The sequence below is a fragment of the Pseudactinotalea suaedae genome (genome assembly GCF_009733815.1).
GTDB lineage: Bacteria > Actinomycetota > Actinomycetes > Actinomycetales > Beutenbergiaceae > Pseudactinotalea > Pseudactinotalea suaedae.
This window is the reverse complement of sequence record NZ_WNXY01000006.1, coordinates 115,343-171,965: the sequence shown is the minus strand read 5'-3', so window position 1 is coordinate 171,965 and position 56,623 is coordinate 115,343. Positions and strand designations below refer to the sequence as shown.

At 71.6% G+C, this 56,623-nt stretch carries 53 protein-coding genes (1 of these 53 only partly in view); 18 read left to right on the top strand and 35 right to left on the bottom strand.

The annotated features are described in order from the left end of the window. Positions 1 to 27: 27 nt before the first annotated feature. Genes GPA04_RS11635 through GPA04_RS11625 form a run of 3 tightly spaced genes read right to left on the bottom strand, consistent with a single transcriptional unit; the run spans position 28 to position 3,231 of the window. The gene (locus GPA04_RS11635; RefSeq protein ID WP_156224260.1) at positions 28 to 924 is read right to left on the bottom strand and encodes a carbohydrate ABC transporter permease; all 897 of its coding nucleotides are present in this window, start codon (positions 922 to 924) and stop codon (positions 28 to 30) included. Position 925: 1 nt separating this feature from the next. After that, positions 926 to 1,891: a carbohydrate ABC transporter permease gene (locus GPA04_RS11630; RefSeq protein ID WP_156224259.1), complete on the bottom strand. Its 966-nt coding sequence runs from the start codon at positions 1,889 to 1,891 to the stop codon at positions 926 to 928. Beyond that, the gene (locus GPA04_RS11625) at positions 1,888 to 3,231 is read right to left on the bottom strand and encodes an ABC transporter substrate-binding protein (RefSeq protein WP_156224258.1); all 1,344 of its coding nucleotides are present in this window, start codon (positions 3,229 to 3,231) and stop codon (positions 1,888 to 1,890) included. Before GPA04_RS11625 ends, GPA04_RS11630 begins: the two co-directional genes overlap by 4 nt. A gap of 288 nt (positions 3,232 to 3,519) precedes the next feature. Here GPA04_RS11625 and GPA04_RS11620 point away from each other — a divergent pair, with 288 nt between their 5' ends. Further along, positions 3,520 to 4,503: a putative endonuclease domain-containing protein gene (locus tag GPA04_RS11620; RefSeq protein WP_156224257.1), complete on the top strand. Its 984-nt coding sequence runs from the start codon at positions 3,520 to 3,522 to the stop codon at positions 4,501 to 4,503. Positions 4,504 to 4,542: 39 nt separating this feature from the next. Here GPA04_RS11620 and GPA04_RS11615 read toward each other — a convergent pair whose 3' ends face one another. From GPA04_RS11615 to GPA04_RS11595, 5 genes are all read right to left on the bottom strand, one after another. After that, the gene (locus GPA04_RS11615) at positions 4,543 to 6,057 is read right to left on the bottom strand and encodes a leucyl aminopeptidase family protein (protein ID WP_206674202.1); all 1,515 of its coding nucleotides are present in this window, start codon (positions 6,055 to 6,057) and stop codon (positions 4,543 to 4,545) included. Between the two features lie 10 nt (positions 6,058 to 6,067). After that, positions 6,068 to 6,235: a DUF3117 domain-containing protein gene (locus GPA04_RS11610; protein WP_156201884.1), complete on the bottom strand. Its 168-nt coding sequence runs from the start codon at positions 6,233 to 6,235 to the stop codon at positions 6,068 to 6,070. A gap of 240 nt (positions 6,236 to 6,475) precedes the next feature. Then, complete coding sequence (locus GPA04_RS11605; RefSeq protein WP_156224256.1) at positions 6,476 to 7,288, bottom strand: LOG family protein; 813 nt, start codon at positions 7,286 to 7,288, stop codon at positions 6,476 to 6,478. Beyond that, positions 7,285 to 8,403 (bottom strand): succinyl-diaminopimelate desuccinylase, encoded by a 1,119-nt coding sequence (gene dapE, locus GPA04_RS11600; RefSeq protein ID WP_156224255.1) that lies wholly within the window; start codon positions 8,401 to 8,403, stop codon positions 7,285 to 7,287. Before dapE ends, GPA04_RS11605 begins: the two co-directional genes overlap by 4 nt. A gap of 49 nt (positions 8,404 to 8,452) precedes the next feature. Beyond that, complete coding sequence (locus GPA04_RS11595) at positions 8,453 to 9,829, bottom strand: NAD(P)H-quinone dehydrogenase (RefSeq protein WP_241680753.1); 1,377 nt, start codon at positions 9,827 to 9,829, stop codon at positions 8,453 to 8,455. 123 nt (positions 9,830 to 9,952) lie between these two features. Between GPA04_RS11595 and GPA04_RS11590 the strand changes: the two genes are divergently transcribed. From GPA04_RS11590 to GPA04_RS11550, 9 genes are all read left to right on the top strand, one after another. Further along, positions 9,953 to 10,810: a purine-nucleoside phosphorylase gene (locus GPA04_RS11590; RefSeq protein WP_156224254.1), complete on the top strand. Its 858-nt coding sequence runs from the start codon at positions 9,953 to 9,955 to the stop codon at positions 10,808 to 10,810. Continuing rightward, entirely contained in the window at positions 10,807 to 12,525 is a 1,719-nt protein-coding gene (locus tag GPA04_RS11585) for a phospho-sugar mutase (RefSeq protein WP_156224253.1), read from the top strand. The genes GPA04_RS11590 and GPA04_RS11585 overlap by 4 nt, the downstream gene beginning before the upstream one ends. Positions 12,526 to 12,615: 90 nt before the next feature. Beyond that, positions 12,616 to 13,590, top strand: coding sequence for a DUF6177 family protein (locus GPA04_RS11580; RefSeq protein WP_156224252.1), 975 nt, complete (start codon positions 12,616 to 12,618; stop codon positions 13,588 to 13,590). A 25-nt stretch (positions 13,591 to 13,615) separates the two neighbouring features. Next, positions 13,616 to 14,008 carry a DUF6507 family protein gene (locus tag GPA04_RS11575; protein WP_156224251.1) on the top strand — a complete coding sequence of 131 codons (393 nt, stop codon included), beginning with the start codon at positions 13,616 to 13,618 and terminating at the stop codon, positions 14,006 to 14,008. A gap of 40 nt (positions 14,009 to 14,048) precedes the next feature. Then, positions 14,049 to 15,428 (top strand): hypothetical protein, encoded by a 1,380-nt coding sequence (locus GPA04_RS11570; protein ID WP_156224250.1) that lies wholly within the window; start codon positions 14,049 to 14,051, stop codon positions 15,426 to 15,428. A 50-nt stretch (positions 15,429 to 15,478) separates the two neighbouring features. Further along, positions 15,479 to 16,498 carry a deoxyribose-phosphate aldolase gene (gene deoC, locus GPA04_RS11565; RefSeq protein ID WP_156224249.1) on the top strand — a complete coding sequence of 340 codons (1,020 nt, stop codon included), beginning with the start codon at positions 15,479 to 15,481 and terminating at the stop codon, positions 16,496 to 16,498. A gap of 16 nt (positions 16,499 to 16,514) precedes the next feature. Then, positions 16,515 to 17,960 carry an aldehyde dehydrogenase family protein gene (locus GPA04_RS11560; protein WP_156224248.1) on the top strand — a complete coding sequence of 482 codons (1,446 nt, stop codon included), beginning with the start codon at positions 16,515 to 16,517 and terminating at the stop codon, positions 17,958 to 17,960. Beyond that, entirely contained in the window at positions 17,957 to 18,835 is an 879-nt protein-coding gene (locus GPA04_RS11555; protein WP_156224247.1) for an aldehyde dehydrogenase family protein, read from the top strand. The genes GPA04_RS11560 and GPA04_RS11555 overlap by 4 nt, the downstream gene beginning before the upstream one ends. Before the next feature lie 136 nt (positions 18,836 to 18,971). Beyond that, positions 18,972 to 21,383 (top strand): glycoside hydrolase family 43 protein, encoded by a 2,412-nt coding sequence (locus GPA04_RS11550; RefSeq protein WP_156224246.1) that lies wholly within the window; start codon positions 18,972 to 18,974, stop codon positions 21,381 to 21,383. 46 nt (positions 21,384 to 21,429) lie between these two features. Here the strand turns inward: GPA04_RS11550 and GPA04_RS11545 are convergent, their stop codons facing one another. After that, complete coding sequence (locus tag GPA04_RS11545; RefSeq protein WP_156224245.1) at positions 21,430 to 22,092, bottom strand: DUF998 domain-containing protein; 663 nt, start codon at positions 22,090 to 22,092, stop codon at positions 21,430 to 21,432. A gap of 92 nt (positions 22,093 to 22,184) precedes the next feature. Here GPA04_RS11545 and GPA04_RS11540 point away from each other — a divergent pair, with 92 nt between their 5' ends. The 3 genes from GPA04_RS11540 to GPA04_RS11530 are packed head-to-tail and all read left to right on the top strand — an operon-like array spanning position 22,185 to position 23,972. After that, the gene (locus GPA04_RS11540) at positions 22,185 to 22,766 is read left to right on the top strand and encodes a winged helix-turn-helix domain-containing protein (RefSeq protein ID WP_156224244.1); all 582 of its coding nucleotides are present in this window, start codon (positions 22,185 to 22,187) and stop codon (positions 22,764 to 22,766) included. Continuing rightward, entirely contained in the window at positions 22,763 to 23,596 is an 834-nt protein-coding gene (locus GPA04_RS11535; RefSeq protein ID WP_206674201.1) for an SRPBCC family protein, read from the top strand. Before GPA04_RS11540 ends, GPA04_RS11535 begins: the two co-directional genes overlap by 4 nt. A gap of 25 nt (positions 23,597 to 23,621) precedes the next feature. Beyond that, the gene (locus GPA04_RS11530; protein ID WP_156224243.1) at positions 23,622 to 23,972 is read left to right on the top strand and encodes a hypothetical protein; all 351 of its coding nucleotides are present in this window, start codon (positions 23,622 to 23,624) and stop codon (positions 23,970 to 23,972) included. Between the two features lie 39 nt (positions 23,973 to 24,011). Here the strand turns inward: GPA04_RS11530 and GPA04_RS11525 are convergent, their stop codons facing one another. Together GPA04_RS11525 and GPA04_RS11520 are read right to left on the bottom strand one after the other, a co-directional pair. Continuing rightward, on the bottom strand, positions 24,012 to 24,776 hold the full coding sequence (locus tag GPA04_RS11525) for an amino acid ABC transporter ATP-binding protein (RefSeq protein WP_156224242.1): 765 nt from the start codon (positions 24,774 to 24,776) through the stop codon (positions 24,012 to 24,014). Next, positions 24,773 to 25,648 carry an amino acid ABC transporter permease gene (locus tag GPA04_RS11520; protein WP_156224241.1) on the bottom strand — a complete coding sequence of 292 codons (876 nt, stop codon included), beginning with the start codon at positions 25,646 to 25,648 and terminating at the stop codon, positions 24,773 to 24,775. The genes GPA04_RS11525 and GPA04_RS11520 overlap by 4 nt, the downstream gene beginning before the upstream one ends. Before the next feature lie 125 nt (positions 25,649 to 25,773). Here GPA04_RS11520 and GPA04_RS11515 point away from each other — a divergent pair, with 125 nt between their 5' ends. Next, positions 25,774 to 26,421, top strand: coding sequence for a LysE family translocator (locus tag GPA04_RS11515; protein ID WP_156224240.1), 648 nt, complete (start codon positions 25,774 to 25,776; stop codon positions 26,419 to 26,421). A gap of 28 nt (positions 26,422 to 26,449) precedes the next feature. Here GPA04_RS11515 and GPA04_RS11510 read toward each other — a convergent pair whose 3' ends face one another. From GPA04_RS11510 to GPA04_RS11450, 13 genes are all read right to left on the bottom strand, one after another. After that, positions 26,450 to 27,319 (bottom strand): ABC transporter substrate-binding protein, encoded by an 870-nt coding sequence (locus tag GPA04_RS11510; protein ID WP_156224239.1) that lies wholly within the window; start codon positions 27,317 to 27,319, stop codon positions 26,450 to 26,452. A gap of 91 nt (positions 27,320 to 27,410) precedes the next feature. Further along, on the bottom strand, positions 27,411 to 28,502 hold the full coding sequence (locus GPA04_RS11505; RefSeq protein WP_436277910.1) for an adenosine deaminase: 1,092 nt from the start codon (positions 28,500 to 28,502) through the stop codon (positions 27,411 to 27,413). 137 nt (positions 28,503 to 28,639) lie between these two features. Beyond that, complete coding sequence (locus GPA04_RS11500; protein WP_156224237.1) at positions 28,640 to 29,452, bottom strand: hypothetical protein; 813 nt, start codon at positions 29,450 to 29,452, stop codon at positions 28,640 to 28,642. A gap of 1 nt (position 29,453) precedes the next feature. Then, the gene (locus GPA04_RS11495) at positions 29,454 to 29,765 is read right to left on the bottom strand and encodes a DUF202 domain-containing protein (protein ID WP_156224236.1); all 312 of its coding nucleotides are present in this window, start codon (positions 29,763 to 29,765) and stop codon (positions 29,454 to 29,456) included. Between the two features lie 10 nt (positions 29,766 to 29,775). Further along, positions 29,776 to 30,162 carry a YidH family protein gene (locus tag GPA04_RS11490; protein WP_206674200.1) on the bottom strand — a complete coding sequence of 129 codons (387 nt, stop codon included), beginning with the start codon at positions 30,160 to 30,162 and terminating at the stop codon, positions 29,776 to 29,778. Positions 30,163 to 30,250: 88 nt separating this feature from the next. Continuing rightward, positions 30,251 to 31,558, bottom strand: coding sequence for a thymidine phosphorylase (locus GPA04_RS11485; RefSeq protein WP_156224235.1), 1,308 nt, complete (start codon positions 31,556 to 31,558; stop codon positions 30,251 to 30,253). Then, positions 31,555 to 32,004, bottom strand: a complete 450-nt coding sequence (locus GPA04_RS11480; RefSeq protein ID WP_156224234.1) for a cytidine deaminase — start codon at positions 32,002 to 32,004, stop codon at positions 31,555 to 31,557. The genes GPA04_RS11485 and GPA04_RS11480 overlap by 4 nt, the downstream gene beginning before the upstream one ends. Then, positions 32,004 to 33,281 carry an ABC transporter permease gene (locus GPA04_RS11475; protein WP_241680752.1) on the bottom strand — a complete coding sequence of 426 codons (1,278 nt, stop codon included), beginning with the start codon at positions 33,279 to 33,281 and terminating at the stop codon, positions 32,004 to 32,006. The genes GPA04_RS11480 and GPA04_RS11475 overlap by 1 nt, the downstream gene beginning before the upstream one ends. Continuing rightward, positions 33,278 to 34,564, bottom strand: a complete 1,287-nt coding sequence (locus GPA04_RS11470; protein ID WP_156224233.1) for an ABC transporter permease — start codon at positions 34,562 to 34,564, stop codon at positions 33,278 to 33,280. Before GPA04_RS11470 ends, GPA04_RS11475 begins: the two co-directional genes overlap by 4 nt. Beyond that, positions 34,561 to 36,183 (bottom strand): ABC transporter ATP-binding protein, encoded by a 1,623-nt coding sequence (locus tag GPA04_RS11465; RefSeq protein WP_156224232.1) that lies wholly within the window; start codon positions 36,181 to 36,183, stop codon positions 34,561 to 34,563. The genes GPA04_RS11470 and GPA04_RS11465 overlap by 4 nt, the downstream gene beginning before the upstream one ends. A 110-nt stretch (positions 36,184 to 36,293) precedes the next feature. Next, the gene (locus GPA04_RS11460) at positions 36,294 to 37,391 is read right to left on the bottom strand and encodes a BMP family lipoprotein (protein ID WP_156224231.1); all 1,098 of its coding nucleotides are present in this window, start codon (positions 37,389 to 37,391) and stop codon (positions 36,294 to 36,296) included. Positions 37,392 to 37,531: 140 nt separating this feature from the next. Next, on the bottom strand, positions 37,532 to 38,788 hold the full coding sequence (locus GPA04_RS11455; protein WP_156224230.1) for an amidohydrolase: 1,257 nt from the start codon (positions 38,786 to 38,788) through the stop codon (positions 37,532 to 37,534). Between the two features lie 257 nt (positions 38,789 to 39,045). Further along, on the bottom strand, positions 39,046 to 40,149 hold the full coding sequence (locus GPA04_RS11450; protein ID WP_156224229.1) for a mannose-1-phosphate guanylyltransferase: 1,104 nt from the start codon (positions 40,147 to 40,149) through the stop codon (positions 39,046 to 39,048). Positions 40,150 to 40,259: 110 nt separating this feature from the next. Here GPA04_RS11450 and GPA04_RS11445 point away from each other — a divergent pair, with 110 nt between their 5' ends. From GPA04_RS11445 to GPA04_RS11435, 3 genes are read left to right on the top strand one after another with little or no spacing between them, the layout of a single operon-like run. Continuing rightward, on the top strand, positions 40,260 to 40,955 hold the full coding sequence (locus GPA04_RS11445; protein WP_241680751.1) for a succinate dehydrogenase cytochrome b subunit: 696 nt from the start codon (positions 40,260 to 40,262) through the stop codon (positions 40,953 to 40,955). Beyond that, the gene (locus GPA04_RS11440; RefSeq protein WP_241680750.1) at positions 40,952 to 43,126 is read left to right on the top strand and encodes a fumarate reductase/succinate dehydrogenase flavoprotein subunit; all 2,175 of its coding nucleotides are present in this window, start codon (positions 40,952 to 40,954) and stop codon (positions 43,124 to 43,126) included. The genes GPA04_RS11445 and GPA04_RS11440 overlap by 4 nt, the downstream gene beginning before the upstream one ends. After that, positions 43,123 to 43,866 (top strand): succinate dehydrogenase/fumarate reductase iron-sulfur subunit, encoded by a 744-nt coding sequence (locus GPA04_RS11435; RefSeq protein ID WP_156224228.1) that lies wholly within the window; start codon positions 43,123 to 43,125, stop codon positions 43,864 to 43,866. The genes GPA04_RS11440 and GPA04_RS11435 overlap by 4 nt, the downstream gene beginning before the upstream one ends. Before the next feature lie 33 nt (positions 43,867 to 43,899). On the opposite strand, the gene GPA04_RS11430 is transcribed toward GPA04_RS11435, so the two are convergent. The 10 genes from GPA04_RS11430 to GPA04_RS11385 all read right to left on the bottom strand — a co-directional run bounded on the left by GPA04_RS11430 (position 43,900) and on the right by GPA04_RS11385 (position 54,742). Beyond that, entirely contained in the window at positions 43,900 to 45,045 is a 1,146-nt protein-coding gene (locus tag GPA04_RS11430) for a putative endonuclease domain-containing protein (protein WP_156224227.1), read from the bottom strand. 198 nt (positions 45,046 to 45,243) lie between these two features. Next, a complete protein-coding gene (locus tag GPA04_RS11425; RefSeq protein WP_156224226.1) occupies positions 45,244 to 47,262 on the bottom strand; it encodes a hypothetical protein in 2,019 nt (672 codons plus the stop codon). 31 nt (positions 47,263 to 47,293) lie between these two features. Beyond that, the gene (locus GPA04_RS11420) at positions 47,294 to 48,286 is read right to left on the bottom strand and encodes a glycoside hydrolase family 130 protein (RefSeq protein WP_241680749.1); all 993 of its coding nucleotides are present in this window, start codon (positions 48,284 to 48,286) and stop codon (positions 47,294 to 47,296) included. A 3-nt stretch (positions 48,287 to 48,289) separates the two neighbouring features. Continuing rightward, positions 48,290 to 49,123: a carbohydrate ABC transporter permease gene (locus GPA04_RS11415; protein ID WP_156224225.1), complete on the bottom strand. Its 834-nt coding sequence runs from the start codon at positions 49,121 to 49,123 to the stop codon at positions 48,290 to 48,292. After that, complete coding sequence (locus tag GPA04_RS11410) at positions 49,123 to 50,052, bottom strand: carbohydrate ABC transporter permease (RefSeq protein ID WP_156224224.1); 930 nt, start codon at positions 50,050 to 50,052, stop codon at positions 49,123 to 49,125. Before GPA04_RS11410 ends, GPA04_RS11415 begins: the two co-directional genes overlap by 1 nt. Positions 50,053 to 50,054: 2 nt before the next feature. After that, positions 50,055 to 51,341 carry an extracellular solute-binding protein gene (locus GPA04_RS11405; RefSeq protein WP_156224223.1) on the bottom strand — a complete coding sequence of 429 codons (1,287 nt, stop codon included), beginning with the start codon at positions 51,339 to 51,341 and terminating at the stop codon, positions 50,055 to 50,057. After that, complete coding sequence (locus GPA04_RS11400) at positions 51,338 to 52,375, bottom strand: LacI family DNA-binding transcriptional regulator (RefSeq protein ID WP_156224222.1); 1,038 nt, start codon at positions 52,373 to 52,375, stop codon at positions 51,338 to 51,340. Before GPA04_RS11400 ends, GPA04_RS11405 begins: the two co-directional genes overlap by 4 nt. Next, positions 52,372 to 52,593, bottom strand: coding sequence for a hypothetical protein (locus GPA04_RS11395; RefSeq protein WP_156224221.1), 222 nt, complete (start codon positions 52,591 to 52,593; stop codon positions 52,372 to 52,374). Before GPA04_RS11395 ends, GPA04_RS11400 begins: the two co-directional genes overlap by 4 nt. Positions 52,594 to 53,027: 434 nt before the next feature. Further along, on the bottom strand, positions 53,028 to 54,185 hold the full coding sequence (locus GPA04_RS11390; RefSeq protein WP_156224220.1) for a YihY/virulence factor BrkB family protein: 1,158 nt from the start codon (positions 54,183 to 54,185) through the stop codon (positions 53,028 to 53,030). Further along, positions 54,182 to 54,742, bottom strand: coding sequence for a 2'-5' RNA ligase family protein (locus GPA04_RS11385; protein WP_156224219.1), 561 nt, complete (start codon positions 54,740 to 54,742; stop codon positions 54,182 to 54,184). Before GPA04_RS11385 ends, GPA04_RS11390 begins: the two co-directional genes overlap by 4 nt. Positions 54,743 to 54,910: 168 nt before the next feature. Between GPA04_RS11385 and galK the strand changes: the two genes are divergently transcribed. After that, positions 54,911 to 56,143, top strand: a complete 1,233-nt coding sequence (gene galK, locus GPA04_RS11380) for a galactokinase (RefSeq protein ID WP_241680748.1) — start codon at positions 54,911 to 54,913, stop codon at positions 56,141 to 56,143. Positions 56,144 to 56,155: 12 nt separating this feature from the next. Here the strand turns inward: galK and GPA04_RS11375 are convergent, their stop codons facing one another. After that, positions 56,156 to 56,623, bottom strand: the 3' portion of a protein-coding gene (locus GPA04_RS11375; protein ID WP_277754301.1) for an exodeoxyribonuclease III. It continues 351 nt past the right edge of the window; the window shows 468 of its 819 coding nt (coding positions 352–819); the start codon falls outside the window, past its right edge — the gene reads right to left on this strand; its stop codon occupies positions 56,156 to 56,158.

Below are 56,623 nucleotides of genomic sequence, written 5' to 3'. Positions count from 1 at the left end.
GCACCTCGATCTCCGCAGGGATCCCGCTCACCCCTTCAGACCGGACCGCGAGACACCGGCGATGATGTACCGCTGCGCGACGGCGTAGATCACCAGCACCGGGAGGCTCGCGAGCACCGCGCCCGCCATCACGGCCGGGAAGTCGGTGCCGTAGGCGTTACGGAGCGTGGCCAGACCAGCCGGCAGCGTGAGGTTCTCCGGGTTGAACAGGACGTAGAGCGGCCACAGGAAGTCGTTCCAGCTGCCGAGGAACGACAGCACGGCGAGCGTGGACAGCGGTGCGAGCGACAGCGGCACCACCACCCGGCGGAAGATCTGCCAGCGGTTCGCGCCGTCGAGGAGGGCTGCCTCCTCCAGCTCGCGCGGCAGCGACAGGAAGAACTGCCGCAGGAAGAACACGCCGAACGCCGACGCGGCGCTCGGGACGATCAGCGCCCACATGCTGTCGAGCCAGTCCAGGGCGTCGACGATCAGGTAGTTCGGCATCAGGAACACGAAGCCCGGGACGAACAACGTGCTGACGATCAGTCCGAACGCCAGGTTCTTGCCACGGAAGTTCATCCTCGCCAGCGCGTAGGCGGCCAGCGCCGCCGTCGCCAGCACGAGCACGGTGTGCCCGATGCCCGCGACCAGCGAGTTGGCCAGCCACCGCAGCACCGGCACCTGGGGGTCGGTGAGCAGGGTCTGGTAGCCCTCGGTCGACCAGGTCGGCGGGATCCACTGCGGGGGCAGCGCGGTCGCGTCACCGGCGGTCTTGAAGGACGTCGAGATCATCCACAGGATCGGCGCGAAGAACGCGACGGAGAGCGCCAGCAGCACCGCGTAGAAGGGCACCTGCGCCCAGGCGCGGCTGCGTCGCCTGCCCGGGCTCGCGGCGGGACGTGGGGCCGGCGCCTTGCTCGGCGCGGTTGTCGAGACAGCCATGTCAGTTCCTCTCCTGACGGCGGAACAGCAGGAAGTTGAGGGTGCTGACGCCGATCAGCAGGAGCGCGAGGATGTAGCTCATCGCGGATGCCTTGCCGATCCGGAACTGCTCGAAACCGGTCTGCGCGATGTACATGATCGCCGTCCTGGTCTCGCTGCTCGGCGCTCCGCCCGTCAGCAGGTAGGCCTGGCCGAACACGTTCGCCGAGGCGAGGATCGTGATCGTGATGACGAACAGCAGCACGGGCCGCAGCCCTGGCAGCGTGACGTGCCAGAACTCGTGCCGCTTGGTCGCGCCGTCGACGCGTGCCGCCTCGTACAGGGTGGTGTCGATGCCCTGCAGGCCCGCGAGGTAGACCACCGCGTTGAAGCCGAGCGTCCACCAGACGGTGACGCCCACGAGCGTGACCCACACCCACGGGGTGGCGGTCAGCCAGGGAATCGCCTCGGCAATGCCGAGCTGGGCGAGGTGGTAGTTGATCAGGCCGGCGTTGGCGTTCAGCAGGTACTGCCACAGCACGCCGATCACGCTGACACCGAGCACGTACGGCGCGAAGTAGACCGCGCGGAAGAAGGTCCGCCCCGGGAAGGTGCGGTTCAGCATCAGCGCGAGGCCGAGCGGGATCACCACGAGGAACGGCACGGAGAACAGCACGAACAGCCCGGTCGCCCGCATCGACTCCCAGAACTGCACCGCCACGAGCGCCGTCGGGTCGAAGAGCTCGAGGTAGTTGCCGAGCCCCACCCACGGTCGCGACGGCAGGAAGAAGTCCCAGTTGTGCAGGCTGATCCAGACGCCGTACGCGGCGGGTGCCAGCACGAAGACGCCGAAGATGATCATGAACGGCGCCAGGAACAGGTACGGCGCGTACCGGCTCCCGTGACGCGCCGAACGAGCGCGCGGCGCGGTCTGCTCAGGCGCGCGGTCCTCGCGCACGGGCTGGCTGGCCAGGTCGGCGGTGGTCATGCGCGGGCCTCCGCATACTTCTGTCGGTTCTCCTCGAGCAGGTACGCGGCCTGTGCGGCGGCCTCGTCGAGGGCCTCCTGCGGGCTCGCGTGCCCGAGCAGCACGTCGCTGATCGCCGGGTAGAGGATGGTGGACTGGACCTCGAAGATGCCGGGCACCAACGGGTAGAAGCGCACGTCGGGCAGCGCCTCGGCGACCGCCGACTGCGCCGGCAGCGCGGCGAACTCCGCGCTCTCGACGACGTCCCGGCGGGCGGGGACCGGACCCGCACCCGCCCAGCCGATCGAGTTCGCGCTGATCCAGGACAGGAACGTGTAGGTCGCGGCGAGCCGATCGGGGTCGAAGGTGCGCTGCCGCATGATCACGAACTGGTGCGAGCCGGAGAAGGACGCGGCCCGATCCCCGATGCGCGGGAGCGGCACCACACCCCAGTCGAGGTCCTCGACCGAGCTCAGGTCGTTGATGAGTGCGCCCGGGCCGCCCCAGAGGAAGGCGTTCAGGTTGTTCTTGAAGGCGACGTTGGCGTCACCGCCGTTGACATTCGGCTTGCTGTGGCCGGCACGGATGCGTTCCAGCTGCCAGGTGAGCGCCTCGACGCCGGCGGGACCATTGAAGAGTGCCCGGCTGCCCGTCTCGTCGTAGAGCTCGCCGCCCATCTGCCACTGCAGGCTGTCGAAGCCCCGCCCGACGCCCTGGGGGTCGACCGCGGGCAGCCAGTGCCCGGCGACACCCTGCGCGGCGAGGGTCTCGAGCGCCGCCTCGTAGCTCGCCCGATCACGAGGTGGGTCCTCGGGGTCGAGCCCGGCGTCGGCGAGCACCCGCTTGTTGTAGAAGAGGCTGTCGGGCCAGACGTCGAGCGGGATCGAGTACCGCTGCTCGCCCACGATCCCGGACTGCCAGACCGTCGTGGCGAACTGGTCCTCGGTCAGGCCCACCCGGTCGGCCACCTCGTCCAGCGAGACGATCACGCCGCGGGCGGCGTTCGTGGCCACGTGGAAGTTCTGCATCAGACCGAGGTCCGGGGCCAGCCCGCTCACGACCGCCGCCGGGAACTTCTGGTAGAAGGACGACCACGGCATCGCGAACATCTGCACCGTGATGTTGGGGTGCGCCTGCCCGAACTCGAGCAGCAGGTCGCGCATGATCGCGCCGTCGCCACCGGTGAGCCCGTTCCAGAACCTGAGCGTCAGCGGCGGGCCGTCGTAGCCCTCCTGCACGTCCGGCAGGTCGACAGCCGACAGGTCAGGTGCACCGCAGGCCCCGAGTGCCGCTGCGCCGACGGCGCCCGCACCCAGGCCGAGGAAGGCACGCCGCGACGGCGGCGGATGAAGCAGTGTCATGTGACGACTCCTGTGTCGTTGTGCCATTCATTGGGACGCCGGTCCGATGAATGAGACACTACACGAGACCGACTCCGAGGGCCAGCCCCTGGGCGCGTCCGTCTGCTCAGCGCGCCCCCTCCCCTCAACTCCCCTCCGGAAAGCGCTCTGGGGTCGCCCCGGTCCGCGTGGTGGCCCGAAGCGACCCCACATCGGTGGCTGTCCACAAGGGCGCGCTGATGCAGCGTCGTCCACAGCACCCCGACGGCGGCTCGGCGATCCCAGGACCACCTGGGTCACTCTGGCCGCATGTCCCGCTTCCCGTTCGACGACGTCCGGCTGACGGCCCTGCTCAGGCAGCAGGACGGCGTGGTCGCCCGGCGACAGCTGCTCGCCCTGGGTGCTGCGCCGCACGACGTCAAGCGGCTGCTCCGCCGTCGGGACCTCGCCCGGGTGTTCGACGGCGTCTACGTCTCGCACACCGGTCCGTTGACACCCCGGCAGCGCGAGTGGGTGGCGGTGCTCGCAGCGTGGCCGGCGGCGCTCACCGGTGCGTCCGCCCTGCCCGAGCTGACCGCGGCGCAGGTCTACCTCGCGGTCGAGCACGGCAGGAAGGTCCGCGTCCCTTCCGGGGTCGTCGTTCGTCGCTCACGCCAGCTCGACCGCCGCGTCAGCTGGTCCCGGTCGCCGCCGCGCGTGCGCGAGGAGCACGCGATCCTCGACGTCATGTCGGAGAAGGTCGTGCACGACGACGACGTCGCGGGCGCGTTCCATGCCCTCACCCAGGTCGCGCACGCACGGCGGACGACGCCGGGTCGCATCCTCGCCGCCCTCGACGACCGGCCCCGCCTGCCTGGCCGCGCCGTGATCCGGGGGATGCTGCGCGATCTCCTCGAGGGCGCGTGCTCGGTCCTGGAGCGCGAGTACCTGCAGCGCGTCGAGCGGGCGCACGGGCTCCCCCGCGCCGACCGGCAGCGGCGCAGCACCGCGACCGGCGGCCTCACTCTGCAGGACGTGCCGTACCCCGAGTACCGGCTCATCGTCGAGCTCGACGGCGGCGGCTACCACGCCGGCGCACGCGCGGACGCCGATGCGTTCCGGGACCTCGCCGAGCTCGCTCGGTCCCGCAAGGCCACGGTTCGCGTCACCTACGGCCTCGTGTTCCGCACCCCGTGCCGTACCGCGAGGTTCCTCGCCGAGGTGCTGCAGCAGCGGGGCTGGCGCGGCACCGCCACGCGCTGCCGCCGGTGCCGCGGCTCGTCCGATGCGGGGTCATCTGGGTCCACCCGGTGACCCCGGAGCACCCCAAAGCGCTTTCCGGGGGGATCTGGGCTATCGGGCGGCGAGCCAGGTGATCAGGGCGCGGGCGGAGAAGCCCGTGGGGCCCTTGGTGACCTCGTGGCGGTCGGCGTCGGCGCGACCGGGGCCGGCGATGTCGAGGTGCGCCCACGGCACGTCACCGGCGAACCGCTGCAGGAACAGCGCCGCCGTGATCGACCCGCCGCCGACGGTGGTGTCGGTGGCGATGTGGCTGACGTCGGCGATCGCGGAGTCGAGCGCGCCGCGGTACTCCTCCACCAGCGGCATCGGCCACAGCGGCTCCCCCGCGCTGTCCCCGGCGGCCACCAGCGCGGCGCTGAGCTCGGGCGTGGTGGCGTACAGGGCCGCGTGGAGCTTCCCGAGCCCGAGGCTGGCGGCGCCGGTGAGCGTCGCGACGTCCACCAGCACCGAGGGCGAGAACTGCTCCCGACCCCACGCCATGGCGTCGGCGAGGACCATCCGGCCCTCGGCATCGGTGTTGCCGATCTCGACCGTGGTGCCGTCGTACATCCTGATGACGTCGCCGGGGCGGTAGGCCGAACCGCTCACCGCGTTCTCGGCGAGCGGCAGCACCGCCACCACCGGCTGCGGCAGGCCCAGCTCAGCGGCCGCCAGCACCACCGACAGCGTGATCGCCGCACCCGACATGTCCGTCTTCATCGGCACCATCGCCTCGCGCGGCTTCAGGCTGAGACCACCGGTGTCGTAGGTGATGCCCTTGCCCACCAGCAGCACGGGCGCGGCCGTGGCGCCCTTCGGCCGGTACTCGACGACGACGAGCCGCGGCGGCGAGACCGAACCGCGCCCGACGGCGGCGAGCCCGCCCATGCCGGTGCGCTCGATCCATGCCTCGTCGTGCACGGTCACGCGCAGCCCGGCGCGCGCCCCGCCCGCACTGCCGGCGAGGCTGACGGCCTCGTCGGCCAGCCAGACCGGGTTCTTGATGTTCGACGGCGTCGCGGCCAGCAGGCGCGCACGGCACGTCGCGCGGGCGCTCACCTCCGCGGTCACGACCGCCTCGTGCGCGACCTCGCCGACCAGCACGATCTCCGGCACCGGTGCATCGGGACCGGTGCCGACCCCGCGGTACGGCGGCCGGTAGGAGGCGAGCAGCAGCCCTTCGACCAGCGGACCGGCGCCCTCGGCGTGGTTGCCCAGGTCGACGACCAGCCGCTGCTTGCCTGCGGCGGCACGCGCGAGCGCGGCGCCGGTGCGGCGCAGCGCGGTGGAACCGCCGTCACCCGCCCCGGCGAGGAGCACCCGGGCGGGCAGGCCCGCCCAGGGGGCGTCGCCGTCGAGCACGGGCGGGAGCGTGAGCGTGGTCAGCTCGGCCGCGGAACCCTTCGCTGACTCCTGGGCCGCGAACGCCGCGAGGTCGACACCGACCACGGCGTCCAGCCCGGTGGGGACGGTGAGCTCGTCGTCGACCGCGCTGACCAGCAGCGCGACGAGGTCGGCACCGTCGAGAATGTCCCGGGACAGGCGTCCCGGGACATGGCTGACGTGCGGAGCTGGGCCCGCAGGCACGAGCGTCGCCCTAGCTGGCGACGGCGCTCAGCGCCTCGCTGAGCTCGGAGGCCTCGGTGGCGTTGAGCTCCACGACGAGTCGGCCACCACCCTCCAGCGGCACGCGCATGATGATGCCCCGACCCTCCTTGGTGACCTCGAGCGGTCCGTCACCGGTCCTGGGCTTCATGGCGGCCATGGGCGGTCTCCCCTGTTGTTCTTGGGTGGTGCTGCCCGATCCGATCAAGCGACCGCCCGGCAGCAGGCTCGGTCCATTCTATGCCAGGTCCGACCCCCGTCGGGTCGGCGGGCGGAATCCGGAGCTCGTACGGGGGCTCGAACGAGACGTCGATGCGACCCCGCGAGATGGCCATCCCCACCGCGGCCACCACGACCGCGAGGCCGACGAAGGCCCAGGTCACCCAGCTCATCGCGGCGCTCAGGTCCCGTCGGTGCCGGTGCGCTCGGCCGCTGCCGCCGCCTCGGCCTCCGCCCGCGCGGCCTCCTCGGAGGCGTGCAGGTCGCGGACGCCCTCGACCACCAGCCGCACCGCCTCGTCGGGGTCGTCGGTCAGCTTGATCAGGTCGAGGTCGGGAGCCGAGATCGCGCCGCGCGCCAGCACCGAGTCCCGCAGCCAGTCGAGCAGCCCGCTCCAGTACGCGACGCCGACCAGCACGACCGGGAACTGCCGCACCTTGCGGGTCTGCACGAGCGTGAGGGCCTCGAAGAGCTCATCGAAGGTGCCGAAGCCTCCTGGCAGCACCACGAACCCGTCGGAGTACTTGAGAAACATCGTCTTACGGGCGAAGAAGTACCGGAAGTTCACGCCCAGGTCGACGTAGCTGTTCATGCCCTGCTCGAACGGCAGCTCGATGCCGAGCCCGACCGAGGTGCCGCCGCTCTCGTGCGCGCCCTTGTTGGCACCCTCCATGACACCCGGTCCACCCCCGGTGATGACGGCGTAACCCGCTCCGACCAGGCCGGCCGCCACACGTTCGGCGAGCTCGTACTCCGGCTCACCGGGCCTGAACCGCGCGGAGCCGAAGACGCTGATCGCCGGACCGAGCTCGGCGAGCGCGCCGAACCCCTCGACGAACTCCGCCTGGATCCGCAGCACCCGCCACGGGTCGCTGTGGACCCACTCGCTGCCCTCGGACTCGCTCAGCAGCCGCTCGTCGGTCGTGGTCTCGGGGATCTGCCTGCCGCGCAGCTGCACGGGTCCCTTGCGGTGCTCGCGGACGGACTCGGTCATCGCGTTGCCTCCTCGGTTGCGGGTTCTCCGCTGAGCCAGGTGCCGAGCGCCGCAGCGACGGACTCGATCTGGGTGGTGGGCACCCGTTCGTCGTCGGCGTGGGCGAGGTTGGGGTCACCCGGGCCGAAGTTGACGGCGGGGACGCCCAGCGCGCTGAACCGCGCGACGTCGGTCCACCCGTACTTGGGGCGCGGCAGCCCTCCGGTGACCGCTCCGACCGCGGCCACGAAGTCCTGCGCGACCGGGTGGTCCAGACCGGGGCGAGCGCCCGGCGCCGCGTCGGTGAGCACCACGTCGTAGCCCGCGAGCACCTCGCGCACGTGCGCGAACGCCTGGTCCGGCGACTTGTCCGGGGCGAACCGGTAGTTGACGGTCACCGTGGCCTCCGGCGGGATCATGTTGCCCGCGACACCGCCGCTGATGCCGACCGCGTTGAGGCCCTCGCGGTAGCGCAGCCCGTCGACGTCGATCTCGGCCGGTGCGTAGGCGGCGAGGCGGGCGAGCACCTCGGCGGCGTCGTGGATCGCGTTCTTCCCCAGCCAGGCGCGTGCCGAGTGCGCGGTGCGCCCCACCAGCCGCACCTCGGCGCGCAGCGTCCCGTTGCAGCCGCCCTCGATGTGCCCGGCCGTGGGCTCGCCCAGGACCGCGAAGTCGGCGGCGAGCCAGTCCGGGTGGTGGCGAGCCACCCGACCAAGACCGTTGAGGTCGCCGTCGACCTCCTCGTTGTCGTAGAACACCCAGGTGACGTCCTTGGCCGGTGCGGCCAGCCGCGCCGCGAGATGCAGGGCGACGGCGACGCCGCCCTTCATGTCGACCGTGCCTCTCCCCCAGAGCTCCTCGGCGCCGTCGGCGCCGGCCTGACGACGGGTGGGCAGGTTGTCGCGGATCGGCACCGTGTCGAGGTGGCCGGCGACCACCACGCGGTGGTCACGACCGAGCAGGGTCCGGGCGACGACCGCGTCGCCGTCACGCAGCACCTCCAGGTGCGGGCACGCCCGGAGCGCGATCTCCACCGCGTCCGCGAGCGCGGCCTCCGCGCCGGAGACGCTCGCGACGTCGCAGACCGCCTGGGTCAGCGTGACGACGTCGGTGGTCACGAGGTCGGGGAGGCTCACACGGCGACACTACCGACAGCCGCGCGACGCGCAGCACTCCTGCCGCAGGTCAGCCGCGCTTGTCGTGCAGCACCCGCGCGGCCTCGGCGATCGAGCCCGACAGCGAGGGGTAGACGGTGAAGGCGTTGGCGACCTGGTCGACCGTGAGGCGGTTCGCGATCGCGAGCGTGATCGGGTGGATCAGCTCGCTGGCCCGCGGTGCGACGACCACGCCACCGACCACGAGACCGCTGGCCCGATGGCTGAAGAGCTTGACGAAGCCCTCGCTGATGCCCAGCATCTTCGCCCGGGGGTTGCGGGCGAGCGGCAGCATCGTGACCGCGCCGCGCACCTTGCCCGTGGTGATGTCGCTCTCGGGGATGCCGACGGTCGCGATCTCGGGCGCCGTGAAGATGTTCGCGGACACCTGGGCCAGGTCGAGCGGCGAGACGGCGTCGCCCAGCGCGTGCCACATCGCGATCCGTCCCTGCATCGCCGCGACCGAGGCGAGGGCGAGCACGCCGGTGCAGTCACCGGCGGCGTACACGCCCCGGGCCGTGGTCCGCGAGACCCGGTCGACGGCGATGTGACCGGACGCCGTCGTCCGCACCTCGGCGGTCTCGAGCCCCAGGTCCTCGGTGTTGGGGACGCCACCGACGGCGATCAGGCAGTGGGAGCCCTCGACCACCCGGCCGTCGACCAGGTCGACCATGACGCGATCACCCTCGCGGCGCACGCCGGCCGCGCGCGAACGGGACAGCACCTCCATGCCGCGGCGCCGGAACACCGCCTCGATCAGCTCGGCGGCGTCGGCGTCCTCGTTCGGCAGCACCCGGTCGCGCGAGGAGACCAGCGTGACCGCGGCACCCAGCGCCTGGTAGGCGCCGGCGAACTCGGCCCCGGTGACGCCGGAACCGACCACGATCAGGTGCTCGGGCGCCTCGACCAGGTCGTAGAGCTGGGTCCAGGTGAGGATGCGCTCGCCGTCGGGCTGGGCGGTCTCGAGCGTCCGCGGCCGGGCGCCGGTGGCGAGGAGGATGACGTCGGCCGGGAGCCGCTGCTGGCCGTGCTTGGTGGTCGCGACCACGCACCCGGACCCCTCGAGCCGCCCGGTGCCGTTGACGATCGCGACGCCCTCGCGCTCGAGCCGCGTGCGGATGTCCTTCGACTGCGCCTTCGCGAGGTCGAGCACGCGTCGGTCGATCATCTCGAAGTCGACCCCGACGCCGTCGCCGCCGTCACCGGAGGACAGGATCCCCAGGCTCGGCGCGCTCTCGGTCGTCGTCATGAACTCGGCCGTGGCGATCAGGGTCTTCGAAGGCACGACGTCGGTCAGCACCGCCGACCCGCCCAGGCCCTTGTCCTCCACGACCGTGACGTCGGCGCCGAGCTGGCGGGCCACGAGCGCCGCCTCGTAGCCGCCGGGGCCTCCGCCCACGATCACCACGCGCGAACCTTCACGCGTGCTCGACGGGCCTGCCGTCACAGGTCCGGAGCTGTCCGGATCGGGCTGAGAAGGTGCTGCCGCTGTCGTCACGCCTCCCCATTGTGCCGGTAGTAGGTTCCCAGCATGACCGACTCCGCTGCACCCGATCTCGACGACCCGTCGCACGACCCCGCCGACGTCGCACGCGCGGCTGCCGACCGACTGCGCGAGCTGACCGGCGTCGAGCACTTCGACATCGCCCTGGTGCTCGGCTCCGGCTGGGGCGGCGCGGCGGCCCACCTGGGCGAGCAGGTCGCCGAGGTGAGCGCCGACGACGTCCCCGGGTTCTCGGCCTCCGGGGTGCCGGGGCACTCGGGCACCCTGCGCGCGATCCGGTACGCCTCCGACAGCGCGGGAGCACCGGACCGGCACGCGCTCGTGCTCGGGGCGCGCACCCACTACTACGAGGGCAAGGGCGTGCGCCTCGTCGCGCACGGCGTGCGCACGGCCGCCGCGGCCGGGGCGTCGGTGATCGTGCTGACCAACGGCTGCGGCGGGCTCCGCCCCGAGTGGCGGCCCGGCACCCCGGTGCTGATCAGCGACCACATCAACCTCACCGCCGACTCCCCGATCGAGGGCGCGACCTTCGTGGACCTCACCGACCTCTACTCCAGCAGGCTGCGCGCGGTCGCCCGCACGGTGGACGCGGGCCTCGACGAGGGCGTCTACGTGCAGTTCCGCGGGCCCCACTACGAGACGCCCGCCGAGGTGCGGATGGCCAGGACGATCGGTGGCGACCTGGTCGGGATGTCCACGGCGCTCGAGGCGATCGCGGCCCGGCAGGCCGGGCTGGAGGTGCTCGGCATCTCCCTGGTGACCAACCTCGCGGCGGGGATCTCGGAGACGCCGCTCTCGCACGCCGAGGTCATCGAGGCCGGGCAGGAGGCGGGGCCGCGCATCGGTGCGCTGCTCGCCGAGATCGTCAGGCGGATCGACCGATGAGCGCCCTGCTGCAGGAGGCTCGCGCGTGGGCCGACGACGACCCGGACCCGAGGACCAAGGTCGAGCTGCTGGAGCTGATCGCCGCCGCCGAGGGCGGTGACCAGCTCGCCCTGGCCGACCTCGCCGAGAGGTTCGCGGGCACGCTGCAGTTCGGCACCGCGGGGCTGCGCGGCGCGATCGGCGCGGGTCCGATGAGGATGAACCGTGCGGTCGTGATCCGGGCGGCCGCAGGGCTGTCCGCGTTCCTGCACGAGCGGCTGGGCGAGGCGCCGTCGGTGGTGATCGGGTACGACGCCCGCCACGGCAGCGCCGAGTTCGCGCAGGACACCGCCGACGTCATCGCCGCGGCCGGCGGCCGCGCGCTGCTGATGCCGCAGGCGTGGCCGACGCCGGTGCTCGCGTTCGCGGTCCGGCACCTGGGAGCCGACGCGGGCGTCATGGTCACGGCCTCGCACAACCCGCCGCAGGACAACGGCTACAAGGTCTACCTCGGCGGCCGTGTGATCACCGACGCCGGTCGCGGCGCGCAGATCGTCCCCCCCTTCGACGTGGGGATCGCGGCGCAGATCGAGGCGGTCGGCGCCGTCAAGCGAGTCCCCCGCAGCGAGGACGACGCCGCTCGGACCGGTGGCAGCCGGCAGGTTCTCGGTCAACAGATCCTCGACGACTACGTGACCCGGGCGCTGCGCGTGGCTCCCGACGGCTGCGCGACCGACATCACGATCGTGCTCACGCCGCTGCACGGCGTCGGGGGTGCGCTGGCCGAGCGCGTGCTGCGGGCGGCCGGGTTCGAGGACGTGACGGTCGTGGCCGAGCAGGCCGCGCCGGACCCGGACTTCCCCACGGTGGCGTTCCCGAACCCGGAGGAGCCCGGCGCGCTGGACCTCGCGTTCGCCACAGCCGAGCGCGTGGGTGCCGACCTGATCATCGCCAACGACCCGGACGCCGACCGGTGCTCGATCGCGATCCCGGACGCCGCCGGCGGCTGGCGGCAGCTCACCGGTGACGAGGTGGGGGCGCTGCTGGGCGAACGGATCGCCTCGGCCTCGGCGGGCGCCGGCGCCACGCTCGCGTGCTCGATCGTGTCCTCCCGGCTGCTCTCCGCGATCGCCGCCGCCCACGGTCTGCAGTTCACGGCCACCCTGACGGGCTTCAAGTGGATCGCCCGCGTGCCCGGTCTGGACTTCGGGTACGAGGAGGCGCTCGGCTACTGCGTGGATCCCGGTGGGGTCCGGGACAAGGACGGCATCACGGCGGGTCTGCTGCTCGCGGTGCATGCGGCGCAGCTCGCGGCGATCGGGCGCACGCTCGACGACGCCCTCGACGACATCGCCCGCAGCTACGGCGTCCACGCGACCGGACAGCTGTCGGTACGCGTCGAGGACCTCTCGCTCATCGCCGATGCGATGGCGCGGCTGCGGGCGAGCCCGCCGGCGGCGTTGGCCGGCTCCGAGGTGGTGCGTTCGGTCGACCTGTCGACCGGCAGCGAGGAGCTGCCGGCGACCGACGGGCTGCTCTACGAGACCGCCGACCGCAGCCGCGTGATCGTGCGACCGTCGGGGACCGAGCCCAAGCTCAAGTGCTACCTCGAGGTGATCGACGCCGTCGACCCCCGCGCGGACGACGCGACGCTGCGCACGGTGCGTGAGGGGGCCGCGCAGCGGCTGGAACGCCTCAAGGCCGACGTGGCCGCCGCCGCCGGCGTGGCCCCCTGATCCCGATGGGATGAAGTGCCCATCGCGCCCGTCGCGGCGCGGTGCCTACGCTGCCCGGGTCCGCAGCACCCGATCAGGAACAGGACCACCGTGGCCAGCAGCCCCGACCTCCAGCAGCAGCGCAGCACGGTGGTCGCGAGCAACCCCGTGTACGCGGTGCTGGCGGTCACCGGCCCGCAGGTCGACCTGCTCGAGCCGGTGCGCGCCTTCTTCGACGAGTGCGCCGCCGAGCAGCGCCGGCCCGTGCTCCAGACCGAGCCCGGCGCCACGCTCGGGCCGTTCGTCGTCTCGTGGCTGCGCGCGCTGTCCGGGTTCTGGGTCACCCGCGACGAGGCAGGCGGGGTGCGCGAGGTCCAGACGGGCGCGGCCGTCACCGACCCCATCGAGCTGTTCGAGCTGACGACCGCTGTCGAGGAGCCCGCGGAGGATCGCTTCCCCCGCTCGGCGATCCTGCTCGAGGTCGTCCTCGAGCACCGCGCCGAGACGACCACCACGCTCGGTGGGATCGTTCCGGTGGCGCTGACCGCGCTGGGCGCCGCAGCGCCGTTGCGCTGGGGGCTGCACGAGCCGTTGCCGCACCGCTGGGACGTCGAGACCCTCACAGCCCACGCCCGGACCGCGATGCCGCTGACCGGACCGATCTACTGGCGCAGCCCGGACGGGTTCGGCGAGCTCGCCGCCGCGCGGACCCAGGAAGGCCTCGTCGAGCGCGTCCAGCTGACCGTCGCGCACGACGGCGCTGCGCGCGACGCCCTCGCGCGCGCTCGCGACGCCGCCACCGCGCTGGCCGGCACCCGCATGCCCGTGATGACCTGCTCGGTGAGCGCGATCGGCGCCCACGAGGATCTCCGGACGCGTCCCGCGGCGGCGCCGCCGGAGCGGCCGCTCGCGGCCATGCTCGGCCCTCGGCTGCTGGGCCGGCTCGGCTGGTCCGCCACCGGTGTGGCCGAGCAGCACGCGGGTGAGGTGGTCGGGCGCGCCCGTGTGCCCGGAGCACTGGTGACGTTCGACGAGCCGGACCTCGGCACCGCGCGCCGCCGCTATCTCGATCTGGTGTCCGCATGAGTCCCGCACGGCTGGAGGAGCGAGCATGACCGGTTGGAACATCGACCCGGATCGGGTGGTGGGCCTGCTGACCAGGGCCGGCGAGAGGCGGCTCCGGCTGGACGACGCGATCCAGCAGCGCGACGTCGACGACATCATCGACGGGGTGTTCTGGCCGGGGCAGGCGGGCGCCGTCGTGGCACCGCTGGTCGATGCCCTCGTGGACCTCAGCGCGCTGCAGGGCAAGCAGCTGGCCGGCGTGGCGCTGCTGGCGGATACCTGCCTGTCCGGCCTCACCAACACCACGCTCGCCTACCAGGCCGGGATGCAGGAGATGGCGGTCCAGCAGCAGCGGGAGATGCTCAGGAACGCCGACGTGCTGGACGGTCCCCCGCCGCCGGGAGCGGTCCCTCCCCATCGGATCCCGGTCGGCCCGTGATGCCGGAGACCTGTCAGAACCACGCAACCAGGAGCACGCGATGAAGGACGATGACGAGGGCGGCGGCGGTGGTACCCCCAACGGGGCGGACGGCGAGGGCCTGATCGACCCCGATCTGTTCGTCATCAGCTCCACCTACCCCGACGCCGGTGCCGTGCACGACGCCGGCTACGCGTTGCTGCGGATGGGCACCCGCGTGCAGAACCGCACCGAGGCGATGCAGGGCGTCTGGTCGCGGCTGTCGCAGCCGGGCGTCTACGAGACCCCGCAGAGCGACCGGGTGTACGCGCTCATGGACCCGACGATCGACGCCGCGGCCGAGTTCACGACCGGCGCCACGACGGCGTACGTCGCGGTGGTCGGCTTCGGCTACGACCTGGTCGACGCCCAGGTGGGCATCAAGGATCTCGAGGGCCGTGCCCGCGAGTTCCGTGACAGCGTGATCGACGGCGTGGAGGACGACAGCCTGCTGCCCATCCTCACCAAGGGCCTCGTCGGTGGCGGCACCGTCCACTGGAGCGAGAACAAGGACGCCGTCGAGAAGAACAAGGCGCTCCTCGAGGAGTACGCGGGCATCCTCGTCACGATCAACGAGGCGGCGATCGAGGCAGCTGCCAAGATCCGCGAGATCGACGACATGCCGCAGGTGCCGGAGCCGGAGCCGTGGGACGTCGACGCGATCCTCTCGACGCAGATGCCCTGGGGAACCCCGCGGGACCTTGAGCTCGACCCCCTGGAGCAGGTCGGGGTCGGCACCTGGAACGTGGTCAAGACCACCGTCCAGGGCCTGTGGAACCTGACGCCGCTGGCCGGCGGGTTCGAGAACCCGTGGGACAAGCTCAAGCGGATGGGCGGCGCGTGGGGCAACGTCGGCAACGGGCTGCTGGGTGCCCTGATCTTCCTCGGGACCACGAAGTCCAGGGGCGGCATCGAGGGCGCCGAAGATCTCATCGAGGAGCTCGAGAAGAGCGACGACCCGCTGAGCCAGTGGCTGGCCGACCGGCTCAAGCAGGGCGAGAAGTTCGTGCTGCCGTTCGCCGGGGGTGGCAACTCGGAGAACCTCGACCACGCCGTCGAGCGGTGGAAGGAGCGGCCCTGGCAGGTGGGCACCGAGTCTGCGCTGGCGTGGCTGATGCTGCTGGTGCCCGGGCCCAAGGGGGTCACCAAGGGCTTCCCGATGTCCGCCGAGAAGTCGGCGATGGTGCAGGCGATGGTCGACGCCTCCGGCCTCTACCAGACCGGCTCCGGCTGGTTCGTCAGGGGTGGGGTCAAGGTCGCGGACGCGTCAGGCAACTGGCTGAGCCACACGTTCAACCCCGGCAAGGGAGACGGCCCCGGCGGCGCGCACCGCGGCGACGAGGGCGGCGCCTGGGAGGCCGGTGACGGCGGCAAGCACAAACCGGGCAAGCACAAGCCCTGACCGGTCCCCACGAGCCCGTACCACGCCACGGGCGGCCTAGACTCGCGAGCATGACTGCACAGACGACGTCGACCGTGCGTCCCTGGGATCGCGACGCCGCCCAGGTCGCCGCCGACGCCGCCGGTCTGATCGGCTCGGCGGAGATCGGCAGCACCGCGTTGCGCCGGTACCTGTTCGGGCTCCCCGGCGTCGACGAGGTGGGCGCCAAGGGCCGCGCCGCCCAGCTCGGTACCCGGTCGATCAAGACCACATCCAAGGCCTGGGCCCTGGACATGGTCATCTCGATGATCGACCTGACCACGCTGGAGGGCGCCGACACCCCCGGGAAGGTGCGCTCGCTGGTGGCGAAGGCGCGGACCCCGGAACCCGGCGACGCCGGCTGCCCGCGACCGGCCGCCGTCTGCGTCTACAACGACATGGTCGAGGTCGCCGTCGAGGCGGCCCAGGGGTCGGGCATCCACGTGGCCGCCGTCTCGACGGCGTTCCCCTCGGGGCGGGCCTCGCTCGCGGTCCGGCTCGCCGACACGGCCGACGCCGTGGCCGCCGGTGCCGACGAGATCGACATGGTGATCGACCGGGGCGCGTTCCTGTCCGGCGACTACCTGAAGGTCTACTCCGACATCGTGGCGGTGCGCGAGATCTGCCAGGCGCGAGCGGCAGGACCGGCGCACCTGAAGGTGATCCTTGAGACCGGTGAGCTGGTCACCTACGACAACGTGCGCCGCGCGTCGTGGCTGGCGATGCTCGCGGGTGCCGACTTCATCAAGACCTCGACGGGCAAGGTGCAACCTGCAGCCACGCTGCCGGTCACGATCGTCATGCTCGAGGCGGTCCGTGACTTCCTCGCGGCGACCGGTGTGCAGGTCGGGGTGAAGCCCGCCGGCGGTATCCGCACGAGCAAGGACGCCATCAAGTTCCTGGTCGCGGTCAACGAGGTCGCGGGCGAGCGCTGGCTCGACCCCGACTTCTTCCGGTTCGGCGCCTCGACGCTGCTCAACGACGTGCTGCTGCAGCGTCAGAAGCTGGCGACCGGCGTGTACTCCGGACCCGACTACGTGACGATCGACTGAGGATGGCGAGCGCATCATGACCGCATTCGAGTACGCACCGGCGCCCGAGTCGAGGGCTGTCGTCGACATCGCCTCCTCCTACGGGCTGTTCATCGACGGCGAGTTCACCGAGGGCTCCGGCGGATCGCTGAAGACGATCAACCCCGCCACCGAGGAGGCGCTGGCCGAGGTCGCCGTCGCCGACGAGAGCGACGTCGACCGCGCCGTGGCCGCCGCCCGCCGCGCGCAGCAGAAGGTGTGGGGCCCGATGCCCGGCACCGAGCGGGCCAAGTACCTGTACCGGATCGCCCGGCTGCTCGCCGAGCGGTCCCGCGAGTTCGCCGTGCTGGAGACCCTCGACAACGGCAAGCCGATCCGCGAGTCGCGCGACGTCGACGTGCCGCTGGCCTCGGCGTGGTTCTTCTACTACGCGGGCTGGGCGGACAAGCTCGACCACGCCGGCTTCGGTGTCGACCCGCAGCCGCACGGCGTGGTGGGACAGGTGATCCCGTGGAACTTCCCGCTGCTGATGCTGTCGTGGAAGATCGCCCCGGCGCTGGCGGCCGGCAACACCGTGGTGCTGAAGCCTGCCGAGACCACCCCGCTGAGCGCCCTGCTGTTCGCCGAGCTCGTGCAGCAGGCCGGACTGCCCCCGGGCGTGGTCAACATCGTGACGGGCGCCGGTGCCACCGGTGCCGCCGTGATCGGCCACGCCGACGTCGACAAGGTCGCCTTCACGGGCTCGACGGCGGTGGGCAAGTCGATCGCCAAGCAGATCGCCGGGACCCGCAAGCACGCGACGCTCGAGCTCGGCGGCAAGGCTGCGAACATCGTGTTCGCCGACGCCCCGATCGATCAGGCGGTCGAGGGCATCGTCAACGGCATTTTCTTCAACCAGGGCCAGGTCTGCTGCGCCGGCTCCCGGGTGCTCGTCGAGGAGTCGATGCACGACGAGCTGATCGATCGGCTGAAGTCCCGGCTCGGCACCCTGCGGCTCGGCGACCCGATGGACAAGAACACCGACATCGGTGCCATCAACTCGGCGCGGCAGCTGCAGCGCATCAACGAGCTGAGCGATGCGGGTGAGGCCGAGGGCGCCGTGCGCTGGAGCGCCGACTGCGCGATCCCCGAGAACGGCTTCTGGTTCCCGCCGACCGTGTTCACGCAGGTCAGCTCGGCACACCGGATCGCACGCGAGGAGATCTTCGGCCCGGTGCTGAGCGTGCTGACGTTCCGCACGCCCGCCGAGGCGGTCGCGAAGGCGCACAACACCCCCTACGGCCTCTCGGCAGGCATCTGGACCGAGAAAGGGTCGCGGATCCTCTGGATGGCGGACCGGCTGCGCGCCGGTGTCGTCTGGGCCAACACCTTCAACAAGTTCGACCCGACCAGCCCGTTCGGCGGCTACAAGGAGTCCGGCTACGGCCGCGAGGGCGGCCGCCACGGCCTCGGTCCCTACCTCGTCGAGGGGAGCACGCGATGAGCGAGCGTCTGGATGTCCGCAAGACGTACAAGCTCTACGTGGGCGGCAGCTTCCCGCGCTCGGAGTCGGGGCGCACCTACGAGGTGGTCTCGGCGGACGGGGCGTTCCTCGCCAACGCGGCGCAGGGCTCGCGCAAGGACGCCCGCGACGCGGTGCGCGCCGCCCGCGCGGCGCAGCCGGGCTGGGCAGGGGCGACGGCGTACAACCGCGGTCAGGTCCTCTACCGGGTAGCCGAGCTGCTCGAGGGCCGGCGAGCCCAGTTCGTCGCCGACGTGGCCGCCGGCGAGGGCCTGCGCACCGCCCGCGCCGAGGCCGCGGTCGACGCCGCGATCGACCGCTGGGTCTGGTACGCGGGCTGGGCCGACAAGGTCGCCCAGGTCGCCGGCAACGCCAACCCTGTCGCCGGCCCGTACTTCAACCTCTCCTCCCCCGAGCCCACCGGTGTCGTCGCCGTGGTGGCACCGCAGCGGTCCTCGCTGCTCGGTCTGGTCAGCGTGATCGCACCGGTGATCCTCACGGGCAACACCGCCGTCGTGATCTCCTCCCAGGACCGCCCGCTGCCGGCGATCACGCTCGGCGAGGTGCTCGCCACCTCCGACGTGCCCGGTGGCGTGGTCAACGTGCTCACCGGGAAGACGGCCGAGCTCGCTCCGGTCCTGGCCTCCCACATGGACGTCAACGCGATCGACCTCGCCGGCGCCGTCGAGGCCGACGGCGTGACCTGGGGTGAGCTCGAGGCCCTCGCCGCGGACACCGTGAAGCGGGTACGCCGACCTCCGACCGACACCGAGCCCACCTGGCTCACCGACGCCTCGCTCAATCAGGTCCTGGCGTTCGTGGAGACCAAGACCGTCTGGCACCCGAAGGGCACCTAGCGCTCGAGGTGCCACGGGTGTCGCTCCTGCCTGTGATCGGATGGCGGCTCAGGGGTTGAGCAGACGGCGTCGGCGACGTACGGTCGATCGGACGTGAGCCCGTGACGAAGCGGGTCGAGCAGACAAAGGACACCCGATGTCGAACTCCGCACGATCACCGTTCCGGCGGGCCGCACTGGCAGCGACCGCGCTCGGGCTCGCCCTGGGCGGCCTGACGGCCTCACCTGCTGCCGCCTCCGGCTCCAGCGACCCGGCGGTCGACCCCGACGACGACCGCGCCGTCGAGGCCGCGTCCGTGACCTCGACCCCGGTCCCCGACCCGGCGACGATCACCAACCCGGTGTCCTCACCGTTCGCGGACAGCTACGCGGACCCGGCGGTGCTGCGCGGCAAGGACGGCTGGTGGTACGCCTACGCCACGAGCGACCCTTTGGTCACCGGCGGCGAGTTCGGTCTCATGCACATGGCCCGCACCCAGGACTTCGCCGAGTGGGAGTACCTCGGCACCGTGTTCGACGAGGACACCCGCCCCGCCTGGGCTGCCGAGGGGTCGTTCTTCTGGGCACCGGACGTGCGCTACATCGACGGCGAGTACCGGCTCTACTACACGGTCACCGACTCCGCGGCGAAGCCCGGCGGCGACCCCGGCATCGGCATGGCCACCGCACCCACGCCCGCCGGGCCCTGGACCGACGTCGGGCACCCGGTGCTTGAGTCGCGCGCGATCCCGGACTCCGGCGAGCCACCCGCCTACCAGGGCCTCATCGACCCGTCCGTGTTCGTGGACGACGACGGCAGCATCTACCTCTACGTCGGTGGCTTCTCCGGCGGCCCGCACGTGACGTTGCTCGACGAGACCGGGCACCACGCGGTCGGCGACCTGCAGCAGGTGGCGGTCAGCGACCGCTACGAGGGCTCGTACGTGCTGCGCAAGGGCGACCACTACTACCTGATGCTCTCGGCCGCCGGCTGCTGCTCGGCGGTCGCGAGCGGGTACAGCGTGTTCGTCGGCCGCTCCGAGAGCCCGTACGGTCCGTTCCTCGACGCCGAGGGCGTCCCGCTCGCCGACTCGGCCGCGGGCGGCACCCAGGTCGTGGCGGCCAACGGCAGCCGGTGGGTCGGCGTCGGCCACCACGCCGTCATCACCGACACCACCGGTCAGGACTGGATGGTCTACCACGGCATCGACCGCGAGAACGGGTGGCTGAACGAGCCCGGCGGGATCAACCGTCGCCCGATGCTGGTCGACCGGCTCGACTGGATCGACGGCTGGCCCGTGGTCAACGCCGGCGCCGGGCCGAGCGAGGGCCCTGTTCCCGGGCCCACCCTCGGGTCCGCGATGGGGATCGTCTCCGACGACCCCGCCAGCGGCCGCGCGCTCGTCCGGCTCACGGGGTCGTTCACCTCGAGCACCGACACCACCACCGATGCCGGGGACGTCGCGGTGCTGCAGCCGGGGCGTCATCTGCCCGGTGTGGTGACCGCGCGCGAGCTCGTGCGCGGCGAGAACCGCTTCGAGACCGACGTGCGGCTCCGACCCGGAGCGGAGCTGTGCGTGCGGGTCGACGGCCTGGCGCGCCACACCGCCGTCTGCGTCGACGACGCCGACCGCACGCTCTCGGTCAGGACCACCCACAAGCGCAGCACCGTCACGGACGTCGCCACCATCCCCGACCGGATCGATCTCGGCCAGTGGCACACGCTCGTGGTGACGCTGTCGAACGGTGCGGTGCGTGCCGAGCTGCAGGAGTCCGGGCTCGGCGACCCGGTCGCCGTCGCCGAGACCACCGTGCGGACCACCTCGCGGACGGGCGGCACCGGCGCGGTTCAGGGCCTGTTGTCGTTGTTGTCCCGTGGCGGTGCGGCGGAGCTGGACAACCTCACGATCGCCCCGCTCGCGCAGGCCCCTGAGCGCGTCCCGGACCCGGTCGTCGGCGACGTCACCTGGTCCGAGTCCTTCGACGGCGACCTCGACGATGTCCTCGCCAGCGGCTGGACGCTGCTGCAGGAGCACCCCGGGCTGCACACCGCCGACGGCGCCCTGCAGTGGCCGCTGACCTCCGGCGACCTGGCCGGCGGCGAGGGCGGCCCGGCGCTGCTGCGGGAGGCGCCCGAGGGCGACTGGGTGATCGAGACCGATCTCGTGCTCGACCTCGGGACCGACACCGTGCGCAACTTCCAGCAGGCCGGCCTCGTGGTCTACGCCGACGGCGAGGCGTTCGTCCGGCTCAGCTCGGTCGCGCTCGGCGCCTCACGGGTGGTGGAGTTCTTCACCAAGCGCGACGGCGGTGGCGTGGTGGTCCAGGGCGGTCATCTCGACGGCCCACCGGCCACCGAGATGACACTCAGGATCCTCCGCACGCACAACGACGCGGGCGAGCAGCTGTACCGGTCGGCCTTCTCGATCGACGGTGGCGAGACCTGGCGCTGGGGCATGACCTGGACGATGCCCGCGGGCACCGAGGTCCAGATCGGGCTGCACGCCGGCGGCGGGGCCGAGCCGGCCACCGTGGCCCAGTTCGAGGAGTTCCGGATCCTCGAGAGCTGACGCCTGGGGCGAGGCGGCGAGGAGCTCGGCCCGGTCCTCTCGCACCTCACTCCGGGGCCTGCGTGATCCTCCGGTACTCGCTCATCAGGACGACGGAGGGCCAGATCCAGAGCACCGCGCCGCCGGCGAGGAGCCAGCGCAGGTCACCGAGGGGGAACGCCGCGAACCCCACGACCAGGTACACGACAGGCATGACGAGCGCCAGCGTCATGCGGCCGAACGCCCGCTGCTCGGCGTAGCGGCGGGCGAAGACCACGCACGCCGCGATCAGCGCGAGACCGGTCAGGGTCGGCGACAGGTTGTGCAAGATCCCGTGCCAGGACGGAGCAGCGAGGGCGGGCGCATCGGCCGGGAAGCCGAGGGCGGGATCGGTGGGAAAGACCCCACCCCAGATCAGTCCGAAGCCGAAGATCGCGATGAGCAGCGGCCCCCAGCGCCGGCCGGGCCCTGCTGTCAGTGCAGCGCGCAGGCCGACAGCCCCGCACACGGCCAAGGCGCCGCACAGCACGAAGGTCAGGGTCTGGACCCATCCGCCATGGCCCAGGCTCAGCATGCTCAGGGCGTGGGTGCGGGGGTCGAAACCGGGCCGCGTCGCTGCTTGCACGACGACAGCGATGACGAACAGCGGTCCGGTCGTCGCGCCGAGCACCAGCAGGCGCTTCGTCGTGGCGGAGCCCGCTTGCACACGGGTGGAGACAGTGGTGGACATGATGCGCTTCCTCTCGACGGTGATGCTGTTGACAAAAGGGATGCTGTACGCAAGAATCTTTTTTGTCAATGGGTGAGCGCGGAGGAACTGCTGTGAAAGAAGTCCTGTACGTCGACACGCTGGAGCAGGCGGAAGCCGTCCTGAAGCCGGCTCGCCTCACCGTCCTGCGCGAGCTCTGGGAACCCCGCACGGTGGCGGAGGTCGCGGACCGTCTCGGGCAGAGCGCCCAGCGCGTGTACTACCACGTCAAGCAGCTGGAGGCCGCCGGCGCGATCGAGCAGGTGGCGTCGCGGCGGGTGCGCAACCTCGTCGAGGCCACCTACCAGGCCGTGGCACGGAAGGTCTGGCTCTCGCCCGACCTGACCGGTGGGCCGAGCGCCTCGACCGACGACGCGAACCTCGCTCGGCTGCTGGATCTCACCGAGCAGATCCAGCACGACGTCGCGCGTCTGCAGCCCCGCCCCGAAGGGCTCCCGTCGATCGGTGTGCACGGCGAGATCCGCGTCTCGCCCGAGCACCGCGCAGCCTTTCTCCATGACGTGAACGAAACGTTGCGAGCGCTGTTCACGCGATACGGAGGAGCCGAGGGCGAGGCGTTCACGCTCGTCGTCGCCTGCTACCCGGGCAGCACATCAGAGCCGCGCCCATCAGAAGAGAAGCAGGGCAACCGATGAGCACGCCGATCGAACCTGGAACCGCCGAGCCGCTGGTCCTGCGCGTGCGCGCAGGCACCGACCCCGGCCGGGCCATGCACGCGCTGACCGACCCCGATGAGATGAGCGTGTGGCTCGCCGAGCATGCCGAGGTCTCCCTGCCGGACCACTACCGGTTCTGGGGGCGCTACACCCCCGGCGGCGCTGCGCCGGCCCAGACGCTGGTCGAAGCGACATCGGATCGGCTGCGGTACACGTGGATGCTCGACGATGTCGCCACCGAGGTCGACATCACGCTCGAGCGAGTCGCTGACGGCACCCTGATCACGCTTCGTCAGACCGGCGCCGATCCGATGGCGGCCGGCTCGCTCGGCCTGCTGCAGACGTTCTGGGCGGCGACGCTCGCGAACCTGGTCGACCTCCTCGAAGAGCGGCAAGGGCTCGCGCTCACCGATCTCACCTCGCCCCAGCTGGGTGCCGAGACGACCATCGATGCTGCACCATCGGCCGTGTTCTCCTCGCTCGTCGAGGCGGAGATGGTCACGGCCTGGTTCGGGTTCCCCACCGTGATCACGCCCGAGGTCGGCGGTCGGTACGGCTACGGCACCATCACCGAGCTGGTGGAGGATCAGCGCCTGTCGGTGGACTACGGGCCCATGGGCGTCGCCTCCTGGGAGCTGGAAGGCTCGGGAGGCAAGACCCGCATCGTGATGACCCAGAGTGGCTTCGACACCGACCAGCCACCGTACGCGGCCTGGCTCGGTGCCCTCAGCGGCCTCGCGGAGCTGCGGCGCTTCCACGAGCTGGCGAGCTGGCAGCCGATCTGGGTCCCTGCCGGTCAGTCCTCGTGACCAGGACCGACACCGAGGAGCAGACATGACGAACCGCCCGCCCGAGGTCGACGCGTGGATCGATGATCTCGACGCCACCGACCGGGACCTCTACCACGCGATCGAGACCACGATCCTCGCCACCGGTCTGGTCGAGCAGATCGTGTTCTCGTACAAGCTGCCCACCTTCAAGCGCGGGAATCGACCGGTGACGGTCGCGAGGTGGAAGGGTGGCATCTCGCTCTCCACCCGCGACCCGGCCCCGATCGAGCAGTTCAGGGCCAAGCACCCCGACCTCACCGGCGGCAAGATCTCCATCCAGCTGCGCCGTGACCGACCGGTGCCGCACGAGGACCTCGCCGAGCTCGTCACCGCCGCGCTCGCATCGGAGCACTGACCGGACGCCACGCGTCTCCGGCTGACTGGTGACCCCCGATCAGGGCGAGCCGAGGAACGCGGCGAGCTCCGCCGTCGTCGGGCTCTCGATGATCGACGGCGGCCCCTCCTCCCAGACCCGACCCTCGTGGAGGAAGCAGACCCGGTCGGCGACGCGCCGCGCGAAGCCGAGCTCGTGGGTGGCCACCAGCATCGTGGTCCCGGACGCGCGGACGTCGGCGAGCAGGTCGAGCACCTCCCCCACCAGGGCGGGATCCAGGGCCGAGGTGACCTCGTCGAGCAGCAGCAGGTCCGGCGAGGTCACCAGGGCACGTGCGATCGCTGCCCGCTGCTGCTGGCCGCCGGAGAGCTGCTCGGGATAGGAGGCCTCGCGTCCGGCGAGCCCGACCCGCTCCAGCATCGCGAGCGCTGCCTGCTCGGCGGTGCGGCGATCCTGCCCGTGCACCAGACGCGGCGCGAGCGTGAGGTTGTCCAGCACGGTGAGGTGCCCGAAGAGGTTGAAGGCCTGGAACACCAGGCCGAGCCGTGCCCGCACGGCGTCGGCGTCGACGCGGGGATCGGTCACGTCGACGCCACGGAGCGCGATGACGCCGTCCTCGACGTCCTCCAGCAGGTCGATCGCACGGAGCAGCGTCGACTTCCCGGACCCGGAGGCACCGAGCAGCACCACGCACTCGTGCTCGCGGACGTCCAGATCGAGGCGATCGAGCACCACACGGTCGCCGTAGCGCAGCCGCAGCCCTCGCACGCTCAGCACGGCGTTCGGGTCGGGGATCTCGACGGCGTCGCTCACCCGGTGCGTCATCGCGCCACTCCTGCAGCCGGCCGGGTCGCGCCCCAGCCGCGTCGCTCGCTGTAGGCGTCGACCGCGCGGGTGAGCGGGATCGAGATCAGCAGGAACAACACGCCCGCGACCACGTACGGGGTGAAGTTGTAGGCGCCGGTCACCTCGATCTGCGCGGCCCGGATCGCGTCCACGGCGCCGAGGATCGAGATCAGCCCGGAGTCCTTCTGCAGCGAGACCACCGTGTTGAGCAGCGCGGGGGTGGTGTTCCGGACCGCCTGCGGCACCACCACCCGCCGGGTCGTCTGCCACCGGGTCAGCCCGAGCGCCCGCGCCGCGGTCAGCTGCGCCGGGTGCACGGCACCGATGCCGGAGCGGAAGATCTCGGCCGTGTACGCGGTGTAGGTGAGCACGATCGCACCCGTGCCCAGGTACACGGCGTCGATCGGCAGCCACGACAGCCGCAGCGAGGGCAGCCCGAACCCGACCAGCAGCAGCACGAGCAGCAGCGGCAGGCCGCGGAAGACGTCGACGTACGCCGCCGCCAGCGCGCGCAGCGGGAACAGCACGGGCGAGGCGCTGGTGCGGAGGATGGCCAGCCCCAGCCCCAGCAGGAGGGCGACCACCACCGTGATCACCCACACCCGGACGTTCAGCCACAGCCCCTCGAGCAGCCCGGGCAGCACCTCGGTCGCGACGTCGAGGTCGAAGAAGGAGCTCCGGGTCCGCTCCCAGCCCGGAGACGTGACCACCACCAGGACAGCCGCCACCACGAGGACGAGCGTCGAGCCGAGGGCGAGCAGGAACGACCGGCGACGGCGGCCCGCGCGGAAGGCCGCGCGCTCGCGGGCGACGGGCGACGGCGTCCACCCGCCCTGGTCACCGTGCGTCACCCGCACAGTGTGCCGCACGCGCAGCGGGCTGCCGCATGGCCGCGAGCCCGTTCGTGCGGGGGCGCGGGCGGGTCGCACCGCCGCCTGGACGTGCGCATCGGCGGCCGATGAGGTTCCATGGAGTGATGGTCGTCGACGTGACGCTGCTCGTGAGCTTCCTGCTGTTCTCGGCACTGCTGTCCGCGGTGCCCGGACCCTCGATCGTGCTGTCGACCGGCCGCGCGGTCACCACCGGCCGGGCACCGGCGATGCGGATCGTGCTCGGCAACTTCCTCGGCGGGCTGGTGCTCGTGACGTGCGCCGTGGCTGGGCTGGGTGCCGTGCTCGCCGCCTCGGCGACGCTGTTCACCGTCGTCAAGTGGCTCGGCGCGTGCTACCTGCTGCTGCTCGGCGTCCGGGCGCTGCTGGCGGCCCGGCGCAGTGCGCGGCCCGGACCGGACGGGCCGAGCGGCACCGGTGCGCGGCGTACCCACCCGCTGCGGGAAGGGCTGCTCGTCGGCGTCAGCAACCCGAAGAGCCTGGTGACGCTCGCCGCCGTGCTGCCGCAGTTCGTCGACCCCGCACTCGGATCGGTGCAGGTCCAGCTCGCCGTCATCGGCCTGGCCGGAGCGCTGACCCAGCTGCTTATCGAGAGCATCTGGGTGTGGGCCGCGACCGGGCTGCGGTCGTGGTTCCAGGGGCGGCCGCGGCGACTGGCTGCGCTCCAGGCCGGCGGCGGACTCGCGATGATCGGTCTCGCGGGACGCGTCGCGCTGCAACGTCCGGCCACCTGAGGTCGGGCGCGGCCCTCGGGCCGGCCTGTCAGCCCAGCTCGGGGATGTCGTCGGACCCGAGCCACTCGGTGCGGAGGTCGGCGAGGGTGCCGTTCTCCTCAAGGGCGTCGACGGCGGCCGAGACGCAGTCGGTCAGCGGCGAGTCGAGGTCGAGGACGAAGCCGAGCTGCTCGACCACACCGCCGTCGGGCAGGGTCCCGATGACCGCGGTGCCCGGGAAGTAGATGGTGCTGGCGGCGACGGCCTGGTCCACGTCCATGACCACGGCCTGCACCTGGTCGTTGCTGAGCGCCTGCATCGCGAGCCCGGCGTCGTCGTAGGGGACGAGCTCGACGGCGTCGCCCCACGCGGCCTCGGCGATGCTGAGGGAGGTCTGGGAGGCGGTGACACCGACCCTGGCGCCCTCGAGCTCGGCGATCGTGGTGGCGCCGGCGAGCTCGCCCTCACCCTGCACCACCACACCCTGCCGGGTGGTCAGGTAGGGGCTGGAGAAGTCGACCGCCTGCTCGCGCTCGGGCGTGATCGAGGTCTGGTAGGCGGCGAGGTCGAACGGCTTGGCGGCGGGCGCGACGATCTGCTCGAACGTCACCTGCTCCCACACCACGTCCTCGGCGGCGTACCCGAGCTCCTCGGCGACCGCGTACACGAGCGCGGACTCGAAGCCCTCACCGCTGCTCGGGTCCTCCCCCACGTACCAGGGCTCGTAGGGGACGCTCGTGCCGACGGTCAGGGTGCCGTCGGTCAACGTCTCCAGGGCGCCCGGCTCGCACGAGGCGGCTCCGCCGTCGGACGATCCGGACGTGGTGGTGTCGGTCGGCGAGCCGTCGCCGCCGGTGGAGCAGGCGGCGAGCAGCAGCAGTGCCGCCGCCCCGGTCAGAGCGCGCGTGGCGAGTCGCAACGATGGGTCCTCTCGGTCGTTCCCCGCTGTTCAGCGTAGGCGGCGCCGAAGTCATTCCCGGCGCCGCGGCAGCGAGGCTCGGCTGCCGAGATCAGGCCTCGGTGAACGCGGCGTACCCGGGAAGGATCTGGTTCGTGATGATGTCCTCCATCACGTCGTGGTGCGCGAAGCCGTTCCACGCCGCGGTGAGCGTGGCGCGCTCAAGATCGGCCACGTCCCAGCCGGCCTCCTCGACCAGCAGTGACATCTCCCGACTCATCGACGTACCGGACATCAGCCGGTTGTCGGTGTTGATCGTGACGGCGAAACCCAGGTCGCGCAGCACGGTGATCGGGTGCGCCGCGATCGACGGCGAGGTGCCGGTCTGGATGTTCGAGGTGGGGCACACCTCGAGCGGGATCTGGCGGTCGCGCACCCAGGTCGCGGTCACGCCGAGCTCGGCGGCCTCCAGGTCGTCCTCGGCGCCCTCCGGGAGGGTGACGTCGGAGACGATGTGGACCCCGTGGCCGATGCGCAGCGCGTAGCAGTCGATGACGGCCTGGTCGATCGAGAAGAAGCCCGCGTCCTCACCGGCGTGGATCGTGACCGGCACGTGGTTCTTGCGCAGCGTCGTGAAGGCGCGCGAGTGCAGGGTGGGCGGGAAGCCGTCCTCGGGGCCGGCGATATCAAATCCAACAACCCCCGCTCCGTAGTTCTCGATCGTCAGCTGGGCGATCTCGTCGCTGCGGTCGTTCTGCCGCATCGCCGAGAGCAGCGTCCCGACGCGGATCGTGCGGCCGTTCTCGGCCGCCTCGGCCACGCCCTCGGCGAACCCCTGCTCGACGGCGTCCACCACCTGCTGCAGCGTCAGCCCCCGCTCGAGGTGCTGCTCGGGGGCGTACCGCTGCTCGGCGTAGACCACGCCGTCGGCGGCCAGGTCGACGACCGACTCCCGCGCCACGCGGCGCAGCCCCTCGGCGGTCTGCATGACCGCGCACGTGTGGGCGAAGGTCTCCAGGTACCGCACGAGCGAGCCGGAGCTGCACGCGTCGACGAACCACTGGCCGAGCGCGGCCGGGTCGGTCGTCGGCAGCTCGTGGCCGATCTCGGCGGCGAGCTCGATGATCGTGGCGGGGCGGAGGCCGCCGTCGAGGTGGTCGTGGAGCACGACCTTGGGCAACGTGCGGATCTCGTCGGCTGTCAGCGTCACCCGAGGAGCGTAGCCGCCCACTTCTCCCCTTGCGTCATACGTTCAGCGGTGACGGATCCACCACGCGTATAACGTAAGACGGGCGGCGGTCGGTGCGGCGTTGCGGCTTCGTGCGGGAGCAGCCTGAGACGTCAGCGCACCACCGGGATCAGCGTCCAGGCGAGGTGGGTCCAGTCACCGAGCGCGCGGTGCGGCGTGGTCCGTGCGCGGAGCTCGTGCGGCGCGATGGTCTCGATGCGACCGCGCCCGGGCTCGTAGATGCGCAGCTGGTCCGGCCGGGTGGTCGGCAGCGCCAGCACGAGGTGCCGCGGCATCGCGGTCTGCCACCCGCCGCTCCAGTCGCCGCCCGAGTAGATCGGCACCGGGACGCCCCTGCTCGTCGCGGACACGAGCATGTCGAGGACCTCGTCCATGACACGCTCGTCGCGGTCGTCGACGGCGCGGTGCCGGTACCGCACGCCCGGCACCCGGGCCTCGCGCGCCACTCCCCACGGCGGGGTGCCGTACCGGCGCGGCCACCGGAACGGACCTATCGTGGCGCGGGTGGCGCGGTCGTGGACGGCGGCGGCAGCCAGCGCGACCCGGCGCGCGGGATCGGGCTCGGCCAGCTCGGAGGTGCTGAGCGCGGCGAGCTCGGGCGGTACCACCGGGAGCCGGTCACCGCTCTCCAGCCAGGCCGCCAGGGTCGGGTCGCACGCCGCGTTCAGCAGCAGCAGACCGGTCGCGGCGCAGGTCACGCCGTCGGGCTGCGCCACGGTGACGCCGCCGACGCGCACCGGTCCGGTCCCCCGGCCGAACACGCCCAGCGCCGGCGGCTCGAGCCGGTGGCCGCGCCGTTCGAGGTCACGCCGGGCCTCGCCGTGGAGCCGGGACGCGGCGAGGTCCGTCCACCTCGAGCTGAAGAACCGGCTCAACGAGGCGTTCAGTGCGAAGGGTGCGCCCATGTCAGCCCAGGATCCCCCGCACGGCGATGACCACACCCAGTCCCGCCAGCAGCACGACGGCACCCGCGACGTGCCGCATCAGCCGGTAGTGGGCGCTGCCGCCCTCGTGCCAGGCGGGCATGTCGCGCAGCACCAGGACCAGCACCGCGATCGCGGCGCAGGCCGCGACCGCCGCGGTGACCACCATCTGCTGTCGCTGGGCCGCGAACGCGACCGTGGCGCACCCGAGCACCGCCGCCAGCAGGGTGCGGTTCCAGGCCAGCATCGTGCGCTGCGGCTGGGCGCCGCCGTCCGCATCGAGGTCCGAGTGCACGCCGCGCATGTCAGCGGAACGCCTCGACCACCGCGTAGACCGCCATCGCCACACCGATGATCGCGACCCCGGTGACCAGGATCGGCAGCGCGCTCGGCGGCGGCAGGGGTTGCTTGAGCCGCAGCGCCCGCTCGGCGCGCCGCCACGAGACCAGGGCGCCGACCGCGAGCGCTCCCCCGGACAGGCACGCGAGCGCGGCGATCACGTCGAGGAACGCGCCCGCGTCGGCGAACGTGCCGAGCGTCGTCAGCGCCACGCCGCCGCCGACCAGCGCCAGCCCGGTCCGCAACCACGCGAGCGCGGTGCGCTCGTTGGCCAGCGAGAACCGCGGGTCCGGCTCGTCGCCCACGCCGTACACGCCCACGGGCTTGCGAATCGGCTCGTTCTCCTCGCTCACTCCGCCACCCTCGTCGAGATCGCACGCCGACGGCGGGCTCGCACGTCGCACCGTCCGATCTCGCCGTCGCCGACCGATCTCGAGCCGATCATGCGCTCACCCGCTCCATCACGATCGGGCCCACCGCTGCCCGGTCGCCGTCGGGCACGATCGTCACCGCGTCGGTGAGGGCGTCCCGGGCGCGGTCGAACCGCTCCGGGGTGTCGGTGTGCAGCGTCATCAGCGGCTCCCCGGCGCGGACGACCGCCCCCGGCTTGGCGTGCATCTCGACACCGGCGCCGGCCTGCACCGGGTCCTCGCGGCGTGCGCGCCCGGCGCCCAGGCGCCAGGCAGCCACCCCGACCGCGAGCGCGTCCAGCCGGGCGAGCACCCCGTCGGCGGGTGCGAGGACCTGGTCGGTGTGCTGCGCCGTCGGGAGCGGGGCGTGGGGGTCGCCGCCCTGGGCGGCGATCATGCGGTTCCAGGTGTCCATGGCGCGGCCGTCGGCGAGCGCGGCGGCGACGTCGACGTCGGGCTTGCCCGCCGCGGCGAGCATCTCCCGCGCGAGCGCGATCGTGAGCTCGACGACGTCGGGCGGGCCGCCGCCGGCGAGCACCTCGACCGACTCGCGGACCTCGAGCGCGTTGCCTGCGGTCAGCCCGAGCGGCGTCGACATGTCGGTGATCAGCGCGACCGTCCGCACACCGGCGTCGGTACCGAGGTCGACCATCGTCCGGGCCAGCTCGCGGGCGTCGTCGAGCTCCTTCATGAACGCACCGGAGCCGACCTTGACGTCGAGGACCAGCGCGCCGGTCCCCTCGGCGATCTTCTTGCTCATGATCGAGCTCGCGATCAACGGGATCGACTCCACGGTCCCGGTGACGTCGCGCAACGCGTAGAGCTTGCGGTCGGCGGGAGCCAGTCCCGAGCCCGCCTGGCAGATCACGGCCCCGACGTCGTCGAGCTGGGCGAGCATCTCGGCGTTGCTCAGCGCTGCGCGCCAGCCGGGGATCGCCTCGAGCTTGTCGAGGGTGCCGCCGGTGTGGCCCAGCCCGCGGCCGGAGAGCTGCGGCACCGCCACCCCGAACGTCGCGACCAGCGGGGCGAGCGGCAGCGTGATCTTGTCGCCGACGCCGCCGGTGGAGTGCTTGTCCGAGGTGGGCTGGGAGAGCGAGGAGAAGTCCATCCGCTCCCCGGTCGCGATCATCGCGTGGGTCCAGCGGGCGATCTCCGGGCGGCTCATGCCGTTGAGGAGGATCGCCATCGCCAGCGCCGACATCTGCTCCTCGGCCACCACGCCGCGCGTGTACGCGTCGATGACCCAGTCGATCTGGGCGTCGCTGAGCACGCCGCGGTCACGCTTGGTGGCGATGATGTCGACGGCGTCGAAGAGTTCTGCGGTGCTGTGGCTGCTCATGCCGGCCTCGTCCCTTCCTGGAGCTCGGTCTGCCCGAAGGCGTCCGGGAGCACCTCGGTCATCGGCTTGATCCCGCTCACCGTGTCGACGAGCAGCTCGGGTCCGCCGTGCTCCCAGAGCAGCTGCCGGCAGCGGCCGCACGGCATCAGCCGCATGCCGCGGCTGTCGCAGCAGGTGAAGGCGACCAGCCGGCCGCCGCCGCCCGTGATCAGGGCGGACACCAGCGAGCACTCCGCGCACAGCGTCACGCCGTAGGCGGCGTTCTCGACGTTGCAGCCGACGATGGTCTCACCGGAGTCGGTCAGCGCCGCGGCTCCCACCGGGTAGCGGGAGTAGGGCGCGTAGGCGCGGGTCATCACCTCCCGCGCGGCCTCCCGCAGCGAGGTCCAGTCGATCTGCTCAGCGCTCACGGTGCCATCCTGCCTCGCTCGGTCCGCACCGGGCATCACTTGACGTAGGGGACGCCCTCGGCCGCGGGCGGTCGGACCCGGCCGCCGAAGCCTGCCACCGCGAAGAGCGTGACGATGTACGGGATCATCAGCGGGATGTTGGAGTCCAGGCTGACGCCGTAGGAGCGCAACGACTGGCTGAGCGCGTTGGCGAAGCCGAAGAACAGCGCTGCGGCCACCGCACCGGTCGGTGTCCAGCGCCCCAGGATCAGCGCTGCGAGCGCGATGAAGCCGGAACCGGCCGTGATGTCGATACCGAACGCCAACCCCTGCCCGATGGTGAAGAACGCACCGCCCAGACCCGCGATCGCCGACCCGAGCAGGGTGTTGCGCCACCGGGTGCGGTTGACGTCGATGCCGACGGTGTCGGCCGCCTTCGGATGCTCGCCGACCGCGCGGACCCGGAGCCCCCACCGGGACCGGAACAGGTAGATCTGCAGGGCGATCACGATCGCGTACAGCAGGTAGACCAGCAGGTTCTGGCGGAACAGCACCGGCCCGATCACCGGCAGCTCGGACAGCAGCGGGATGGGCAGCACCGGCAGCCGGGCGCGGTCGTTGAGACCCTCGAGGTCGGAGAGCAGGCCCTTGAAGAAGAAGGTGGTCAGGCCGAGCACGAGGACGTTGAGCACGACGCCGGTGATCACCTGGTCGACCCGGTACCGGATCGAGAACCACGCCAGCAGCGCACCGACGCCCACGCCGGCGACCGGCGCCGCGATCAGCCCGACATAGGGGTTCTGCGAGGCGATCGAGGCCACCACGGCGCCCGCGAACGCGCCCGCGAGCAGCTGGCCCTCGATCGCGATGTTGACGATGCCGACCCGTTCGCACACCACGCCGCCCAGGGCGCCGAAGATCAGCGGGGTCGCGAGGAACAGCGTGCTGGTGAGCAGCGAGGTCAGCGGCAGCACACCGTCCTTGCCCGCCACGAGGTGGGCCAGGAATCCCAGCAGCAGCAGGCTCCCCGCCACGATGGCCATCCATCGAGGCGCCGAGGCCTTGGTGCGGAGCTGCTGGACGAGCGCCGCGATCGCGACCACCGCGGCCGCGATCACCGGCACCCCGACCGCGAGCGCCGCCGGGAGCTCGAGCAACGGGATCTTGATCGCCTCGGGACCGGTGGTCAGCTGGATCTTCGAGATCCCGGACGGCACCGTGAGCGCGAGTGCGAGCGCGGCGGCCGCGATGACGGCGTATCCGACGAGGGCTCGGTTGAACCCCGGTGCGACCGCCGTGGGCGTGGTGACCGCGGTCGAGGTGTCGGCGCTCACGCGGCCACCTCCTTCGCGCGGGTGCGCGGACCGCCCGGGGCGGGCAGCCGGAACACCGACCGCACCAGGGGCGGAGCCGCGATCAGCAGCACGATCACGGCCTGCAGCACGGTCACGAGCTCGGCCTCGGTGCCGGCGCGCGAGGACATGATGCGACCGCCGGCAGCCAGCGCCCCGAACAGGATGCCCGCCAGCACGGTGCCGAGCGGGCGGCTGCGTCCCAGCAGCGCCACCGTGATCGCGTCGAACCCGATCGAGCCGTAGACCGAGCCGGTCAGCCGGCCCTCGGTGCCGGCGACCTGCATGGCACCGGCGAGACCGCACAGCGTCCCGGCCAGCGCCATCGCGAGCACCGTGATCTTGCGGACGCTCATGCCCGCGGTCCGGGCGGCCTCGGGGTTGACGCCGACCGCGCGCATCTGGAAGCCGAGCACCGAGCGCTCCATCAGCCACCACACGGCGAAGGCCGTCAGCAGCACGAGGACGAAGCCGAGGTGCAGCCGGAAGCTACCCCCGAGCAGCAGCGGCAGCCGTGCGGTCTCGGCCAGCCCGGGCGAGACCTGCGGGGTGGCGCTGAGGAACGCTCCGGTGCCCAGCACCCACAGCAGGAAGTACCGCGAGGTGTTGTTGAGCATGATCGTCGTGATCACCTCGTGCGCACCGAAACGGGCCTTGAGCACACCGGGGATCGCACCGGCGATCGCACCACCGAGCGCGGCCGCGAACAGCACCACCACGATGTGCACGACCGGGGGCATGTCGAGCGCGAAGCCGACCCACGCACCCAGGATCGCGCCGAGCACCAGCTGGCTCTGACCACCGATGTTGAACAGGCCGACGCGGAACGTCAGCCCGATGCCCAGCCCGGCGAAGATCAGCGGCACCGCGATCGTGAGCGTCTCGGTCAGGGGCCGGACCCGCCGCTCCGCGGTGGTCGCCTCCGAGTCGTAGATCGCGCCCTGGAACAGCGCGACGTAGGAGTCGCTGATCGCGCGCCCGGCCTCGCGGAAGAAGTCGCCCGGCCGCTGGAACAGGTACCCCAGCGTCGACTGGACGGCCGTGTCACCCACGAGGATCAGCACCGAGCCGATCACGAGCGCGAGCACCACCGCGCCGACCGTGACCAGCACCGACGACGACATCATCGACTGGAGCGCCTCGCGCAACGCGTTCGACGTCGAGGGCGGCTGCTGGTCGGGTGCCCCGACCTCGCCCGTCGGCCTGTCGGCCGTCGGGGCGTCCTCGACGGCGTCCGGTCGCCGTGAGCCCTCGTCCTGGGTCATCGCCCCTCCTCCTGGTCCTGGACCGGGTGCGGCACCGGTTCGACCGCGGTCGCCGGGTCGACGTCGAGATCGGCCTCGCCGAGCACCGTGTGGTGGTCGGCCGCCTGGGCACGGGCCTCGTGCACCGGCACCCCGGCCATCATCAGCCCGAGCACGTCACGGTCCTCACCGCCGTCGACGACCCCGACGAGGAGGCCACCGCACATGACGGCGATCCGGTCCGCGAGCGCGAGCACCTCGTCGAGCTCGGTCGAGACGATCAGCACGCCCGCGCCGCGGTCGCGCTCGGCGACGATCCGCTTGTGCACGAACTCGATCGATCCGACGTCGAGGCCACGGGTCGGCTGCGAGGCGACCAGCAGCGTCAGGTCGCGGGACAGCTCGCGCGCCAGCACGACCTTCTGCTGGTTGCCGCCCGACAGGGTCCCGACGGGGCGGTCGATCGAGGTGGTCCGCACGTCGAACTCCTCGACGCGGTGTCGCGCGTTCTCGCGCAGGAAGTTGACGTTGAGCGACCCGAACGAGGAGTACGGGCTGGTGCCGACCAGGTCGAGCACGAGGTTCTCCGTGATCGACAGGTCGGCGACGATGCCGGAGGTCGTCCGGTCCTCGGGCACGAAGCCGAGACCGCTGTCGAGCCGGGCGCGCACCCCGAGCCGCGAGATGTCCGTGCCGTCGAGCTCGATCACGCCGGCATGGGAGGGGCCGACGCCGAGGATCGCCTCTGTCAGCTCGGTCTGCCCGTTCCCCTGCACACCTGCCAGCGCGACGATCTCACCGCGCCGCACGTCGAGGCTGACGTCCTTGACCACCTCGACGCCGTTCGGATCCAGCACCGTCAGCCCGCGGACCGACAGGGCGGTGCCGCTCGGCTGCGCCGGCTGCTTGTCGACGCCGAGGTTGACCGAGCGACCCACCATCAGCGAGGCCAGCTCGGTCTCGGTCGCGCTCGGGTCCGCCGACCCGACGACCTTGCCGAGCCGGATGATCGTGATCGCGTCGGCGACCGCGCGGACCTCGCGGAGCTTGTGCGTGATGAAGATGATCGAGGTGCCTGCATCCTTGAGCCGACCCATGATCTGGATCAGCTCGTCCGTCTCCTGCGGGGTGAGCACCGCCGTCGGCTCGTCGAGGATGAGCACCTCAGCCTGCCGCGAGAGGGCCTTGACGATCTCGACGCGCTGCTGGGCGCCGACCGAGAGGTCCTCGATCCGGGCGTCGGGGTCGAGGTCGAAGCCGAGCGAGGCGGCGGTCTCGCGCACCAGCGAGCGGGCGGCGTCGAGGTCGAGCAGGCCCGGCCCGCGCAACCGTTCCTGGCCGAGCACGATGTTCTCGGCGACGGTGAAGACCGGCACGAGCATGAAGTGCTGGTGCACCATGCCGATCCCGGCAGCCATCGCCTCACCCGGCCCGGAGAACGTCACGGGTTGCTCGTCGAGGACGATCTCACCGCCGTCGGGGGTGTACAGCCCGTAGAGCACGTTCATCAACGTGCTCTTGCCGGCACCGTTCTCGCCGAGGATCGCGTGGATCTCTCCGGGTTCGACCACCATGTCGATCGAGTCGTTGGCGACGAAATCACCGAACTTCTTCGTGATCCCACGCAGTTCGAGCTTCACCGCTGCTCCCTCCCACCACCCACGTCGGTCGTGACCACGGACACTACTGGGCAGCCGAGACCGGGGTGACCGCGTACGGCCACCCCGGTCTCGATCCGATCAGTGCGCGGTCACGGAGCGTTCGGCGACTCGATCACGAGCTCGCCGGAGATGATCTGCTCCTCCAGCTCGGCGATGCGGTCGACGACCTCCTGCGAGACCTGGCCCTCGAAGTCGTGGAACTCGGCCAGGCTCACGCCGCCGTTCTCCAGCGTGCCGACGTACGGCTCGTTGGAGAAGCTGCCGCCCACCTGCTCCTCGATGGAGTCGAAGACCGAGGCGCCGATCTCCTTCATGACCGAGGTGATGATCAGCGAGCCGTAGTCGGTGGTGAGGTAGCCGTCCGAGTCGACCCAGATCATCGCGCCGGAACCGTTGGCCTCGAGGGCCGCACCGGTGCCGAGGCCGACCGGGCCGGCGACCGGGAGGATGATGTCGGCGCCCTGCGCGAGGAACGTGGTGGTCAGGTTCTGACCGTTCGACTGGTTGTCGAAGTCACCGGTGAAGTCACCCGTCTGGGCTTCCTTGTCCCAGCCGAGCAGGGTCACGTCGGAGCCGGTGTCCTCGTTGTACTGATCGACGCCGTCGGAGTAGCCGTCCATGAAGATCTGCACCGACGGGATCGGGATGCCGCCGTAGGTGGCGATCGTGCCGGTCTCGCTCATCGAGGCGGCGACGTAGCCACCGAGGAACGCAGCCTCAGCGGTGTTGAACAGCAGCGGCTTGGCGTTGTCCAGCTCGACCGGGTTGAAGTCCGGGTCGGAGAAGCCGGAGTCGACCAGGCCGAAGTTGACCTCGGGGTTTGCCTCGGCCGCGGACTGGATCGCGTCCTCCAGGAGGAAGCCGGCGCCGATGACGAACGTGCAGCCCTCCTGGATCATCGCGTCGATGTTCGGGGCGAAGTCGGCGTCGGAGGCCGACTCGATCTGGTTGATCTCAACACCCAGCTCCGCCTCGGCGCGCTGCAAGCCCTCGAAGCCCGCCTGGTTGAAGGACTGGTCGTCGAACCCGCCCGCGTCGGAGACGAGGCACGCCTTGACCTCGCTGGCGCCGGTGTCACCACCATCGCCACCATCGGTCGTGGGGTCGTCGCTCGGCGCCTGGCCGCACGCGGCCAGGGTGAGGGCGGCGACGGCCAGTGTCGCCGCACCAAGGATGGACTTCTTCACGTACTTCTCCTGTCGTGGTCGCGCCCTGGCATGGTGGTGCCAGGGCCCCCGTGCCGGGACGATGAGTCCGAACGGCGTTGCGCGACGATAACCCCGCTCAGGTCACGGTCGTGTTACATCGTGAGACGGCGCATGGTTTGTTACCCAACTGGTATCTGGGCGGGTCCGGCGCTCGCGCTCCCGGTCGGTCCGGCGAGAGCGGCGATCCCGCTGAGCAGGCCGACGCCGTACCGGATCGCGCGCTCGTCGACGACGAAGTCGGACTGGTGCAGGTCATAGCTGCGGCCCCCGGGGGTACGCACACCCAGCCGCGCCATCGCGCCGTCGACGTGCTGCAGGTACCAGCCGAAGTCCTCACCACCGAGGGACTGCTCGGTGAGCACCACCGACTGCGGGCCGAACAGCCGGCGCGCGGCGTCGTCCAGGCGCGCGACGTTCGGCTCGTCGTTGACGACCGGCGGCACGCCGCGGGTGATCTCGACCTCGATGTCGACGCCGTAGGGGGCGACGATCTGCGCGATCACCTCCTCCAGCAGCTCCTCGGCCTGCTGCCAGGCGTTCTCGTCGAGGCAGCGCAGCGTCCCGGTGACCATCCCTCGCGAGGGGATCGCGTTGGCGGCCTTGCCCGCCTCGACCGCTCCCCACGTGAGGTTCACGCCTGCGCGGGGGTCGATCCGGCGCCCGAGCACGGACGGCGCCTGGGTGATCACCTGCCCGAGGGCGAAGACGACGTCACCGGCCAGGTGCGGGCGCGAGGTGTGCCCGCCGTCGCCGGCGATGGTCACGGTGACGGTGTCGGAGGCCGAGGTGATCGGGCCGATGCGCGAGCCGATGCTGCCCACGTCGATCTTCGGGTCGCAGTGCAGCGCGTAGACCTCGTCGTAGCCCTCGAGCACACCGGCGGCGATGGCGTCGTTGGCCCCGCCCGGCTGGACCTCCTCGGCGGGCTGGAAGAGCAGCCGGACCGAGACGTCGATCTTCCCCTCGCGCACGAGGTCGGCCAGCACCAGCCCGGCGCCGAGCACCACGGCGGTGTGCACGTCGTGGCCGCAGGCGTGGCTGTAGCCGTTGGTCGAGGCGAACGAGAGCCCGCTGGTCTCGGTCAGCGGCAGCGCGTCCAGGTCGGCTCGCAGGATCACCCGCCGCTTCGTCCGCGCCGCGATGTGGTCGACGCCGGTGGGCGCGAGGTCGCAGATCAGCCCGGTGCCCTCCAGGCGCCTGGGCTCCAGGCCGGAACGCTCGAGCCGCGCCGCCACCACCTCGGTGGTGCGGTGCTCCATCCGCGCACCCTCGGGGTGCTGGTGGATGTCGCGCCGGATCTCGATCAGCTCCGGCTCGAGCGCAGCGGCACGTTCGGCGATCAGCGTGGCGAGGTCGGTGTCATCCAGGGCAGGCACCGCGCCAGGGTATCGGCGGCCCGGCACCCCCCGGTCATCCCGGCCCCGCCGTCCACGTGCGAGACCAGCGGTGCGCGAGCGGCCGGCGGTCGCCGGTGGCGGTGGCTCAGCGCCCACCGCACGCCGGGAGCGGTGGCTCAGCGCCCACCGGAGGCGCTCGTGTGGGCGCTATCCCACCGCCGCTGCGTTGGTGTGGGCGCTATCCCACCGCCACTCGCGCGGCCGTGGGCGCTGACCCACCGCCACCCGCGCGCGGCTCAGAGCAGGTCGGTGCGGCCCTCGGCGGTCAGCGCGTCGACGACCGTCTTGACCTCCTGCGCGCGCTCGCGGGTGCTCACGAGCAGCGCGTCAGGCGTGTCGACGACGACGGCGTCCGGCACCCCCAGCAGCACGACCGTGCGTCCCGACCCGGGCACCACCATCGCTCCTGCGGAACCGGACCCACGCACGAGGTGGGCGTCGCCGAGAACCCGGGCGCCGCCGTCGGCGGCTGGTGTGAGATCGGCCAGCGAGCGCCAGTCCCCCACGTCGCTCCAGCCGAGCGCGGCGGGCACGACGGCGATGCCCCCCTCTCCTGCGAGCGGCTCGCTGATCGCGTGGTCGATCGCGATCCGGGTCAGGCTCGGCCACACCCGGTCCACGACCTCGGCGCGGGCGCCCGAGTCCCACGCGGCGGCGATCTCCAGCAGCCCGGCGTGCATCGTCGGCTGGTAGCGCGCGAGATGACCGAGCAGCACCCGCGCGCGGGCGACGTACATGCCGCCGTTCCAGCGGTACCGGCCCGTGGCGAGGTAGCCGGCCGCGGTCTCCTCGTCGGGCTTCTCCATGAAGGCCCGCACGGCGTAGGCGCCGGCGACCTCGGCGAGCGGCTCCGCCATCTCGACGTACCCGAACGCGGTCGAGGGGTGGTCGGCCTCGATCCCGATCGTCACCACGAGGTCACGGCGAGCCACCTCGACGGCGGTCCGCACCGCCGTCGAGAACGCCTCGGTCTGCTCGATGACGTGGTCGGCGGCGAACGAGCCGATCACCACGTCCTCGTCGGGGAGCCGGTGCGCGAGCACGGCGGCCGCGAGCCCGATCGCGGCCATCGAGTCGCGGGGCGAGGGCTCGACGAGCAGACCCGCCTCGCCCAGGTCGGGGAGCTGCGCCGCCACGGCCTCGGCATGCCTCGCGCCTGTGACCACGACCACACCGTCGACGAGCGGGCCGAGCCGGTCCGACGTCTGCTGCAGCAGCGTGCGCCCGGCGCCGGTGAGGTCGAGCAGGAACTTGGGGTTGCCGGCGCGCGACAGCGGCCACAGGCGCGTACCGGCGCCACCAGCAGGAACCACGGCATAGAACGAGCTCGCGTCGACCATCGGCCCAGACTAGGGGTGCGGTGGGCGCGATTTACGCGACCCGCGCAGGGCGTAAATGTGGCAAGAATGCGCGGCGACGAGCACCGTCCGGATGGCGATACGGTGGGGTGGTGACCACTACCGCTCCAGCACGTCGCAGCGGCCAGGCGACGACGATCGCCCTCAAGCTGCTGATGGCGGTCACCGGACTGGTGTTCATCGGCTATGTGCTGCTGCACATGTACGGCAACCTCTGGGCCTTCAGCGGCCAGGAGGCGTTCGACGACTACGCGCACCACCTGCGCGAGCTGTTGACCCCGATGCTCCCCTACGGTGGCCTGCTCTGGATCCTGCGCGTCGTGCTGCTCGCCTCGCTCGTCGGCCACGCCGCAGCCGCGTTCGCGCTCTGGTCCCGTGCCGCCAAGGCACGCGACCGGCGCTACGCCGTCAAGAAGGTCGTCACCGCCACGCTCTCCTCACGGACGATGCGGTGGGGTGGCGTCGCGCTGCTGGCCTTCGTGATCTTCCACATCCTTCACCTGACCACCCACACCATCAACCCCGGCGGTGACCCCGAGAGCCCCTACCTGCGGCTCGTGGGCAGCTTCCAGGTGTGGTGGGTCGCCGTCATCTACCTGCTGGCGATGCTCGCGCTGGGGATGCACATCCGGCACGGCGCGTTCAGCATGCTGCAGACCCTCGGTCTGACCGACAACCGCCGGCGTTACCGCGTCGCGCACGCTGTCGGGCTCGTGCTCGCGATCGTCGTCGCCGGCGGGTTCGCGCTCGTGCCGCTGGGCGTGCTTCTCGGCATCGTCACCACATGAGCCCCCAAGAGAAGGACCCGATGGCGACCAACGAGAACGAGGCACCGCACGGAACGGCGATGGGCACCTCGTCCGACCCCGTGGGCCAGGCCGAGGAGCTCGCGCCGGCTGAGGTGGCCAACGAGAGCCCCTCGCAGGGTGCGGCCGCCGGTGTCACGGCACCCGTCTCGACCCCCGCCGCCGACCGTGCCGATCACGACGACGCGGCGGGCTACTACACGACCGGCGCCCCGATCGCGGACACCAAGGCACCCGCGGGGCCCGTCGAGCGGCGCTGGACCGAGCGCGTCTTCAACGCCAAGCTCGTGAACCCCGCCAACCGGCGCCGGCTCAGCGTCATCGTGGTCGGCACCGGGCTGGCGGGCTCCTCGGCCGCCGCGACGCTCGGAGAGGCCGGCTACCACGTCGACGCGTTCTTCTACCAGGACTCCCCGCGCCGGGCGCACTCGATCGCCGCGCAGGGCGGTATCAACGCCGCGAAGAACTACAAGGAGGACGGCGACTCGATCTACCGGCTGTTCTACGACACGGTCAAGGGGGGCGACTACCGCGCCCGCGAGTCCAACGTCTACCGGCTCGCCGAGGTCAGCGCCAACATCATCGACCAGTGCGTGGCGCAGGGTGTGCCGTTCGCACGCGAGTACGGCGGCCTCCTCGACAACCGGTCGTTCGGCGGCGTGCAGGTCTCCCGCACCTTCTACGCCCGCGGCCAGACCGGCCAGCAGCTGCTGATCGGCGCCTACCAGGCGCTCGAGCGCCAGGTCGCAGCGGGCACCGTCAAGACCCACGCACGGCACGAGATGCTGGAATTAGTCGTCGTCGACGACGGTTCCGGACCGCGTGCCCGGGGCATCGTGACCCGCGACATGGTCACGGGTGAGATCGAGACCCACCTGGCCGACGCCGTCGTGCTGGCCAGCGGCGGCTACGGCAACGTGTTCTTCCTCTCGACGAACGCGATGGGCTGCAACGTCACCGCGGCGTGGCGCGCGCACCGCAAGGGTGCGCACTTCGCGAACCCCTGCTACACCCAGATCCACCCCACCTGCATCCCGGTCTCGGGTGAGCACCAGTCCAAGCTGACGCTGATGAGCGAGTCGCTCCGCAACGACGGCCGGATCTGGGTGCCGAAGAACGCCGAGGACTGCGACAAGGACCCGCGGGACATCCCCGAGGAGGACCGCGACTACTACCTCGAGCGGATCTACCCGAGCTTCGGGAACCTCGTCCCCCGCGACATCGCCTCCCGGCAGGCGAAGAACATGTGCGACGAGGGCCGCGGCGTCGGCCCCATGGTGGGCGACCAGCGGCGTGGCGTGTACCTCGACTTCGCCGAGGCGATCGAGCGGATGGGGCGCTCCGCCGTCGAGGCCAAGTACGGGAACCTGTTCGACATGTACGCCCGGATCACGGGCGAGGACCCCTACGCCACGCCGATGCGGATCTACCCCGCCGTGCACTACACGATGGGCGGGCTGTGGGTCGACTACGACCTGCAGTCCTCGATCCCGGGGCTGTTCGTGGCCGGCGAGGCGAACTTCTCCGACCACGGCGCGAACCGGCTCGGCGCCTCGGCGCTCATGCAGGGACTCGCCGACGGCTACTTCGTGCTGCCGAACACGATCCGCGACTACCTCGCCGACGGCCCGTTCCCGAAGATCACCGACGACGACCCGGAGGTGCGCGCCGCGCGCGCGAACGTGCAGGAGCGCATCGACCACTTCCTGTCCGTCAACGGCTCCCGCTCCGTGGACAGCTTCCACCGGGAGCTCGGCCACATCATGTGGGAGTACTGCGGCATGGAGCGCAGCGCCGAGGGGCTGCGGACCGCGATCGAGAAGATCCGGGCGCTGCGCGAGGAGTTCTGGCGCGACGTGCGCGTGCTGGGCACCAACGACTCGCTCAACCAGGCCCTCGAGCGGGCCGGCCGGGTGGCCGACTTCCTCGAGCTGGGTGAGCTGATGTGCATCGACGCGTTGCATCGCCGTGAGTCCTGCGGCGGTCACTTCCGCGCCGAGTCCCAGACCCCCGACGGCGAGGCGTTGCGCGACGACGAGAACTTCGCCTACGTCGCGGCATGGGAATGGGGTGGAGAGACCGGCGAGCCGATCCTTCACAAGGAGGACCTCGTGTACGAGTCCGTCGAGATGAAGCAGCGGAGCTACAAGTGAACTTGACCCTCAAGATCTGGCGTCAGCCGAACGGCTCCGCCACGGGCGAGATGGTGACCTATCCGATCACCGACGTCTCCGAGGACATGTCGTTCCTCGAGATGCTCGACGTGCTCAACGAGCGGCTCACCGCTGAGGGCGAGGAGCCGGTCGCGTTCGACTCCGACTGCCGCGAGGGCATCTGCGGCATGTGCGGGCTGATGATCAACGGCGTCGCTCACGGGCCCGAGGTCACCACTACCTGCCAGCTGCACATGCGGTCCTTCTCCGACGGCGACGTGGTCACCATCGAGCCGTGGCGCGCCTCCGGCTTCCCGGTGCTGCGCGACCTGGCCGTGGACCGTTCGGCCTTCGACCGCATCATCGATGCCGGCGGCTACGTGTCGGTCAACACCGGCGCCGCGCCGGACGCGCACGCCACGCCGGTGCCGAAGGAGAACGCCGAGCGCGCGTTCGACGCCGCCACCTGCATCAGCTGCGGCGCCTGCGTGGCCGCCTGCCCCAACGGGTCGGCCTCGCTGTTCCTGGGCGCGAAGATCACCCACCTCGCCGAGCTGCCGCAGGGCCAGGCCGAGCGCCACACCCGCGTGCTCAACATGGTCCACCAGCACGACCTCGAGGGCTTCGGGGGGTGCACCAACATCGGTGAGTGCACCGCCGTCTGCCCCAAGGAGATCCCGCAGGACGTCATCGCCACCCTCAACAAGGACATGCGCCACGCCTTGTGGAACCGGGTCTGAGAGGTTTGCGCTGACCGTCGCCCCGGTCTCTCGTCACCTCCGGTGACGACGCTGGGGACGACGGCGTGGTGCGTGGTCTCGTAGGCGGCGCGCGTTCGCGTGTGACGAAGGCGCGGAGGAGTGCCGTCCTGTTGCGGAACCCGCCGAGGTGTCACTCCCGCAACGCCACAGCACCGTGGGTGTTGCGGAAGCCGCCGAGGTGTCACTCCCGCAACGTCGACCCGAACCCACCCGTGCGGAACCCGCCGGGGTGTCACGTTCCCCCACGAGGTCAAGACGGGCGGCGGCGGGTCGGGAAGTGGCGGCGCCACTCCTGGCTGACAGGCGGGAGGGTCGCACCCGCGCGGGCCAACGCGGCGCGCACGCGGCTGATGACGCGCTCGGGTCCCACATCTGCATCCCGGTCACCGTGACGACGTCCCACCGTTCACCGCCCAGCTCTTCCCTGCGTTCGATGTCTTCGCTCCATTGGAGATCACGTTCGACGTGATGGCGACCGTCGTACTCCACGGCCACGCGCCACTCGCGGTAGGCGGTGTCGAGCGCGCGTCGGCGTCCGGCCGCCTCCACCTCGACCCCGGTCTCCGGCTCCGGGAACCCGCTGAAGATCAGCAGCAGCCGCAACTTGCTCTCCTGCGGGAGCGTCACCCGCGCACGTACGAGCCCGGCGGCGCGACGCGCGCGTTCGGCACCTCGTCCTCGGGCTGCCGCGGCCGCAGCCACCAGCTGGCGCGGACTGACGTAGCCCTCCCGCACCATGGCATCACCCAGGACGACGCCATCGACGAGCGGGTAGACCTTGGCGACGTCGAGGAAGGTGTCCTTCATCGCTGTGACCGGGATGCCGCGGTGCTGGCTGAGCTTCCGCGTGCCCTGGTGCGTCACGATCCCCCGCATCCGGACGCGTGGCGCGCCCCGCGGTACGAGCACGTGCGTGTCCTCGCAGACCGGCACCGGCAGCCCGCGAATGTCAGCCGCGCTGACACCGCAGATCGCGCCGTTCTCACCGACCACCAGGAGAGCGGCACGCGCGCGGACTGTGGGCGTCAGCACCACGCCGGCCTCGAGATAGACGCCACGCAACGGCCGTTGGTACCTCGGGCCGCTGAAGTGCCGCCAGTTCAGACCGGCCGCCTCACCCTGAGCGCGCGTGAACGGCTGCGTCGGATCGAAGGGCATGAGCCATCGTGACGAAGGGTGGGCGCTGCCCGCTGAGGCTGTCCACAGGCAACATGCGCGGCGTCCAGCCACGTTGCCGAAGTACCACGAGAGGCGGTTCCGCAACGGGCTCGGACCCACCCCGTTGCGGAACTGACCACAGCACCAGATCGCGCAACACTGGTGCGGGAGCAAGCGCGATCGCAGGTGACTGGCGCCTCACGTCGTGATCGTGAAGCCTCCGGCCAGCACGGGGACGATGGAGCCGGCCACGACGCGGCGATGTGGGTCGCCGTCGGCGTCGTAGCTGCGCCCCGTGCCCGGCGCGAGCGCCGGGATCTCGGTGCCCGACGGCGTCGCACCGGCGTAGAGCACGGCGTCGCCATCGGTGGTGCTGTAGTGGGCCGTCGCCACGGCGGGGCGGACGAGCAGCGCGTTCAGCCGCAGCTCCCCCCGGCTGGTGCACCGCATCCGCACCACGCCGCCGGGGAGCGGCTGCTCGAGCAGCTGCGGGATCAGGCTCCCCTCGGCCTCGGTCAGGCCCGCGGAGCCGGTACCGCCGTTCGCCGAGGTCCCCAGCACCGGGCCGTCGACCACCGTCCACTCGGCGTCCCCGGCTTCTTCGGCCGTGCGCCACGCGAGCGGGAGCGCCCAGCTGCCCGCGTCCGCCTCCACCTCGAGCTCGACCCACTCCCCCGTCGGCACCGACACGTAGTGCCCGCCCACCAGGTTGCCCTCCCCGGTCCAGGCGCCGCCGTCGGGCGTGACTACCGTGCACCCGGCACTCAGGGTCCCCGCAGCGGCGTCGAGCACCTGCAGCCCGTCGAAGCCCGCATAGCCCGTGATCGAGGTGGCGAGCGCGGCGACGTCGCGGTGGGCGTCGAGCATCTGCATCGTCAGCAGGCCGTGGATCGTGGACTCGGCACCGGAGTTGCGGTTGACCCGGCCATCGGTCTCCACGCCGTCGAAGGTCACCCCGGTCGCCGGGTCGTACGTCGGGACGCCCGCGGTGTTGGCCCCGAAGAACCAGCCCGCCGCCAGCCCGGCGACCAACCGCAGCCCGCGGCCGCCGCCGGCCTCGGCCGCCGCGAGCGGTCCGGCCACCCGGCCGTGCGCGCCGTAGGCGATCTGTGCCTCCGCCGGCACCGGCGCCCACGCGTTGCTCGGTCCGCCACTGGCCAGGACCTGCGGGGTGAACGTCCCGGCGTCCGCGACGGCGGCCCGCACCCACTCACGCTGGTGCCGCGCGCGCCCGGCCCGCGCCAGAGCCTCCGGCGCGGCACCGCCCCAGGCGTGCCAGAACCCGAGCGAACCGGTCCACGGCAGCACGGCACCGAACGGCCAGCCGCCTGCGCGCGACGTCCCCATCGCTGCGACACCCTCGCCGTACCGATCGAGCGCACGCCGCAGCCGCCGGTCCTTGGGACCCGCCTCGAGCGCTGCCACCAGCCCGAGCATCGCCTCGGCCGTAGCATCGGCGCCGCCGGCGATGAGCCAGTTCGGCAGCTCGACGCCGTCGCTGGTCACCCAGCTGCCGTAGCGGGACAACGACTCCTGCTCCAGCGCCGCCACCGCCAGGTCGAGACGCTCCTTGAGGAAGTTCGCGAAGCGCCTGTGGCCGCTGCGCTGGAACGCGGCGTAGCCCTCGCCGAGCGCCCACACCGTGCGCGCGAGCCAGTACGACTCCGCCGAGTCCGAGGGGTCGGGCAGCTCGACCGGCTCGGCGCTGGGGTTGAGCGTCCCGTCGTCCTGCTGCCACAGCACCACCCGGCCCGCGTTCGGCCCGCTGTCGTTCTGGAGATAGGTCAGCGTGCGCAGGAGCTGGTAGGCGTGCTCCTTGCTGCGCCGGTCGCCGCGAGCGCGCCAGTCCCGCAGGAACACGACCGCGGCGCGCGAGATGTCGTCGGCGTTGTACGCGCCCTGCGTGTAGTAGCCGGTCTCCGGGTCGAGCGTGCCGCCTCCGATCCGCCGAAAGCCGTCTCCATCGGCGTCGGCGTAGGTCCACGGTGCCAGCGCCGACGGCTCCTGCTCGATGCGGTAGGTCGTGTGCGAGCCGTCTTCGACGAGCGGGACCTCCTCGAGCAGGAAACGGAGGTGGTCGAGGTTGGTCAGGCGCTTGTGTCGCCCTCCCCCGGCAGGCAGGCTCGACGGCGGTGCCGCGGTGGCGATGCCCGGTGCCACCAGGGCTGTGGCCGGCACTGCCGCGGACAGGGTCAGGAAGGTGCGTCGAGTAGTCATCGTCGTCTCTCGTCCGGTGGTGAGGTGGAGGTCAGCGGCGCAGCGATGCGCCCCAGGGTTCGGCCGGGTCGTGGATCGCCACGGCGAGGGTGGTGTCGGACTGGCCGTAGTAGGCGAACCATTTGCCGTGGAACTTCACGAGTCCCTCGACGAAGGTGACGTTCGAGACCAGGCCGTGCTTGTCCTCGAAGGTCTGCGGGCGCAACCAGGGCACCTGCATACGGGCGATCACGGTCGTGGGGTCGTCGGGGTCGATGGCGATCTGGCCGCACCGGTAGTCGACGTCGACCGAGCCGTCGTCGTTGACCACACGCGTCGCGCCGTTGGTCAGCATCACGAGCAGTCCGGTGTCGGTGAGCACCGGCGAGGTGCCGATCTCGACGAGGTCGGCGTCGAAGGACCCGGGCGTGGGTGCGTACATCGGCTCGGTGTCCGGCGTGCCCGGCGCCCAGTGCACGAGGTCGTCGCTGGTGGCCCAGTAGATGCCGCCCTCACCGAAGTACATCCACCACCGGCCCTGCATCTGCACGGGGACGATGACGCCGGCCTTCGACCAGTTGAAGCCCCGGGGATCCATGGTCGCGAACGTGTCGAAGTCCTCGAACAGCGGTCCGTGCTTGGTCCAGGTCCGCAGGTCGGTCGAGGTCGCGAGACACAGCTGCGCGCTGCGCCGGTCCCACCCGGTGTAGGTGAGGTAGTAGGTGCCGTCGATCAGCGCGACGCGCGGATCCTCGCAGCCGTAACGCTCGTAGTCCTCGCTCGGCGACAGGATCGGCTCCGCCTCGCGCTCGAAGTGGAGGCCGTCGCTGCTGCGCGCGAGACCGACGTGGGAGACGATGTCCTCCGCATGGGCCCGGTAGAGCAGCACCACCTCGTCGTCGACGACGAGAGCCGCGGGGTTGTACAGGTTCCCCGACTCCCAGGTCCCTCCCTGCGGCCGCAGGATGGGGTTGCCCTCGAACGGCACGAACGGGCCCAGCGGGAACCGGGCGTCGTCGAACATGGCGGTGCTCCTGGTGTGCATGGATCAACCCTTCACGGCGGCGCCGAGGTCGGAGGCGGTGAAGTACCGCTGGAACAGGCAGAAGAGGATGACGACGGGGAACGCGAGCGTGGTCGCGCCGGCCAGGATCGCCCCGTTCGGGTTCGCCGTGGACTGCGCGACGTTGGAGATGTAGTTCGCCAACGACACCGCCAGCGGCTGCATGGTCGCGTCCTTGGTGATGAGGAACGGCCACAGGAACTCGTTCCAGGGTCCGATGAAGGTCACGAGCACGACGGTCACCAGCGCCGGTCGCACCAGCGGCACCGCGATCGAGACGAGCAGGCGCAGCTCGCCCGCTCCGTCGATCCTCGCCGCCTCGAACATCTCCTTCGGTAGCGCGCGGAAGAACTGCGAGAAGATGAACACCGCCGTGGTGTTGATCGCGAACGGCAGGATCATGCCGAGGTAGGTGTCGCCGAGACCGTAGCCGCGGGTGATCTGGACGTACAGCGGGATCATCAGCAGCTGGAACGGCACCATCTGCACGAGCAGCATCAGTACCCAGGTGGCGCCGCGGCCGCGGAAGTCCAGCCGTGCGATCGCGTAGCCGGCGAGCAGCCCGAACACCACGGTGCCGAGCAGCACCCCCGCGGTGAAGACCAACGAGTTGAGCAGCGAGCCGACGAGATCGATCCGCGAGTCGATGTTGGTGAAGTTTCCGGTGGTCCAGCCGCTCGTGGGGACCAGGCTGTCCGGTGTGTTGGTGGGGTTCTCCTGGAACGCGCCCACGAGCATGAAGTAGAACGGGAACGCGAAGACCAGCGCCGCCGCCGTCAGCACGACGTAGCGCAACCAGGTGAACCGCGTGCGGCGCATCAGCTCTCCTTCGTCAGTCGGTTGGCGGTCAGGGACAGCAGCCCGACGACGATCACGAGCAGCATCCCGATCGCCGCAGCGGTGTCCGGGTTCTGCTGCTGGATCCCCTGCTGGTAGATCAGCAGCACCGGGGTGCTGGAAGCACCGTCGGGGCCGCCGCCGTTGGTCAGCAGATACGGCTCGGTGAACAGGTTCGCGCCGGTGATGATCGCCAGGATCAGCACGAGCGTCGTCGCCGACCGCACCCCGGGGACCGTGACAGCACGGAACCGCTGCCAGCCGTTGGCGCCGTCGGTCATCGCCGACTCGTGCAGCTCCCGAGGCACGTTCTGCAGCGCCGCCAGGTACAGCAGGATGTAGAAGCCCAGCTGCTTCCAGGTGACGTAGAGCGCGATCGTGGGCATGGCGAGGCTGGAGCTGATCAGCCACGACGGCGAGGGCGCGAGCGGGCCGAGCACGCTGTTGATCAGCCCACCCGAGGAGAACAGCAGCATCCACACCCCGACGAGAGAGACGCTGGCGGTCAGGTACGGCACGTAGAAGGCGATCCGGTACGCGGAGGCCCACCTCACCCCCGAGTCCAAGGCGGTCGCCAGCACCATCGACAGCACCACGGTCAGCGGCACGTTGATCAGCAGGAACACGCCGGTGTTGCGGAACGACTCCAGCACCCGCTCGTCGGTCAGCACCGTGACGAAGTTGTCCAACCCGACGAACGGCTTGGCCACCTCGACACCGGGGGCGGTGAAGAAGTAGTCGTGGAAGGCGATGTAGACCGCGAACCCGAGCGGGTAGGCGAAGATCACCAGCACGAACACCAGGTACGGCAGGCTGAACAGCGACCCGATCGGCTGCGTGCCCAGCCAGCGTCGGCGGGAGGCACGCAACCGGCCCGGATCCCGCAGCTCGGTCGCGGGGACGGAAGCCATCGTTACTCGGCCACGAGGCCGTCGATCGTCTCGGCGGCGCCGCTGAGGAACTCCTCGACAGAGCTGGTGCCGAAGATCACGGCGGCGGAGTAGTCGTCACGGAACGCCTGCCACACCTCGACCGAGTTGGGGACGCTCGGGACGTCCGCGACCCGCTCGGCCTGGTCGGCGAACGTCTCGTAGCTCGGGTTGGCCTCGAAGTAGTCGGGGAACGTCGCGGCGAGATCGGTGCGCAACGGCATCTGACCGGTCAGCTCCAGCAGCTGCCCGTCGCTGTCCTCGCTGGTCGCGAACTTCAGGAACTCCCACGCGGTGCCCTGCGCCTCGCACGAGGTGAACATCGAGACGTTCTTGGAGTCGGCGAAGGTGTAGACGTCACCGGAACCGGTGCTGGTCGGCACGGGCATGAACCCGACGTCGACGGCGTCACCGTAGGAGGCGATCGCCCACGGGCCGGCGAGCTGCATCGCCGTCGTGCCGACCGCCATGGCGTCGTCGGTCGAGGCCTCCTGCGGCGCGAGCCCCTCGGCGTAGACCGACGCCCAGAACTCGGCGACGGCGCGACCCTCGTCGCTGTCGAACGTCGCGGCGCCGTCCTCGACCAGCATGGTGCCACCGGTCTCGGCCAGGTAGAGCGGGTAGAAGTCGAACCACGGCTGGTAGAACTCGCTGGTCGGCGACGGCCAGATCGCGCTCTGCGAGGCACCCGACTCGACGATCTGCCGGGCGCCCGCGAGGAAGTCGTCGAAGCTCTCCATCCCGGGGTTGTCCGGGTCGAGGCCGGCGTCGGCGAAGATCGTCCGGTTGTACATGACCATCACCGGGTTCGACTTCCACGGCAGCTGGTAGAAGCCGTCGTCGGTCATGTACGCCTCGGCGCCCTCACCTCCGCGGTCGGTGATGTAGCTGGCACCGTCCTCGAACTGGGCGAGGTCGACGAGCCCGCCCTGCCGCACCCAGCCCGACACCGCTGCTGTGGCGATGTTGAACACCAGGCACGGTGCGGTCCCCGCCGTGATCGCCGCCGTGATCGCCTCCTCCGACGACGCCCCGGCCGGGATCTCCTGCGCGGTCACCTGCTCGTCGGGGTTCTCGGCGTTCCAGGCGTCGACGACGGCCGTCCCCCACGCGAGCTCCTGCTCGTTGTTCGAGAGCCAGATGTCGATGGCGCCCGTGGCGTCTGCGGCGCCGCCGCCGTCGCCGTTGCCGCCACCACCGCCGCCACCGGAGCAGCCTGCGACGAGCAGGGCTGCGGCACCGAGAATGGCGAGGGGTCGGATGGTCTTCATGGGAGCTCCTTCGTGAGCAGTGGTCGGACGGTGGTGGGCGCGGGAGCAGCGGTGCTCTCGCGCAGCAGGAGCCGGGTGCAGTCGATCGTCACCTCACGGTGCGTCTCACCTGCGACGTCGGCGAGCAGACGCTCGGCGGCGACCTCGCCGCGGCGCTGCGGATCCGTGCTGACGCTCGTCAGCGCGGGGCTGAGATGACCAGCGAGATGGTCGTCGTCGAACCCGGCGATCGCCAGATCGTCGGGCACCGTGAGGCCGTGCGCGCGGGCGTAGGAATAGCCCGCTATCGCCATGGTGTCGTTCGCGTAGGTGATCGCCGTGGGTCGGTCCGGGAGGCTGAGCAGCTCGGCGGTGAGGTCGCGGCCGCTGCGTGCGGTGAAGTCGCCCTCCCGGAGCAGCTCCGGAGTGCCCGTCTCGTCGAGGTAGGCACGCGCCCGGACGAACGAGTGCACGTAGCCGAGCGGACCGGCCACGTGCGCGATGCGCTCGTGACCGGACGTGCGCAGGTGGGCGATCAGCTCGTGAACGGGACCGGCGTCATCGGTGCGGACCCGGGAGAACGTCGTCTCGCCGTCGTACGCCCCGAGCAGGACGGTGGGGATGCCCATCTCCTGCAGGAACGAGATGCGCCAGTCCTCACGGTGCAGGTCCAGGACGATCACGCCGTCGGCACGTCCGTGAGCCATCGCACGATAGGCGCGCTCCTCTGCGGTGCGGTTGGTCACCACCTGCATCACGAGCGCCACCTCGTGGCGTGCGAGCACCGACTCCACGCCGGCGATGAAGGCGGGGAAGAACGTGTCGGAGGCCAGGATGGCGGGATCGCGCGCGAGGACGATCCCGATGGCATGCGCACGAGCGGTGGCCAACGCGCGAGCGCTCGAGCTCGGAACCCACTGCAGCTGCTCGGCGGCGGCGAAGACGCGCTCCTTCGTGGCTGCCGAGATGGGCCGCTTGCCGCTGTAGGCGTGCGAGACCGTGGCCTTGGTGACCCCCGCGGCGGCGGCGACGTCTCCGATCGTCGGTCTGCTCACATCACTCCTTCGTGGTGGTCCTCACGAAGGTAAACCGGTTTGACGATGGCGTCAACCGGTTTGATGATTCCGGTGCTGGTGCGCGAGCGGTCCGTCACGGCTCCCGTGCCCTGCTCCGGGCGGCGGTCGCCTGTCAACGCCGCTCCGACCCACGCACCGCCCGGCCCTGCCGCCCCGTCCACCCACAGCCGCCGCACCCACAGCCGCTCCTGCACCACAGTCGCTCCCGCACCCACAGCCGCTCCCGCACCCACACGCCCGCCCGCCCGAACCCCTGGGAAAGCGCTTTGGGGCGGTACCGGTCTACGTGCTGGACCCTGACGACCCCAGAGCAGGGCTTCGTCGAGCCTCGGCGACGGCGGTGGTCCCAGCTGGTGCGCGGGCGATGGATCCGCCGCAGCACCCCCGGTTGCGCACTGGGGTCACATCGGGCCACCACATGAACCCTGGTGACCCCAAAGCGCTTTCCGCAGGAGTGATGGAGGTGGGTGGCGGCGGGCAGGGGGTGGCGGCAGGCCGGGGGCCGCAGGTGGTGGGTGGCGGCAGGCAGGTGGGTGCCGGCAGGTCGGGGGCTGCAGGTGGTGGGTGGCGGCAGGCAGGGCAGGTGGGCCGCAGGCGGGGGTGGCGGCGAGTGGGTGCGGGCGGCGGAGGCTCAGGCGTCGCGGAAGCCGCGGTACTTCCGCTTGGCCCAGCCGATGAGGCCGCCCCAGTACTCCGGGGGCTCGACAGGCTCGGGGGGCTCGGGGCGGATGCGGCCGGTCTGCGGGTCGTGGTCCCAGTCGAGCGTCTCGGGCTCGGTCTCGGTGACGAAGTTCGGGGTCTCGTCGGCGTGGGTGATGTCGTCGGGATCGACCTCGGGGATCGCGGGCGGGTTGGCCGTCCACGCGCAGACCATCAGCAGGATACGCACGATGAGGTTGACCCACAGCAGCAGCGTGATGATCACGGCGTACGGCGCGAGCAGCGGGTTGGCCGCAGCGGCCCCGCCCACGATCGAGGTCCCCAGCAGCCGGATTCCGCCGGCAGCCACCGCGACCACCAGCGCGCCGAGCACCAGGTCACGGCGGGGCGGCCTGGCCCCGGCCAGCCCGCGGATCAGGAACGCCACGACCGCGAAATCCACGGCCAGCGCGACCGCGAACCCCAGGATCCGCAGCAGCACCTGCACGACCGGGTTGTCCTCGAGCCCGACGGCGCCGGCGACCGCGTTGCCCGCGGTCCCCACCACGATCCCGAGCACCGCCGTCAGCACCACGGCGAGCGCGAGCGCGAGGAACCCGACAAGGTCGCGCAGCTTCGCGGCCACCGCGTTCTCGGCAGGCGTGACGATGCCGAACACCGCGCGGATCCCGGACCGCAGCGCAGCCATCACCGCGGTGGCGGCGTTGATCAGCAGCAGGAAGCCGATGACGCCGGTCAAGAGCGAGGCACCGCCGCTGAACTGCAGGTCGTCAGCGGTCAGCCCGTCCGGGTTGCTCTCCGAGCTCACCACCCCGGGCAGGGCGGAGTCGAGCGCCTGGAGCACCGCGTCCTGCAGCCCGGCGTTGTCGCCGACCAGTGCCATGAAGATCGAGAACCCGACGGCGAGACCCGCGAAGATCGAGAACAGCGCCGAGTAGGCGATGCCACCGGTGAGCAACGCCCCGTTGGCGGCTCCGTAGCGGCCGAGCCCGCGCGCCACCCGGGTCTGCTTCCACCGCTCCAGCAGCCGTGCCAGACCGGTCTTCGGCGACTCGGTCGGCTCCGCCGCCTCGGACGGCGCCTCGGTGCTCTCAGCGCTCTCGGTGCCCGCTGTGCTCGAGCTGCTCATCGCTGTCCCCCCACGTCGTGGGCGACGAGCGAGAAGATCTCCACCTCCCGCCAGACGCCGTCATCACCGTATTCGTAGAGCGCGAACTGTGCGACGGGGAACCGCGCCTCGAAGTCGGCGCGGGAGCGGCCGGCGTCGTCGAGGTGGACGTCGTCGAGGTCGTGCGCGATCGTCACGTGCGGGTGATAGGGGAACCGCATCTCCTGCGCCAGCGGACCACCGACCACCGAGCCGTGCAGCTCGGCACAACCCTCCGCACCCTCGGTCACGGCAACGAACACCACCGGCGAGATCGGGCGGAAGGTGTCGGTCCCCGCCAGGCCGACCACGAACGGCGCGTGCTGGGTGGCGACCTGCCGCAGGTGAGCACGCACCTCGCCCATCTGCTCCGGCTCGATCACCGAGGGCGGCATCAGCGTGATGTGCGGCGCGATCGCCAGCGCCTCCGGGTCACCGGCATCGATACGCGCACGCGTGAGCGACTCCGAGTAGGGGGCGGGGATCGGGATCGCGACCCCGATGCTGATCTGTGAGCCGACTCTGGGAGGCACCCTCATCTGATCGAGGAACCCGGCGCGGGGGCTGCGACGACCGACATCCCCCTAGTCTGCCCGGTCCTGCACGCGGCCGGTGCCGTTCACGTCCGTGGCGCGGACACCTGGCGGCGGCTGGCGCGGAGAGCACCCACAATGGAAGCCGACCACCGCCGTCCTTGGAGGAGACCCGTGCCGAAGACCGATCAGCACCTCAGCGCCGCACCCGAGCGACTCGATGCCTGGTCGAACGCCGACGGCGTCGCCCGGGCGAGCACCGCGTTCGCCGAGGCCTACGGTCAGCAGCCCGACGGCGTCTGGTTCGCCCCGGGACGCGTCAACGTCATCGGTGAGCACACCGACTACAACGGCGGCCTCGCGCTGCCGATCGCGCTCCCGCACCGCACCTTCGCCGCGTTCCGGCGCCGTGACGACGGCCGCGTCCGGCTGATCTCCGGCCGTGAGAGCACCCCGTGGGAGGGGCTCCTGGCCGACGTGGCCCCCGGCTCGGTGACCGGATGGTCCAGCTACGTCCTCGGCGTCGCGTGGGCGCTCGGCCAGGCGGGGCAGCCGGTCACCGGGTTCGACGTCGCGATCGAGTCGTGCGTCCCGTACGGTGCCGGCCTCAGCTCCTCGGCCGCTCTGGAGGGCTCGGTCGCCGTGGCGCTGGCCGAGCACCCCGACTGGGTTGCCCCCTCCCCCGGCTCCGACGAGGGCCGCGCCGCACTCGCGGCCGCGTGCGTCCGCGCCGAGAACGAGATCGCCGGCGCGAGCACCGGCGGCATGGACCAGGCCGCCTCGCTCCGGTGCCGCGAGGGGCACGCCCTGCTGCTGGACTGCCGCGACGGCAGCATCGACCACCTCCCCTTCGACCTCGCAGCCGCCGGCCTGGAGCTCCTGGTCATCGACACGCGCGCGCCGCACGCGCTCGTCGACGGCCAGTACGCCCAGCGCCGCGCCACCTGCGAGGCCGCAGCCGCCACCCTCGGGGTGGCCACCTTGCGGGAGATCGACCCGTCCCTGCTCGACGAGGCGCTGGCGCGCCTGGACGACGACGTCGCCCGCGCACGCGTGCGACACGTCGTCACCGAGATCGACCGGGTCCGCGGGTTCGTGGACCTGCTGTCCGCGGGCAAGGTCCGCGAGGTCGGGCCGCTGATGAACGCCTCGCACGACTCCCTCCGCGACGACTACGAGGTCACCGGCACCGAGCTCGACGTCGCGGTGGACGCCGCTCGGTCCGCGGGCGCCCTCGGCGCGCGCATGACCGGCGGCGGCTTCGGCGGCTCGGCGATCGCCCTCATCGAGGTGGGTGAGGCCGACCAGGTGAGCTCCGCCGTCGAGCGGGCCTTCCGGGAGGCCGGGCTGGGCCGGCCGGCGTTCCTGGTCGCCACGGCCGCCGGACCGGCAGGCCGGGCGGACTAGCGAGCCGGCGACCTAGAGGGCCAGCACGGCCCGCACCGGCGCGTGGTCGCTCCAGCGGCCGTCATAGGTCGGTGCGCGGTCGACGGCGACCTCGGTGACCGAGCCCGCGAGGGCGGCCGAGCACCAGAGGTAGTCGATGCGCCAGCCCGCGTCGTTGTCGTAGGCGCGGCCGCGCCACGACCACCAGGTGTAGGGCCCCTCGACGTCGCCCGCGTGCGTGCGCGCGGCGTCGACCCAGCCCTGCTCACGCCAGCCGGTCAGGTGCGCCTGCTCCTGCGGCAGGAACCCGGACTTGCCCCGGTTGCCCTTCCAGTTCTTGATGTCGCGCTGGTCGTGGGCGACGTTGAGATCCCCGCCCAGCACGGCGCGGGCCTCGCGGAGCTCGGTCAGCCTCGCCGTCGCTCGGTCGAGGAACGCCAGCTTGACGTCCATCGACGGGGTGTTCGCGGTCGCGGTGTGGACGTAGGTGGAGATGACGGT

Coding starts and splice junctions, on each gene's coding strand:
- GPA04_RS11635 (WP_156224260.1), bottom strand. CDS start 924: ATGGCTGTCTCGACAACCGCGCCGAGCAAGGCGCCGGCCCCACGTCCC.
- GPA04_RS11630 (WP_156224259.1), bottom strand. CDS start 1,891: ATGACCACCGCCGACCTGGCCAGCCAGCCCGTGCGCGAGGACCGCGCG.
- GPA04_RS11625 (WP_156224258.1), bottom strand. CDS start 3,231: ATGACACTGCTTCATCCGCCGCCGTCGCGGCGTGCCTTCCTCGGCCTG.
- GPA04_RS11620 (WP_156224257.1), top strand. CDS start 3,520: ATGTCCCGCTTCCCGTTCGACGACGTCCGGCTGACGGCCCTGCTCAGG.
- GPA04_RS11610 (WP_156201884.1), bottom strand. CDS start 6,235: ATGGCCGCCATGAAGCCCAGGACCGGTGACGGACCGCTCGAGGTCACC.
- GPA04_RS11605 (WP_156224256.1), bottom strand. CDS start 7,288: ATGACCGAGTCCGTCCGCGAGCACCGCAAGGGACCCGTGCAGCTGCGC.
- GPA04_RS11590 (WP_156224254.1), top strand. CDS start 9,953: ATGACCGACTCCGCTGCACCCGATCTCGACGACCCGTCGCACGACCCC.
- GPA04_RS11585 (WP_156224253.1), top strand. CDS start 10,807: ATGAGCGCCCTGCTGCAGGAGGCTCGCGCGTGGGCCGACGACGACCCG.
- GPA04_RS11575 (WP_156224251.1), top strand. CDS start 13,616: ATGACCGGTTGGAACATCGACCCGGATCGGGTGGTGGGCCTGCTGACC.
- GPA04_RS11570 (WP_156224250.1), top strand. CDS start 14,049: ATGAAGGACGATGACGAGGGCGGCGGCGGTGGTACCCCCAACGGGGCG.
- deoC (WP_156224249.1), top strand. CDS start 15,479: ATGACTGCACAGACGACGTCGACCGTGCGTCCCTGGGATCGCGACGCC.
- GPA04_RS11560 (WP_156224248.1), top strand. CDS start 16,515: ATGACCGCATTCGAGTACGCACCGGCGCCCGAGTCGAGGGCTGTCGTC.
- GPA04_RS11555 (WP_156224247.1), top strand. CDS start 17,957: ATGAGCGAGCGTCTGGATGTCCGCAAGACGTACAAGCTCTACGTGGGC.
- GPA04_RS11550 (WP_156224246.1), top strand. CDS start 18,972: ATGTCGAACTCCGCACGATCACCGTTCCGGCGGGCCGCACTGGCAGCG.
- GPA04_RS11545 (WP_156224245.1), bottom strand. CDS start 22,092: ATGTCCACCACTGTCTCCACCCGTGTGCAAGCGGGCTCCGCCACGACG.
- GPA04_RS11535 (WP_206674201.1), top strand. CDS start 22,763: ATGAGCACGCCGATCGAACCTGGAACCGCCGAGCCGCTGGTCCTGCGC.
- GPA04_RS11530 (WP_156224243.1), top strand. CDS start 23,622: ATGACGAACCGCCCGCCCGAGGTCGACGCGTGGATCGATGATCTCGAC.
- GPA04_RS11525 (WP_156224242.1), bottom strand. CDS start 24,776: ATGACGCACCGGGTGAGCGACGCCGTCGAGATCCCCGACCCGAACGCC.
- GPA04_RS11515 (WP_156224240.1), top strand. CDS start 25,774: ATGGTCGTCGACGTGACGCTGCTCGTGAGCTTCCTGCTGTTCTCGGCA.
- GPA04_RS11500 (WP_156224237.1), bottom strand. CDS start 29,452: ATGGGCGCACCCTTCGCACTGAACGCCTCGTTGAGCCGGTTCTTCAGC.
- GPA04_RS11485 (WP_156224235.1), bottom strand. CDS start 31,558: ATGAGCAGCCACAGCACCGCAGAACTCTTCGACGCCGTCGACATCATC.
- GPA04_RS11480 (WP_156224234.1), bottom strand. CDS start 32,004: ATGCCCGGTGCGGACCGAGCGAGGCAGGATGGCACCGTGAGCGCTGAG.
- GPA04_RS11470 (WP_156224233.1), bottom strand. CDS start 34,564: ATGACCCAGGACGAGGGCTCACGGCGACCGGACGCCGTCGAGGACGCC.
- GPA04_RS11450 (WP_156224229.1), bottom strand. CDS start 40,149: ATGGTCGACGCGAGCTCGTTCTATGCCGTGGTTCCTGCTGGTGGCGCC.
- GPA04_RS11440 (WP_241680750.1), top strand. CDS start 40,952: ATGAGCCCCCAAGAGAAGGACCCGATGGCGACCAACGAGAACGAGGCA.
- GPA04_RS11430 (WP_156224227.1), bottom strand. CDS start 45,045: ATGCCCTTCGATCCGACGCAGCCGTTCACGCGCGCTCAGGGTGAGGCG.
- GPA04_RS11425 (WP_156224226.1), bottom strand. CDS start 47,262: ATGACTACTCGACGCACCTTCCTGACCCTGTCCGCGGCAGTGCCGGCC.
- GPA04_RS11420 (WP_241680749.1), bottom strand. CDS start 48,286: ATGCACACCAGGAGCACCGCCATGTTCGACGACGCCCGGTTCCCGCTG.
- GPA04_RS11415 (WP_156224225.1), bottom strand. CDS start 49,123: ATGCGCCGCACGCGGTTCACCTGGTTGCGCTACGTCGTGCTGACGGCG.
- GPA04_RS11410 (WP_156224224.1), bottom strand. CDS start 50,052: ATGGCTTCCGTCCCCGCGACCGAGCTGCGGGATCCGGGCCGGTTGCGT.
- GPA04_RS11405 (WP_156224223.1), bottom strand. CDS start 51,341: ATGAAGACCATCCGACCCCTCGCCATTCTCGGTGCCGCAGCCCTGCTC.
- GPA04_RS11390 (WP_156224220.1), bottom strand. CDS start 54,185: ATGAGCAGCTCGAGCACAGCGGGCACCGAGAGCGCTGAGAGCACCGAG.
- GPA04_RS11385 (WP_156224219.1), bottom strand. CDS start 54,742: ATGAGGGTGCCTCCCAGAGTCGGCTCACAGATCAGCATCGGGGTCGCG.